Raw genomic sequence first — 57,671 nt, 5'->3', positions numbered from 1 at the left:
ATGTCAGCTCCGCATCGCTGTGCGCTCGACGCGCCGCAGAACGCTCTCCCTCGCGCCATCGGATTGGCCCTCGCATTCGGCAGCACCTGCGCGGCGGCGCAGGACACGACGGCGGAAACCCCAACCGCGGCGACGCCGGAGAAGCCGCGCGCGACCCAGCTCGAGAAAGTCGACGTGCACGGCCAGAACGCGGAGCCGGCGTCATCGAAGTTCACCGCGCCGCTGCTCGACACAGCACAGTCGGTGACGGTGCTGCCGCGCTCGCTGCTCACGGATACCGCCGCGAACTCGCTGCAGGATGCGCTGCGCAACGTCCCAGGCATCACCTTCGGCGCCGGCGAAGGCGGCAATCCGGTCGGCGACCGTCCGTCGATCCGCGGTTTCAATTCGACCGCCAATGTCTATCTCGACGGCATGCGCGACGTCGGCATCCAGACCCGCGACATCTTCGATACCGAACAAGTCGAGGTGATCAAAGGCCCCGATTCGTCGATGGCCGGACGCAGCAACGGCGGCGGCAGCATCAATCTCGTGTCGAAGACGGCGCGCGCCGAAACCTTCGTCGATCTGTCGGCGACCTACGGCAGTGCCGAGCAGTACCGCGTTGCCGCCGATGCGAACCTGAAGCTGAGCGACGGCGTCGCCGCGCGCTTCAACGTCATGAACATGGGCGGCGGCGTGCCGGGCCGCAACGCGGTGCGCGCGGACAAGACCGGTTTCGCGCCGACGATCACTTTCGGCCTCGGCTCGCCGAGCCGCCTGATCCTCAGCTACTACCACCTCGAAGACCACGGCACGCCGGACTTCGGCGTGCCGATCGATCTCAACACCGGCACGCCGATCAGCGAGACGCACGGCGTCGATCCGAAAAATTTCTACGGCCTGCTCGCGCGCGATTTTCGCGACAACCAGACCGACAGCCTGTCGGCGCGCTTCGAGCACGATTTCGACAACGGCTACACCTTGCGTAGCCAGGTGCGCGGCAACCGCAACGTCAACAACTACATCGTGACCAATCCCGACGACGCGGCCGGCAACGCGCTCAACGGTTCGGTCTACCGTCTGCCGCTCGCGCGCGCGGCGAAAGACGAGAGCGTCATCGGCCAGACCGATCTGTTCGGCCGCTTCGACACGGGCTCGGTGCAGCACGACATCAATCTCGGTTTCGAACTGGCGCAGGAACGCCTCAAGCAGCACGGCAACGGCAACTGGGACGGAATGCTGATCACCCAGCCGGACGGCGCGGCGCCGTGGGACAACGAAAACTGCTACCTGCCCGGCGACCCGCAGTACGCGCTACGCCGCAGCCAGCACATCTGCACCGATCTGTACCGGCCGAATCCGAAAGATCCGTGGAACGGCACGGTCACGCTCAATCCGGCGAAGACCTACTACACCACACGCAGCGCCGCGCTCTATGCGTTCGACACGCTCACCATCACGCCGCATTGGAAAGCCAACTTCGGCCTGCGCTGGGACGATTACCAGATCAAGACGCGCTCGCCGAGCGACCCGACGAAAAACGCATCGGACCGCCAGACGCTGTTCAACTACCAGGCCAGCCTGACCTTCAAGCCGATCGAAGCCGGCTCGATCTATCTGATGACCAGCACCTCGCAGGTACCGGCCAGCCTCGTCAACAGCGACGTGGACGGCGTCACCGGCTCCAAGTCGGGCCTCAATCCGGAGAAGACGCAGAGCGTCGAACTCGGCACCAAGTGGGAACTGTTCTCGCGCCGCCTGCTGCTCAGCGGCAGCGTGTTCGACGAAACGCACAAGAACGCGACCGTGGAAACCGCACCGGGCGTGCTGTCGCAGATCGGCGAGACGCATGTGCGCGGCGTCGAGCTGAGCGCGAACGGCTCGATCACCGAAGCCTGGAACGTCACCGCCGGCTATTCTTTTCTCGACGGCAAGCTGGTCAAGGGCGCGAGCACCGATGCCGGCGTCGGCCGTCCGCTGATCGATACGCCGCGCAATACTTTCAGCCTGTGGTCGACCTATCAGGTCAGCCCCGACATCGTGGTCGGCGGCGGCGCCTACTATCGCGACGAACAGGTCGGCTACTACGGCACGCCGACGCGGCATATCCCGGATTATTGGCGCTTCGATGCAATGGCCAAGTGGCAGGTGCTGCCCAACCTCGGCCTGCGCCTGAATCTGCAAAACCTGTTCGACAAGCTCTACTACGACAAGGTCTATTACCACTATGCCGTGCCGGCGGCTGGGCGCACATGGATGCTGACCGCCGACGTCCGCTACTGATGCGCAGTCCTGCTCTTCGTCCGATGACGGATGCCGCCGGCAAACCCGGCGCTTCCGTTTCCGCGCGCGCCGCAGGCGGGAAATTCGTTCCCTCCCTGCGCCGCGCGCTCGGTCTGCTGCATCGCTGGTTCGGTCTGTTTACCGCGGTGTTCCTGTTCATCGCCGGCGCCACCGGCGCGGTGATCTCGTGGGATCACGAACTCGACGCCGCGCTCAATCCGACGCTCTACCGTTCGCAGGAAGGCACGCACCGCTCGGCGCTCGAACTCGCCGATGCCGTCGAAGCCGCGCATCCCGACGCGCGCGTCAGCTATCTTCCGCTCGCCGCCGAGCAGGGCGAAACCCTGCAAGTGTGGGTCGAGCCGCGTTTCGAAAAAGCGACCGGCAAACCGTTCGAGATCGCCTACAACCAGGTCGCGCTGAATCCGGTCAGCGGCGCCGAGCAGGGCCGACGCTTCTGGGGCGATCCGTCGCTGACGCGCGAGAACCTGCTGCCGTTTCTGTACAAGCTGCACTACAGCCTCGAACTGCCGCCGGTCGGCGGCTATGACGTCGGCATGCTGTTCATGGGCATCGTCGCGATCGTCTGGGTGCTCGACGCCTTCGTCGCGCTGCTGCTGTCGTTTCCGCATCCGCGCTCGTGGCGCAAGTCGTTCGCGTTCCGCTGGAGCCGCGGCGGCCAGGCGCTGACTTTCGATCTGCACCGCTCGGGCGGCGTGTGGATTTGGCTGTTGCTGCTCGTGCTCGCCGTCACCGCGGTGTCGATGAACCTGCGCTCGCAGGTCGTCGTGCCGATCGTCTCGGCGTTCTCGACGCTGTCGCCGAATCCGTTCGACAGCCGCACGCCGCTGACGCCCGAGCAGCAGATCGAACCGAAATTCACGCGCACGCAGATTCTCGATCTGGCGAAGGCCGAAGCGGCCAAACGCGGCTGGCAGGCGCCGCCCGGTGCGCTGTTCCATTCCGCCGAATACGGCGTGTACGGCGTCGGCTTTTTCGACGCCGGCAACGATCACGGCGACGGCGGCCTCGGCAATCCGTGGCTCTACTTCAACGCGGGCGACGGCACGTCGGCGGGCGAAATCATTCCCGGCATCGGCAGCGCGGGCGACCTGTTCCTGCAGGCGCAGTTCCCGCTGCATTCGGGCCGGATCATCGGCACGACCGGGCGCGTGCTCGTGTCCCTGCTCGGTGTCGCCGTGGCGGCGCTCAGCGTCACCGGCGTCGTGTTGTGGTGGCGCAAGCGGCGCGCGCATCGCCGGCCGCGCGCGCCACGCGCCACCGCGCACTGATCGCGTCGCGCGAACTCTGCCGACGCCGCGGATAGCGCGGCCGCCCTCTTTCCCCCCTCGACCCACAAGATCATGACTGCAGCCCTGCTTCGTTTTATCGCTTTCCGTCCTCCCGCTCTGCCTCGATGCAGGACCGCCGCGCTGACACTGGCACTCGCCGCGGCAATCGGTTCGGCCGATGCAGCCGCGGAAACCGCCGCGGCGAACAACGTACCGGCCGACGATTCCGATAAGAAGACCGTCGAACTCGACTCGGTCGTCGTCACCGGCAACGATACGGCCGGATACGCGGTCAGAAACAGCAACGCGGCGACGAAACTCAATCTTTCGCCGCGCGAGACGCCGCAATCGCTCACGGTGATCACGCGCGAACGCCTCGACGACCAGAATCTCACGTCGCTGCGCCAGGTTCTCGACAACACCGCAGGCATCTATTCGGATGCCTACGATTCGGAACGCGTGCTGTTCTATGCGCGCGGCTTCCTGATCGACACCCTGATGGTCGACGGCGTGCCGGCAATCTCGAACTTCAATACCGGATCGATCAACGAAACCCTGGACACCGCGCTCTACGACCGCGTCGAAGTCGTGCGCGGTGCGACCGGCCTGATGAGCGGCGCGGGCAGTCCCGCGGCGTCGATCAACCTCGTGCGCAAGCATGCAGACAGCCGCTCGCCGACCGTCTCGGTCGATCTCACCGCGGGTTCCTGGAACGATGCGCGCGGCGAAATCGACGCGACAGTTCCGCTCAACGCCGATGCCAGCCTGCGCGCGCGCGGCGTGGCCGTCTACGAAGATCGCGATTCCTATCAAGCGCTGTACCACAAGAAAACCAGCGTGCTCTACGGCATCGTCGACTGGGATTTGACCCCGTCGACCCTGCTCTCGCTCGGCTTCGACCGCCAGGACAACCGGCCGCGCTCGAATACCTGGGGTTCGTTTCCGCTGTTCTTTGCCGACGGCACGTTCGCCAATTGGCCGCGCTCAATGACCACGGCGCCCGACTGGAGCTACTGGAACCGGCGCACCGAGACCGCCTTCGCCGAACTGCGCCAGACCTTCGCCAACGACTGGATGCTGCACGCCTCGCTCAATTGGCGGCGCTATCGCCAGGACAGCGAGTTGTTCTACGTCTCCGGTTTTCCCGACCGGGTGACGGGCGAAGGTTTACAGCCCTCGGCCTACGCAGATCACCAGAACATCATCGAGCGCGCTCTCGATCTGTATGCCTCGGGTCCGTTCGACCTGTTCGGGCGCACGCACGAACTCGTGCTCGGCTATAACGGATCGCGCGCGACCAATACCGGTCTCGTGTTCGATCCGGGCGAACTCACCCCCGTCGGCAATTTCCTCAAATGGGATGGCTCGTATCCGCGCCCGAACTTCGCCGCGCAAGGCACGCCGCTCAGCGATATTCGCACGACGCAGAACGGATATTACGCGGCGGCGCGCTTCTCCCTCGCCGATTCGCTGAAGTGGATCGTCGGCGCGCGCTACGCGACGTGGAAAGTCGATTCGTTCTATCTCTACGACACGCCCAATCTTTCCAACTACGACTTCAAGAAGACCATTCCGTATGCCGGCCTGGTCTACGACGTCGGCGAGCACTACTCGGTGTTCGCGAGCTACACCGGCATCTTCAAGCCGCAGAACAGCCGCGACGTCAACGGCCACTATCTCGATCCGATCAACGGCCGCAGCGTCGAACTCGGCGTCAAGGGCGAACACTTCAACGGCCGGCTCACTAGTTCGCTGACCCTGTTCGAGACTCTGCAGAACAACGTCGCCGGACCGGTGTTCGACCCGGTCACCGGCGCGCCGGTGCTGCTGCCGGACGGCTCGCAAGCGTCGCGCGCCATCGACGGCACGCGGTCGCGTGGTTTCGAGTTCGAGCTCGCCGGCCGCTTCAGCGAAGAATGGCAAGGTTCCTTCGGCTGGTCGCGCACGCTTATACACGACGGCACGGGACAACCCGTGCGCACCTTTATTCCGGGCACCCTGGTGCGCACTTTCGTCACGTGGACGCCGAAAAGCTGGATGGAGGGCCTCGCTCTCGGCGGCGGCATCAACTGGCAATCGGCGAGCAGCACCTTTGTCAGCTCGCCGCGCGGCGGCCAGATATTGCAGCAGGGCGGTCTGGCCCAGGTGTCGTTGATGGCGCGCTATCAGTTCAGCCCGAACGTTTCGCTGCAGCTCAATGCCAACAACCTATTCGACAAGAAGTACTACGTGCTCGACCAGTACGACAACACGTACTACGGCACGCCGGCGAATGCGTCCCTGACCCTGCGCGTATCGTATTAGTCCTGCAGGTAGAGCAGCTTGCGCGGCGCGCCGGTGATCTCGGCGGCGATCTTGGCCGCGCGGCTCGGCGGCAGCTCGGCGCTCAGAATCCGATAGACGCGCTGGCCTTCGACCAGACGTGCCGCGGCATCGTCCTCGTCGGCGCCTTCGACAAGGACGACGAATTCGCCGCGCTGCTGGTCGGCATCGCTTTCGACGCGCGCCACGAGTTCGCCGAGCGTGCCGTCGAGCACGGTCTCGAATTGCTTGGTCAGCTCACGCGCGACCACCGCCTTGCGCGATTCGCCAAATTCAGCGAGGAGATCGCGCAGCATCTCGACGATGCGGTGGCTCGACTCGTAGAAAATCAGCGTGCGCGTTTCCGCACGTAGCGTCTGCAGATGCGCGCGCCGTGCGGCCGACTTGGCTGCAAGAAAGCCCTCGAACACGAATCGGTCGGACGGCAACCCGGCCGCCGACAAGGCGGCGATCGCCGCGCAGGCACCCGGAATCGGCGATACGGCGACGCCCGCTTCGCGCGCCGCACGCACGAGGCGGTAGCCGGGGTCGCTGACCAGCGGCGTGCCCGCGTCGCTGATCAGGGCGATGCGCTTTCCGGCCTGGATCTGGCGCACCAGATCGGCGCTGGCCTCGCGCTCGTTGTGCTCATGCAAAGCGACGCAGTGCGTGGCGATGCCGTGGTGGCGCAGCAGCGCCGCACTGTGGCGCGTGTCCTCGGCGGCGATCAAATCGACCGCGGCGAGCGTCGCGCGCGCGCGCGGCGTCAAATCGTCGAGATTGCCGATCGGCGTCGCAACGACGAAGAGCATGCCTGCGCCTGCGGCCGGGTTGGCGTCGTGCTTGTTCATCGTCCACCTTGTGATCCGTGCCATAGTGTAGCCGCAGCGCAGCAGCCGCCACCGCGCTTCCGCTATCATGCGCGCGGATTCCCGACGGACTTCTTCATGCGCACGACGAGCCGCGCCTCGCGTCTTCTTTTCGCCGCCATCGGCCTCGCATTCCTGCTCGCCGGCTGTGCCGAACTCGGCACGACCGGCAATAGCGACAATGTTCCCGCGGCGACCGATGCCGAGCACTGGTACAAGAACGGCGAGTTCGACCGTGCCGGCCGGGCCTTCATGGACATCGCCGACAACGACCGCGAGTACCGCGACCACTACCGTTTGCGCGCGGCCGAAGCGTTCCGCGAGGAAGGCAATCTTAACGCCGTGGCCTGGGCGCTCGACGGCGTCAAGGCGCGCCGCCTGCCCGAAACGGAGCAGCCGCGACTCGACCTGCTCGAAGCCGAAGTCGCGCTGTCGAAGAAAGACGCGCAGCGCGCGCTGACTCTGCTCACTTTCGACGACTCCGCATTGCCGCGACCGCTGCGCCTACGCGCGTTCGAGTTGCGCGCGCGCGCGCAAGCACTCACTGGCGACGCACTCGGCAGCGCGCGCACGCGCCTCGCGCTCAATCCGTCGCTGCAGGGCAAGGACCGCGAACAGAACGAAGCGCAGATCGTCGCCACGCTTGCGAGCCTCGGCGCCGAAACGCTGAAGCAGCAAGGCACGTCCCTGCTGCCCGGCGACGCGCTGCGTGCGTACATCGACCAGGCGCTGCGCTCGGCCGGACAAGCCCTGCCGCAGACCATCGACCAGCCGGGCCAACCGGTCGGTACGCTCGGCGCCGGACAGGCGGTGAACGGCGAAGGCTACCGTCCCGCGCGCGCGATCGCCCTGCTGCTGCCGATCGAGGGTCAGCTCAAGGCCGTCGCGCAGCCGGTGCGCGACGGCGTTTTCGCTGCATACTTCTCCGACACGCATACGCCGCGTCCGGAACTGCGCGTCTACGACGCCGGCAACAGCGCGGCCGATGCGGTCGCCGCCTACCAGCGCGCGATCGCCGAAGGCGCCGACCGCGTCATCGGACCGCTGCGCCGCGACGCGGTTTCCGCCGTGTTCGCGCAGAACCCGCTGCCCGCGCCCGTGCTCGCGCTCAATCTGCCCGAGCGCGGCGAGACCCCACCGCCCGGCAGCGCCGCGTTCGGCCTCAACCCCGACACCGAAGGCGCACAGGCCGCGCAGCATCTGCTCGACCGCGGCATCACCCATGCCGCGATCATCGCCGCGGACACCGACTGGGCCGAACGCGCCGCCGCCGCGTTCCGCGCCCAGTTCGAAGCGGGCCACGGCAGCATCCTCGGCGAGACGCGCCTGAAGAGCGGCGAACTGAATTTTTCCGCGAACGTGCGTAGCGCGCTGGCCGGCTTGCCCGCGCAGAGCATCGCCGCGCCGCCGCCGACGACACCGGCGCCCGCCGACACGGCGAGCTTCGCCAACACCGGCGTCTTCATCAGCATGCTGCCGCAGCAGGCGCGCCTGCTCGTGCCGCAGATCAAACTCGCCGGCTATGCGAACCTGCCGATCTTCGCCACCTCGCACATCTTCGGCGGCCTGACCAATCCCGGCATGGACCGCGATCTCGACGGCGTCGAATTCTGCGATGCGCCGTGGCTGTTCGACGCCGTCGTCGGCCTGCCCAAGCACGGCGACGTCGCCAACTCGCTGGAAAGCGCACGCGGTGCCGGCGCACGCCTGTTCGCGATGGGCATGGACGCCTACGCGCTGGCGCCGTACCTCGACTGGATGAGTCAGCGGCGCGACGCCTATCTGCCCGGCGCCACGGGCCAGCTCAGCAACGACGGCTCGGGACGCATCCAGCGCCTGCTCACCTGGGCGCGCTTTGCCGACGGCGTCGCCACTCCGGTCAGCGGCAGCCTGACGATCAGCAATCCGCCGACGCCCTGAGCGCGATCGGCGCATGACCGCCCGCGCGATCGGCGAACTCTGGGAAAGCGCCGCGCTCGCGCATCTGCAGAGGGCCAAGCTCGAACTCGTCGCACGCAATTTTCATTGCCGCTACGGCGAGATCGACTTGATCGTCCTCGATCGGAGCGCACGCGGCGGCGACATGCTCGTCTTCGTCGAGGTGCGCTACCGCGACGACGCGAGCCGCGGCGGCGGCACTGCCTCGGTCGGACCCGCGAAGCAGCGCAAGCTGGTGCAGACCGCGCAGGTTTTTCTGCAGACGCACGCGCGGTTCGCCGGACTGCCCTGCCGCTTCGATGTGATCGGCTGCAGCGGCTCGCCGCAGCAGCCGGCCTTCGACTGGACGCGCCATGCCTTCGAAGCATGGTGACGGCGCGTATTCAGCCGTGAGTCACCGCCGACGCGCAACCGTATCGACCGCTCTCCATCGTGCCCGCCATGAATCGCGCATTGTATAAAACTGTATTTCTTCTCCTCATCGCCGTGCCGCTGCTACAGGGCTGCCTGCTCGCCGTGGCCGGCGCAGGCGTGGCCGCCGGCGTCGGCGTGGCCCACGACCGCCGCGACGCCAGCACCGTATTCGACGACCGCCGCCTTGCGCTGCGCGCGGGCGACGCGATCAACCGCGACAAGGCCTTCGTCAGCGACGGCAACTTCGTGCACAGCGTCGTCTACAACGGCAGCCTGCTGCTCTGCGGCCAAGTCGGCAGCGTCGAACTCAAGCAGCGCGCGCAAACGCTCGTCGAACACCTCGACGGCATCAAGCGCGTGGTCAACGAGATCGAAGTCACCGACGACCCGATCGGCTTCTGGCACCGCCGCGCCGATAACACGATGACCGCGCGCGTGAAAACCGCCCTGCTCAACATCACCAGCATCAAGGACTTCGACCCGAGCCGAGTCAACGTGACCACGGTCAACAACGTGGTCTACCTGATGGGACTGGTCAGTCGTGAGGAAGCCGACGCCGTGGCCGATATTGCGCGCAATGTCGCGGGGGTGGCCAAGGTGGTGAAGGTGTTTGAGTATACGAACGGCTGACGGGGGCTTTTTGGTTCGGCGGTGGCGGCCGGCCATTCAGGCTTTTTGCTCGTCATTCCCGCGTGCTCTTAGCGGGAATCCAGCGACTTTGCTTTGGTTCTTTTGTGTTTTAAGAACAGAGCTTCCACTCGTCCTGCGGACGAGCGGGTCACTTTCTCTTGCTTGTGCAAGAGAAAGTAACCAAAGAGAACACACCTCGGGAGCCGCGCCCTTCGCGCTACGCGCTCCGGGTTCGCGAGGTCATGCCGGGGTTCGCTCGATGGACATCCGTGTCCATTCGCGAACTCGCGCGCATCCTGCGCGCGACCCTACGGGCGATTCCGTCATGCCCTCGCCGCGGCTGACGGGGACCCGAGATCAAAAGACGGATCAAAAGCCGCCACCTACGAAGACGGCCGTTGCTTGGGCGCGCACGATGCGCGCTGCTCCTGCTTCTCCTGGTCCCCATTACATTGCGGCGGCAGCGGTCGATAAGGCCCGCAGGGTCGGCGCGATGGATCGCGCCGATTCCGCTATTGCACACGGATGTGTAATTAGCGGAACCCGGCCGATGGCGCGGACCCTTCGGGCAGGAGCCCGAAGGGCGCAATGTTCTGGGGTGTGTTTCTTTGATGACTTTCTTTGCACAAGCGAAGAAAGTTACCCGCTCGCCCGGAGGGCGAGTGGAAGCCTTGCTCTTAAAGAAAAGCAAAAAGCAAAGTCGCTGGATTCCCGCTAAGAGCGCGCGGGAATGACGAGCGAAGACAAGAGCTAGATTCCTGCTTCCGCAGGAATGACGAGCACAAAAACAAGAAACAAGATATCTGCCAGACGCGGAATGAGGAATAAGGAATCAGGAACTAAACCCAAGCGCCGCAAAGAAACAAACTCACGTCACCAAGTCACTCACATGACCTGCTCAAGCTGCGGCGGCAGCGGACAATGCAATGCCGCACAGACGGTGCGCAGCAGTTCGGCTTCGGCGACGCTGACCATGCCGTCTGCGCCGATCGCGCGGGTGAGGCCGCGCACGAGCAGTTCCTTGCCGACCGGCATAAGCCGGTCGAGCTTCGGCAGGGCGAGGTCGAGAATGCGCACGAAATCCTCGGGCGGCGCGTAGTCGGTGCGCGCGTCGGGCAGCACTTCGTGCATGCCGAGTTTGAAGGCGCGCATCGCTTCGGCGGCATCGTCGCTGCCGTAGCGCGCGACGATGGCGACGACGCTGGAGATTTCGGCGACGCATTCGGTCAGCTTGCCGGTGCCGACCGGATTCGTCTTCGACGGATCGAGCGCCTCGATCACCTGTAGCGAGACCAGCTTCGCCAAGCAGTACTCTTCGAGTTGCACGCGTCCGTCCGCCTGAGTGAGCTGACGCAGCACGATCAGGAAGGTCTGCAGTTCCCCGCGCGTGCGCCGGCGCAGCGCCGGGAACGCAAGCTGGGCGAGCGGCAGGCGCTGCATCGGGTGCAGGTTGGCGATGTCGGCGGCGATTTCCTCGATGCCGGCGCGCGTTTCCGCACCGAAGTACTTCTCGACCAGGGCGAGCTGTTTGGCGCGCACTTCGGCTCCCGCATCGAGCGCCAGCGCGAGCACGACCTGCGGCGCGCGCTCGGCCGAGTAGGCGAATGCGCGCAGGGCGTCGTCGATCGTCGTGTGGATCGCGTTCGCGGTGCGGTAGTCGTCCGAACCGGGGTGCGCGACCTGGGTGACGACTTTCTTCGGCGTCAGCGCGATCGCCGCGCCGGCCTGCGGCAGTGCGTCCGCCGGCGGCGCGCTTTCGTCGCGGCTGCGCGCGCTGCCGGCGGGCGCAAGACCGCTGATCGAAACGTCGGAGCCTTCGGCGTCGACCGCCTCGACCGGCGTACTCCAGGCCTTGGCGATTTCCTCGAGTTCGCGCGGATCGAAACGCGGATCGATGGCGAGGATGCGCTTGTGCAGCGGCGGATGCGTGGCGAACAGCGCCGAGTAGCCGATGCCGTCGCCGAAGAACATGTGTGCGGCTTCTTCTTTTTCCGGCGTCTGCAGCTTCGAGCCTTCAGCGAGGCCGGCGATCTTCTTCAACGCGCCCGCGATGCCCTGCGACTGGCGCGTGAACTGCACGGCCGAGGCATCGGCGAGGTATTCGCGCTGGCGCGAAACGCCGGCCTTGATCAGGCGGCCGAAGAACAGGCCGATCGAGCCGATAACGAGAAGGCCGATGCCGATGAACACCTGCCAGTTCGAGTCGCGGCTGCGCCCGCTCCACTGCAGCATCTTGCTGCCGACGATGCCGATGACGAGGATGCCGAACAGCACGCCCATAAGGCGGATGTTGAGGCGCATGTCGCCGTTGAGCACGTGGCTGAACTCGTGCGCGATCACGCCTTGTAGTTCGTCGCGCGTGAGCTTGTCGAGACAGCCGCGGGTCACCGTCACCGCAGCATCGGAAGGCGTGTAGCCCGAGGCGAAGGCGTTGATCCCGGGCTCGTCTTCGAGGACGTAGATCTCTGGCACCGGCACGCCCGAAGCGATCGCGATTTCCTCAACGACGTTGCGCAGGCGCTTGTAGGCAAAGTTTGCGGCAATGACCGGATCGTGAGGATCGATCAAAGTCGCACCGAGCTGGCGCGCGACCACGCCGCCGCCGGCACGCAGAGTCGAAATCTTGTACAGCATCGCGCCGCCGATCACCGCGAGCACAATCAGAGTGGTCGTGATGAGCACGCCGGTCTGCGGCGAGGCGGCCGCGCGATAGGCCTGTCGATGGCCGTTGCCCGTCGCGCCGAACGCGACCATGACGACCAGATCGACGGCGGCGACGATGCAGACGACCGCGAGCACGAACAATACGAGCATGCGACGCGTCTGCGTGCGGGCGCGGTTTTGCTGCTCGAAGAAGTTCATTGAGAAGCGCGGATTGGAGATTCGAGATTGGTGATTCGGGAGAGCAAAAACCAAGACCGATTGCGGCTACCGGCTTGTACCCATCCCGAATCCCAAATCCCGGCTCTTAGGAGAAGGACACCTTGACCGCCTTCCTCGCCTCAGGCGACTCGATCTCGAGCGGCGTCGCCGGTGCGAACGCGAAAGAGTTGGCGATGATCGAGTTCGGGAAGACTTCGCGTTTGTTGTTGTAGAACAGCACGCCGTCATTGTAGGCCTGGCGCGCGAACGCGACTTTATTCTCGGTCGAGGTCAGCTCTTCGGACAGCTGCATCATGTTCTGATTGGCCTTGAGGTCGGGATAGGCCTCGGCGACCGCGTTGAACTTGAGCAGCGCCTGCTGCAGTTGCTGCTCGGCACCCGATAGGTTCTGCATGGCCGACGGATCGCCCGGGTTCGCCTTGGCCGCGGCCAGTCCGTTCATCGCCGCACCACGCGCGGCGGTCACCGCTTCGAGCACTTCGCGCTCGTGCTTCATGTAACCCTTCGCGGTTTCGACCAGATTCGGGATCAGGTCGTAGCGGCGCTGCAGTTGCACGTCGATCTGTGCGAAGGCATTTTTATAGCCGTTGCGTGCGGTGACGAGACCGTTGTAAATGCCGACGAGCCAGAAGCCGACGACGACAATAACGGCCAAGACTATTAGTGCAGACATAACATCTTCCCCGTTTTTTGGCGCTAGAATTGCGCCCCGTGCGAGAGCATAGCACGGGGTTTTTGTCCGGATTTGTGCCCCGCGCAACAACAACGAAACTTCGAATTAAGCGTGGCGAGCGAATACAGATCGGCGATGCCGGGATGGAGGAATCGGAGCGTACTTCGAGTACGCGGGAATTCCGCATGCCGCCGGCGACCGAGATGTCGAGCGCAGCAGCTCAATCGGAGACTCCACAACGCACGGAGCACGACCCGATGATCAAGACATGGCCCTACGACCGCGCGCGCTGCTGATTCTTGCCGCCCTGAGTTTCACCCCGATCACGTTGACGGCCGCAGACCCGCCTTCCGACGGTCCGGCCGGGAAGACCGCCGCCAAAGCACAAGGCACCGCCACAGCAGCGCCGACCAAAGCGGTGCTCAAATCGAAGACGACGGCCAAGCGCGCGCCCGCCGGCGAAGCCGCTCCCGAAGAGACCGAGTCCGAGGACATCACCCCCGTCGCCAAGAGCGACAGTGCGCGCAGCGCGGGCGACGCGGTCGCCTCCACCGCCGATCTCGATCGTCTGCTCGACAAGGTCGAGGAAGGCGATCGCATCGCTGGCCTCGCCGTCGCCGTGGTCAAGGACGACAAGATTCTGATGCAGCGCGGCCTCGGCTACGCGGATGCGAAGGCCGGCCTCAAAGTCACGCCTGACACTGTGTTCCGCCTCGCTTCGTTGTCGAAGGCATTCGCGAGCGCCATGGCCGCGATCCTCATCGAAGACGGCGCGTTCTCGTGGAACACGACCGTGGCCAGCGTCGTGCCGGCGTTCGAGCTGATCGACACCGACGCGAGCAGCAAGCTCACCGTGCGCGACGTGCTGAGTCAGCGCGTCGGCCTGCCGCACAACACCTACGACCGCCTGATCGAAGCGAACGAGCCTTATCCGCTGCTCGTAGACCGCCTCAAAGAAGTGCCGATGGCCTGCGACGTTGGCGAGTGCTACGGCTACCAGAACGTCACCTACTCGCTGATCGGCGACGTCATCTACGCGACCACCGGCGACTTCTTCAGCCATCAGGTCGAGAAGCGCATCTTCTCGCCGCTCGGCATGACCACCGCGAGCTACGGCCGCGACGCGCTCGAATCGAGCGCGAGCTGGGCGCGTCCGCACGTGCGTGCGCGTGCGGGCTGGGTGCCGTTCGAGAACAAGGAAGGCTACTACCATGTCGCGCCCGCGGCCGGCATCAATGCGAGCATCAAGGACATGACCCAGTGGCTGATCGCGCAGATGGGCGGCCGCCCCGATGTGCTTTCGCCGGACGAACTCAAGACGTTGCACACGCCGCAGATCGAAACGCCGCACGAGCGCCGCGTTGCGCCGTGGCGCCGCATGCGCGTCAGTGAATCGCAGTACGCGCTCGGCTGGCGCGTGTTCGACTATGCCGGCGAAACGCTGGTCTTCCACGCCGGTTACGTGAAGGGCTATCACTCGATGATCGCGTTCTTCCCGCGCACGCGCTTCGGCACGGTGATGTTGTGGAATTGCGAAACCGCCTTGCCCTCGGGCCTGCTGCCGATGCTGCTCGACCGCTACCTCGGCCTGCCTGAAGTCGACTGGGCCGGGCTCGACGCCCCAACGCCCGCGCCGAAGCGCGCACGCGTCGTCGCTGGGCGCAAGCGCTAAAGAGATACGGTAAGCATCCGTCGTTCCCGCTTCTGCGGGAACGACGTGCGATGCACTTGGGAAAAACGAGACCTCTTACTGGTTCGGCAGCTTGAACTCAATGCGCGTACGCACCTGCTGCTCGACCGGCTTGCCGTTCTCCAGCCGCGGCTGGAATTTCCAGTCGGTAATGCCGCGCAATGCCGCGGTGTTGAACAGGCGAGGCGGATTCGCGCTGATGACCGAGCCGTCCTTGACGCTGCCGTCGGCAGCGACGGTGAAGGCCACTTCGACCCAACCTTCCTGGCGCGAGCGGAATGCCTCGGCCGGATAGCGCGGTGCCGGCTGACTGACCAGAACCGCGGCACGCGTTTCGCCGGCCGGAGTCGCGGCCGGTGTTGCCGGTGCCGCCGCCTTGGTCGCCGCAGGTGCCGCGGCAGGCTTTGCCGCTTCGGCGACGGCCGGCTTGGTTTCCGCAGAGGGCGTCGGCGTTGCCGTCGGCGACGTCGCCGCCGGTGTCGCGTTCTTGCCTGCGTTCGCCGCGAGCGCCTTGTCCTGATCGCGCTTCTCCTGTTCGCGATCCATCTGCTTTTTCTTCAGATCGAGTTTGTTGCGCAGGATCGTCAGCGTGTAGTTGTTCGCGTCGAACTTGCCGAGCAGATCGATCGCGCGCCGGCCTTCGTCGATCTGGCCGGAGTTGATCTTCTGTTCGATCTCGCCCGCGGCGAGCGAGAACAATTCGCGCAGGCCTTCCTGCGCCGCCGCGTTGTTCGCGTCGCGGCCGAGCACGAGCAGATAGAAATCGACGGCACTGTTGCCCGGCGGGTCGATCAGCCGCCCTTCGGCGACCGCCGTGCCCGCGTTGCGCAACAAATCGCCGATAGTCAGATCGGTGCGCTGCGCGGCTTCGCCGCCCGGAACCGCCGGCGTACCTGCCGCCGGTGTCGCCGGTGCGGTGGCAGACTTGGCCGCCCCTGGAGCCGACGACGCCAGCCCGCCCGAGTCACCTCTGAAAAAGAAAAAATACGCCAGGGCAGCTGCGATCACCGCAACCCCCAGCAACGCGATCCATAGTCCGGAACCCTTACGACCGCTCGCCATACGACCTCGCCCCCTGTTTTTGCGAAGTGCGATGGATACCACGTTATGCGGTCACGATTCCTTGACGAGCGTCATGTTTCTGACTCGAACCTAAACAGATTGCGATTGCGCGGCCGTGACAGCAGCAAGAAATTTGCGGCAAAGCGGCATCGCCGCACGCATCGGGTGCGCACGTCGTCTGAACAGATAGGGAGTGCGGAGCGGTCGCTCCTGGAGAGGTCCGTTTAAGGCCTCTCTCCGCGCTGGGCATTTCGCGGAGAGAGGTAAAACGGGGTATCGCTTTTCTAGTTTTGAGAACCGGATGCCAACCTCGCATCCGGTGAACATCGGATCCTGATATTTCGTAAAGCCGGGATCCGCAGTCAGACAACTATATAAAAGGTGTTGCTGGATGAAACTTACTTCTTCTTGGCAGCCTTCTTGGCGACCTTCTTCGCGGCCTTCTTCACAACCTTGGCCTTCGCAACTTTCTTCACAGCTTTCTTGGCAGGTGCCTTCTTTGCAGCTTTCTTCGTAGCCATATCGCGTCTTAGCTCCTCGTCAGTTGGTAGTTGTTGCCCAGTAAAAGCATGCAGAAACGCTTCGACCAGCAAATCGCTGTTCGTCGCGTGCCTGAGATTGTTCACCTGCCGGCGGGTGCGTTCATCGGAGAGAAGTTTGAGTACGTGAAGCGGTATGGAGACCGTCACTTTCTTCACGGCCTCGGACTTGCTGCCGTGTTCGATGTAAGGCTTTACAAACTTCGCCGCCGTCATGGATTCCATGTGCAGGTGTAACGACGGCGCAAAAATTATTCCCGAAGTGTTTTGCTGTCAACAGATTTGTGCTATCGCGCACGGCGTCGAAACCGGCAGACACCGCATCGCAGCGCCGCTTGCGGCGTCCGCCGGCCGCCACGGTCGCGCGCACGCATAAGCGTTTGGACGTCCATTTACATTCGATCACTTTTGCGCATCCGCGTCACCGACGCATGCACGCACGAAGAGCAGATCGAAAAAAGCTAGATTTGATGCGGTCCGCAGGGCTTATCGCAGGGAAGCACTCGCTATACTTTTATCTTATTTGCATTTTTGCCAAAGTATAAGCCGAGGCGAAGACGATCTTGCGCTCCGACTTCCCGTCACGTGCCGTCTACGGCAACGGCATCTGAACGGCGGTGGCGGCGAACGAAAAATTTTTTTCACTCGCCGCCCGAAAGAGACGATTTTCGATCCGATTTGCGCGAATTTGCGAGAAGTATACTTTCCGCTCGCACTCGCTCCGCGCCGAAAATCATCGTCGATGCATCGTCCTCGACGACGGAGACTTCAGATCGACGCGCGCTTGGAGGCGTCGATCGAGCAGTCGGGATCATCCGTCGTCTTCGTTCCGGTCGCGCAGACGACGAGGATGCTTCCGCTATCCCGATATTCGTCGCCGAGCGCGGCGGCCGACGCTACCGACGTCGGTGATGAACTGCTCGACGGCATCGGTCGCTGAGTACGGCGCTCGCGGCGCGACTTCGCCGAACGAAGGGTGGCGCAAGCTCCGGCGCTTCACGCCGAGGATCGCGCCGCGTAGCGTGCATGCGTTCTGCACGCCCGCGTCGGCACGCTCTCTTCGGCCGGACACTGCCGTTGCACTCTTCGCCGCCGGGCAATCTCCGACGCGTGGGCGTTCGAGTTCGCCTTGGCACCGCGCATGCTTTGCCTGCATGCCTCAGGGCGGGAGCGCAATCGTCCTTCCAGATGCAGACGCACCGCGTTGTGCTGATCCGTCTTCGCTGCGACGGCCGTTCCGCCGGCAAGGTCTTCAATCCGGTTCGCGCCGCTCGCTGTCGGCATCGCGGCGGCGTGGATGCGGAAAGGGGAAGCGTCGCCGCAAAACAAAAGGGCGCGTCGATCGACGCGCCCTTCCGGCGAAACGGTTTGCCGCGAGCGATCAGTGCTCGTCGTCTTCGATCGACTCGGCGTAGTCGTCCGGACCGAGCAGCTCTTCGGATTCCTCGGCGAGGTTGGACGGCTTGACGACGAAGATCCAGCCTTCGCCATAAGCGTCTTCGTTGATCGTCTCGGGCTTGTCGCCGAGCGCGGAGTTGACCGCGACGACTTCGCCCGATACCGGCGCGTACACGTCCGACGCGGCCTTGACCGATTCGACCACAGCGCAGGCGTTGCCAGCCTTGACCTCGTCGCCGACGCTCGGCAGTTCGACGTAGACCAAATCGCCGAGCAGGCCCTGCGCATGATCGGAAATGCCGATCGTGACATTGCCGTTGTCCTCGACGCGCGCCCACTCGTGGGTCTTCATGAATTTCAGGTCGCCGGGAATTTCGTTCATGGATTCAATCCTGCGTGGTAACGGTTCGGGGGAAATCGCTGGGGGGAATTTTACACGGCACGGGCGCGCGCGAACATCCGACGCACGCAGCCGCCCTTCCGTCGCGGTCAGATGCCTTCACAGGCCTTGCCGTCGCGGACGAACGGATACTTGACCAGGCGCACCGGCACGAGCTTGCCGCGGATGTCGACCTCGACACCGTCGGTCACGCCGGCCGGCACGCGCGCGAAAGCGATCGCCTTGGCCAGCGTCGGCGAAAAAGTGCCGGAAAGGATTTCGCCGTCGCCTTGGCGGGTGGCGACGCGCTGGCCGTGGCGCAGCACGCCCTTCTCGTCCATAACGAGGCCGACCAGGCTGCGCTTGGCGCCCTCGGCTTTTTGTTTCTCCAGCGCCGCGCGCCCGATGAAGTCGCGGCCCGGTTCGAGCGAGACGGTCCAGGCGAGCGCGGCTTCCCACGGCGTGATCGTCTCGTCCATGTCCTGGCCGTAGAGATTCATGCCGGCTTCGAGACGCAGCGTGTCGCGCGCGCCGAGGCCAGCCGGGACGACGCCGGCGTCCTTGAGCTTATTCCATAGAGTGATGGCGTCCTTCTCGGCGACGATGATCTCGTAGCCGTCCTCGCCGGTGTAGCCGGTGCGCGCGATAAACAAATCGTCGCCTTCGGTGGCGCTGAACTTGCCGATCTTCGCCGCGGCTTCGCGCACCGCGGGCGACAGCAGCGACTGCACCTTGGCGCGCGCGTTCGGGCCCTGCACGGCGATCATCGCCAGATCGGGCCGCTCGGTGACCTTGACCGCGAAGGCCGCGGCCTGCTTCTCGATCCAGGCGAGATCCTTTTCGCGCGTCGCCGCATTGACCACGATGCGGAAGAAATCTTCGGTCAGGAAGTAGACGATCAAGTCGTCGATCACGCCGCCCTGCTCGTTGAGCATGCAGGTGTACAGCGCCTTGCCCGAGACCTTGAGCTTGTCGACGCTGTTCGCGAGCAGATGGCGCAGGAATTCGCGCGTGCGCGCGCCGTGCAGATCGACCACGGTCATGTGCGAGACGTCGAACATGCCGGCGTCGCGGCGCACCGCGTGGTGCTCCTCGATCTGTGAGCCGTAGCTGAGCGGCATGTCCCAGCCGCCGAAGTCGACCATTTTCGCGCCGAGCGCACGGTGCGTTTCGTTCAAGATCGTTTTCTGCGACATGCTGATCACCGTCCATTGGAATGCTGCGCATTATCGCATAGGCAAACTGGCGTACAGGCGGAGTTTCCGAGGCGGGAATAAAACCGCGCCCTGGACGATCTTGTCGGTTGAGTCCCCCGCTCGCCGCCAGGAAACCGCCATGAAAACTTACGATTCGATACAGCTCCCGCCGCAACAAGATACGCACGACCCGCACCGCCGCAAAGCGCTCGGCTGCCTCGCCGCCTGGACCGGCGCGGCCGTGGTCTGGACCGTCGCCGGCGGCATTCCGCGCGCACTCGGCGCAACTAGCGACGGCAAAACCGCGGCAGCCGCTCCGAACGCGCTGACCTTCGTGCAGATCAGCGACACGCACATCGGCTTCAAGAAAGACGCCAACCCCGACGTGGTCGGTTCGCTGCGCCGCGCGATCGCCGACATCCGCGCGCTGCCGCAGGCGCCGGCTTTCGTCGTGCACACCGGCGACGTCTCGCACCTGTCCAAGGCGGAAGAGTTCGGCCAGGCGCGCGAGCTTCTGCAGGAGCTAAAGGTCGACCGCGTGCACACCGTCCCCGGCGAGCACGACACGATCGACAACGGCCTCGAAGGCTATCTCAAGTTTTTCGACCACGACGGCAAGGGCCGCGGCTGGTACAGCTTCGACCAGGGCGGCGTGCATTTCGTCGGCCTGACCAACACGCTCAACTTCAAGATGGGCACGATGACCTCGCTCGGCGACGAGCAGCTTGCGTGGCTCAAGACCGATCTTGCCGGCGTTTCGCATTCCACGCCGGTCGTCGTGCTCGCGCACATCCCGATGTGGACGGTGTGGGAGCCGTGGGGCTGGGGCACCGCCGACGCCGCGCAGGCACTCGCTCTGCTGCGTCCGTTCGGATCGGTCACCGTGCTCAACGGGCATATCCATCAGGTGCTGCAAAAGGTCGAAGGCAACGTCGCCTTGCACACCGCGATGTCGCTCGCCTATCCGCTGCCGACACCGGGTCAGGCGGGCATCGGCGAACCGGGGCCGCTCAAGGTGCCGGCCGGCGAACTCGGCAAGTTGCTCGGCACGCGCCAGCTCAACCTCGTGCGCGGCCGGCGCGAACTCGCGCTGATCGACCGGCCACTCGAACGCGGATAAAGCGCGTCATTCCCGCACGCGATGACGCCAACCGACCAAGCCACCCTTACGACATACCTCTATATATATGTGTAACTCCATTTCGCGTTCCCTCACTCGCCGCGGCGGCAGCGTCCTGTTTCTCGCCGCGGTTTTCTCGATCGCCTTCGTCGCGCCGTCGCTGATCGCAGCGACGGCGCCCGCGCCGACCATCGAGATCACCAAGTTCACCTTCGCGCCGAAAGAAATCACCGTCGCGCCGGGCACGAAGATCGTCTGGACCAACAGCGACGAAGTCCCGCACACCGTGACTGCGCGCGACAAGAGCGTCGATTCGAAGGCGCTCGATACCGGCGACAAGTTCGAGCACACCTTCACCGAGGAAGGCGACTTTCAATACTTCTGCACCGTGCACCCGTTCATGACCGGCGTCGTGCATATCCGCAAACACTGACAACACAAGCCGCGAGGCAAGGAACACACGATGGCAAGCTCTACTCCCACGTCCTACACCAAGGTGGCGATCGCGCTGCACTGGCTGATCGCGCTGCTGATCTTCGCCAACGTCGCCATCGGGCTGTACATGGAGTCGTTTCCGAAGGGAACGCCCGAGCGCGACAACGCGCTGTTCTTCCATGCGTCGTTCGGCAGTCTGATCTTCATGGTCGCCGTGCTGCGCTGGGCGTGGCGCCTGACTCACCGGCCGCCGGCGCTGCCCGCGGCCATTCCGTCCTGGCAGCAAACCGCCTCGCACGTGCTGCACTGGACACTTTATATATTGATGCTGGTCGTGCCGCTGACCGGCTACGTCCACCGTCTCGCCGGCGCGCATCCGGTCAATTTCTTCGGCCTCGGCGATCTGCCCGTGTTCATCGGCAAGAACGAACCGCTGCGTCTGCTGACCGACACCTTGCACGAAACCCTGGTCTGGGTGCTGGTCATCCTCATCGTCGGACATATCGGTGCGGCACTGAAACATCGCTTCGTCGACCGCGATAACGTGCTGCAGCGTATGCTGCCGACGTAAACTGGGCATCGATTCGATCGGCGGACAGGCATAGCGAATGACCGCGGCAGCCAGCCAGGACTTTGTCGGCGAACTCGCGCAGCGTCATCTCGACGCGGCGTACAGCCTCGGCCGCTGGCTGCTCGGCAATGAGCACGACGCGGCCGACGCCGTGCACGACGCGTTTCTGCGCGCGACGAAGTCGGCCGATACCTACGCGGGCGGCAACGCACGCGCCTGGTGGCTCGCGATCGTGCGCAACTGCTGCCTGGCCCGGCTCGATACGCGCAGCCGCGACCGGCGCAACGTCTCCATCGACGACACGACCGGCGGCAGCGATCGCGCCGAACAATTGCTGCCGCACAGCGAGGCCGGCGACGTCGAGGACCGCATCGACCATGCGCAGCGCCAGGCGCTGATCGTGCACCATCTCAACAATCTGCCGATCGAGTTCCGCGAAGCATTGATCCTGCGCGAGATCGAAGAACTCTCCTACCGCGAAATCGCCGAGGTGCTGCAGACGCCGATCGGCACCGTCATGTCGCGCCTCGCGCGCGGGCGCGCGCTGCTGCAAAAAGCCCTGGCCGGAACCGCGGCCGGCAAGGTGACACATGGACCATAAGACCGCACAAGCCAACCTGCCGCTCTACTTCGACGGCGAACTCGACCGCGCCGCAAGCCGCGAATTCGAAGCGCATCTCGACGAGTGCGCCGATTGCCGCGCCGCGCTGATCGGCCTCGACGATCTGCGCCGAACCCTGCGCGACGATGCGCCGCGCCATACTGCCCCCGACCTGCTGCGCAAGCGCATCGAAAAGCTCGCCGCGGCACAGGCAAGTCGGAGCGAGTCGATTCCTGCGCGACGCTCGCATCGCCCGCCGCGCTGGCTCGCCTATGTCGCATCGACGTTGCTCGCCTTCGTCGCCGGCGGCGTCGCCACCTCCCTCTGGCAAGGATCGCCGCGCAACGCCGAGACCGCCGAAGCGCCTGCCGGTACCCAACTCGCGCGTGATCTGTTCGCAAGCCATTGGCGCGCGCTCGCGGCGACCTCGCCCGTCGACGTCGTCTCGACCGACCGGCACACGGTCAAACCGTGGTTCGAGGGCAAGGTCGGCGTCGCGCCGGTCGTGCGCGATTTCGCCGAGCAGGGCTTCGTTCTCGTCGGCGGCCGCATCGACTACGTCGGCAGCGCGCGCGTGCCGGTGCTCGTGTACCGGCATGGACAGCACTTGATCGACGTGTTCGTGCTCGCGGAAAACGCCACGGCAAACCTCGCGGCTTCCTCCGCACAAAACGGTTATCGTCTCGAACCGCTGCGTCTCGGCGATCAACCGGCCGCGATCGTTACCGACATGGACGCCGCAGAACTCGAAAAATTCGTGCGTCTGTTCGCGTCGTAGATTCGCCAGCGCGCGGCCGTTTCACCGTCTCGGTTTGGCGTTCGCCAATACGGCCGGATTGACGACGTGGATCGGAGCGCCCTGGTCGTAGGCGAGGATCTGATCGAACACATCGGCGAACTGCAGATCGTATTCATCGCGCGTGACGTAGCCGATATGCGGCGTGCAGACCACATTGTCCCGGCGCAACAGCGGATGTTCGCGGTCGCGCAAGGGCTCGACGTCGAAGACATCGAGTGCCGCCATGCCGGGCCGCCCCGCGTCCAAGGCGGCTTCGAGCGCGCCCGGCGCGATCAGGCCCGCGCGGCTCGTGTTGACCAGCAACGCGGTCGGTTTCATCGTGCGCAGATCGTCGGCGCTGACGATGCCGCGCGTGGCGTCGAGCAGACGCATATGCAGCGAGATCACGTCGCAGTCGCGGAAAAAGGCGGCCTTGTCGTCGGCGCAGCGATAGCCGTCCGCCTGCGCGTGGCGGCGCGACTCCTCGCGCGCCCAGACCACGACGTCCATGCCGAAGGCGCGCGCATAGCCGGCCACGACGGCGCCGATGCGCCCGTAGCCGTAGATGCCGAAGCGCTTGCCGCGCAATGTCCAGCCCACGCCGGTCTGCCAGGTGCCGGCCTTGAGCGATGCCATCTGCTGCGGGATCGAACGCATCGCCGCGAGCACGAGGCCCCAGGTCAGTTCCGCCGCCGCATAGGACGGCGTGTCGCTGTGCATATTCGACGACACGATCACGCCGAAGCGCGTGCAGGCGTCGATGTCGATGTGCGGATAGACACTGCGCTGGCTGATCAGACGCAGCGCCGGAAGGCGCTCGAGCAAGGGAGCGCTTATCTGCGTGCGTTCGCGGATCAGCACCAGCGCCTCGATGTCCTTGAGCCGCTCGGCAAGCAGGTCGATGTTCTGCACATGATCGTTCCAGATCACGACTTCGTGGCGCGCGAGCTTGGCGTAGCAAGGCAGCGTGCGCAGCGTGTCGTGGTAGTCGTCGAGTATACCGATCTTCATGCGCTCATCCCGGCATTCCTGCCGTCGCGCGATCGTTCGCGGCGGTGAGCAGGAAGGCGTGGCCTTTGTCGGTCAGCGCCATCGCACGGCTGTCGCTCGCATCGATCAGGCCGTCGATGCAGGCGTCCTCCCAGATCGACAGCCGCGGGCAATTGCTGCGCCACGCGTCCATCGTTTCGCGATAGGAACGCGGTGCCGCGGCGATCCATTCGAGAAGCTGCAGGGTCAGCGCATGGTTCGACATGGCATGCTCGCGTGAAGAAAACCGCCGAGCGCTTCCTCGTCACTGTCGAACCGCGTGCACCTTCACCGTCGTGCCGTCGACGCCGACCACTTCGACTTCGGCGCCGGCCGGCAGATCCGGCCCTTCCGCGAGCCACGGTGAATCGCCGATGCGCACCTTGCCTTTGCCGCCGACGATCGCCGTCTCCAGCGTGTAGCGCTGGCCGATGAACTGCTCGGCGCGACGGTTGAGCAGCGGCCGGTCACTGCTTTCGTTGACGACTTTGCGCACGAAACGCCAATAAATGAAGCAACTGATCAGCGCGAGCACGGCGAAGAGCACGGCCTGGACCAGAAGCGACAGCTCCGGGGTGAAGAACGTGACGGCGCCGAGCGCGGCCGCGGCGAAGCCGATCCAGATCAGAAAATAGCCCGGCGCGAGCAGCTCGGCGCCGATCAGGACAAAGGCGAGTATCCACCAACCGTAATGCATGGCATGGTTCCTGGCTTCGCATCTCTCCCGGCGGGAGAAATCGGCGCGCATGGCGCGACGGATAAGGAAAGGCGTTCCTGTCTATTGCTGAGCGCGAAGCGGCGGCGCCTTTCCGTCATCCGCCGTTCGCGCGCTTTCTCCGCAACGGAGAAAAGCGCATCAAGCCTGATAATTCGGCGGCAGCGCCGGCGCGCGCGCGGGCGCTGCCGGCTTCGGCGCCGATGCGCCCTGCTGCTCCTGCAGACTGGACTTGGCCAGTTCCGCGATGCCGGCCAGCGAGCCGAGCACGCCGGTCGCTTCCATCGGCAGCAGCATGATCTTCTGATTCGGCGCGCCGACCATCGCCTTGAGCGCATCGACGTACTTGGTCGCGACGAAGTAGTTGATCGCGTTGATGTCGCCGGCGCGGATCGACTGCGACACCATTTCGGTCGCCTTCGCTTCGGCCTGCGCGGAACGTTCGCGCGCCTCGGCTTCGCGGAACGCCGCCTCGCGCTTGCCTTCGGCGGCGAGGATCACGGCTTGCTTTTCGCCTTCGGCCTTGAGGATCGCCGATTGACGCAGGCCTTCCGCTTCGAGAATGTTCGCGCGCTTCTCGCGCTCGGCTTTCATCTGCCGCGCCATCGAATCGATCAGGTTCTGCGGCGGTTGGATGTCCTTGATCTCGATGCGGTTGCACTTGAGACCCCAGGGGTGCGTCGCCTCGTCGACGACCTTGAGCAGGCGCGCATTGATCTCGTCGCGCTTGGACAGCGACTCGTCGAGATCCATCGAGCCGAGCACGGTGCGGATGTTGGTCATGATCAGGTTGAGGATCGCCTGATTGAGATTGGCGACCTCGTACGCCGCCTTGGCCGCGTCGAGCACTTGGTAGAACACCACACCGTCCACGCGCACGACCGCGTTGTCCTTGGTGATGACGTCCTGGCTCGGCACGTCGAGCACCTGTTCCATCATGTTCATCTTGCGCCCGACCGTGTGATAGATCGGCACGAGAATGTGCAGGCCCGGCGACATCGTCGAGGTGTAGCGGCCGAACGTTTCCTTGGTCCACTCGTAGCCCTGCGGCACGATGCGGATCGTCTTCGAGATCGCGACGAAGATCAGAATCACGATCACCAGTGCCAGTACGCCGCTGCCGCCCATGCCCGTCTCCCCGATTCACCGTTTAAGTGTTTCGAGTATACCGTGGACGCCCGCCGGTTTCGTGAAGACTTCGTGGCGCGGTGCGAGCCACCGCCGGCAGCGGCTCAACGGCCGCGGTCGTCGAGTTTTTGCAGCGTGCGCTGCGCGCGCTCGATTTCGAAGCGCGCGGAATTCATCTGCGTCATCGTCGCGATCGCCGGTTCGAGCAGGCCACGCGCGCGTTCTCGATCGCCGTCATAGAACGCGATCTGCCCGTGCAACGCGGCCAGCCGTGCCGGCCAGTCGCCTTCGGGACTGATGCGCTGCAGCGCATCGACGTCGAGCGCATCGACGATCGTGCGCGCCGCCGTGCTTCGCGACGCATCGAAGTCGAGATAGTCGCTGGCGAGGTGGAACTTCATCAGTTGCAGCGAGATATGGTCGGGCGGCACGATCGCGGACAGCGCCACGAGACCTTCCTCGGACGTCTTCAGACCGAGTTCCCGCTGCCCGGCGAGATATTCGGCATGACCGAGGAACATGCGGTACACCTGGGTGTTGAAGCCGGTGGCGCCGATGCTGCTCAGATAAGCCTCGTACACGAGGCGCGCGCTGTCGGCCGCCTCGGCGTAGCGCCCGGTCGCGGTTTGCAGGCGGCTCAATATCGTCACCGCGTCAGCGACGAAAGCGACGTCGCCGCCGAGAATCGCGCGCAGCATGGTCGCCGCCTGCGTGCACAGTTGCTCCGCTCCGGCGTAGTCGTGGCGAAAGAAACGCATCCGGCCCAACAGGCTCAAGGCCATTCCGTAACCGAACGTCTGCTTGCCGTCGCTGCGCTCGAGCGACGCCATCGCCTCGCGCACGCCGCGCTCGCCGGCTTCGATGTCGCCGGTGGTGAGCTTGACGCTGGCGAGGTTGATCATGCGCGAGGCGAGCACCAGCTCGTTGTCGGGCTGCCAGCGAATGAAATCGGCCACGCTGCGCTCGTAGTACGGCAGCGCCTTCAGCGGATTGCCCAGATGATAGTAGTACGTGCCCCAGGCGCTGTTGCGCGTCGAAGACAGGCGCGGATCGCGCTCGTCCTGCGCCTGCGCGAGTTTGTCCGTCGCTTCGAGCAGCGTCTTCGCCTCGTCGTTCTTCGACCGTTGCGCCAGCGCCTGCGCCAGACTGTAGCGGGCCAGCTGCGCTTTGGCCGCGGGCACGTCGACGGATGCACTGCCGAGCTGCACCGCGGCGCGGTACTGCGCCTCGGCTCTGTCGGGTTCGCCGATTTGCAGGAACAACGCGCCGAGTTCGATGCGCGTTTCCAACTCGACCGCAGGCTGTCCCTTGAAGCGCCCGTCGATCTTGCCCGCACCGCGTTCGATCGCTTCGCGCACCGTCACGTCCTTGAGCGACGTCTTGAGAAACGGGCTCGCCGCGCGGATCACGTCTTCATTGAGAAAATTCTTCACCGCTTCGGCAACCGCGGTCTGGCGCTCGGCTTCGTCGCGTTCGCGCAGCGCGGCCTGGCGTTGCGCGAGTGCAACCGCGAGTCCCGCGACGAGGGCGACGGCGGCCACCACCGCCGCGGCGACGCCGGCGCGGTTGCGCGCGGCGAATTTGCGCAAAGTATAAAAATTCCCATGCCCGCGCGCGCCGACCGGGCGGCCTTCGAGATAATTGCGCAGATCGGCGGCGAAGGCTTCGGCGGAGGCATAGCGGCGCTGCGGATCGCGCGCGAGTGCGGTCAGCAGGATGCTGTCGAGATCGCCGCGCAGCGCGCGCCGGCGCGCAGCGGCATCGGCGAACTTCGCCTCGACGCCGGCACTCGGCAAAGCGGGCTCATCGTGCAGCACGGCTTGCATGCGCGCTGCGCCCTCGCCTGCGCGCGCGAACGGGCGCAGGCCGGTCAGCAGTTCATGTAACACGACGCCGAGCGCGTAGACGTCCGTGGCCGTGGTCACCACCGCGCCGCGGTACTGCTCGGGCGCGGCGTAGTCCAAGGTCAGCAGATGCTGGCCGGTTCCGGTCGCCGGCGCGGAATCGATCTCGCTCGCGGCGAGAATTTTCGCGATGCCGAAGTCGAGCAGTTTGGGCACGCCGTCCGCGCTGACAAGAATATTCGACGGCTTCAGGTCGCGATGCACGATCAGGTTCTGGTGGGCGTAGCGCACGCCTTCGCAAATTTGCAGCAACAAGGCGACGCAGGCGCGCACGCTGAGTGCATGCGCTTGCGCATACGCGGTGACGGGCGCGCCTTCGATGTATTCCATCGCGAAGTACGGCGAGCCGTTCGCATCGACGCCGCCGTCGATCAGGTGCGCGATGTTCGGATGTTCGAGCCGGGCGAGAATCTGCCGCTCGCGGCGAAAGCGCTGCAGCAGGCCCGGCGTCGGCCAGGCGACCTGCTTGATCGCCACGCGCTGCTCGTACTCGCCGTCGGCGCGCTCGGCCAGCCACACCTCGCCCATGCCGCCGACGCCGAGCGAGCGCAGCACGCGCCACGGGCCGAAGCTGCGCGGCGCGGCGTCCGCGACATTTTCCGGCCGCGCCTCGGCGATCAACGGCGGCGGCGTTTCGAGAAACGTGCCGAGCGAAGCGTCGGCGCGCAGCCAACGTTCCAGCGCCGCGCGCAGCGCCGGGTCGTCGCCGCAGGCGGCGGCGACGAAGGCGGCGCGCTCCGCGGGCGGCAGATCGATCGCGCTATCGAACAACTCGTGCAGGCGGTGCGGCTCGGCCATCGTCTTGCCTCTCATCCTCGCAGCGATAAACGAGAATCGAAGATCGAAAACGCCATCGGCTAGTCGGGATTGAGGGCGAGATAGAGGCGCACCTTCGCCTGCCGCCAGTCGCGGTTGAGCGTGCGTTCGCTGACCTGCTGCAGCACCGCGATCTGATCGAGGCCGAGACCAGCGAAGAAGCGTAATTCGATCAACCGTGCGAGGCGAGGCTCTTCGGCGGCGAAATGATCGAGCGCTTCGTTCAAGCGCAGCAGCGCTTCGGGGCCGAGTTCGCCGCTGGCGACGTCGAACGCTGCGTCGATGTCGACGAGATCGCGCTGCGCGCCGCCGCGCTTCTCCGCGATCTGCGCACGCGCGCGGTCGATGACGATCTGGCGCATCGCGCGCGCGGCGAGCGAGAAGAAATGTTCGCGATCGGTCAGTCCGCCTTCGCCCGGCTGGGCGAGTTTGAGATAGGCCTCGTGCACGAGGCCGGTCGTGTTGAGAGTCTGGCCGCCGGCGCGGCCGAGCTGGATGTGAGCGAGACGCTTCAGCTCGTCGTAGACGCGCGCGAACAATCGCCTCAGCGCTTCGGCGTCGCCGCCGTTCGCTGCGTCGATCAACATGGTCACGCTCTCGGACATCCCCATTTCCCCAACGTACCGGTGCGTGCGAAAAGTATAGCAATCCGCCGGCATCCGCCGATGACACTGCCGTGGCGCGGAAGATTTGTCCACCGCGTGTCGTTCTCTTCCTCGCTTTCCGTTTCCCTTAGGCGACCACCCGCTGTGCATGCGCATCGCGCGTGTCATCGAGTGTTTTTTTTGTACACCTGGGGAGTTTTGCCATGATATCCGCGATACGCGTCAGCAAGACGTTGATCGTAGGCCTGCTCGGCCTTTTCGCCGCACCGCTGGTTTTCGCTCAGGGGTTCTTTCCCGCCGACCCGAACCAACGCGGCTTGTCCGGCGCCTGGTCGGACCCGGCCAGGCCCGATCAGAAAATCTTCATCGACATCGCGCCCGACGCGAACGGCCCAGGCAAGGGACGCTTGCTCGGCGGCTGGCTCACCTTCGGCACCGCCGCTGCGAACGGTGCCGAAACACAGCGCTGGTACACCTTGCAAGGCGACGTCTCCAGCGGCCAGCCGGATACGCAACTGACCCTACATCGTTCGAGCGGCGGTCGTTTCGACGCGCCCGCGCAGGTAAAGACGGAAACGATCGGCCAAGCCGTTCTGCGTTTCGACGATTGCTACAGCGGTTCGCTGCGCTATGTGATCAAGGAGCCAGGCGACTCCGTCGAGCGCAAAGGCACACTGGCATTGCGTCGCAAAAATCCCAGTCTCACTTGCCTCAACCCGATGGGCGGGGCCAGCTCCGGCGCACCCGCCGCGGCGCTGTCGGGCTCGTGGTATCAAGCGGCGACGAGCGGCCAGGGCTTTCTGCTCGATCTCGACCAGCGCAACGGCAGCTTGTCCGGCGCATGGCTTACTCATGCAAACGAGGCCGCGCGATCGCCCGGGCCGCGCTGGTTCAGCGTACAAGCGCCGCTTGGCTTCGATGTGGCGCATCTGTCCGACCTGCCGATCTACGCCACGTCCGACGGCAAGTTCGACGCAGGCAGTGGCAGCACCACCCAGCGCGTCGGCACCGCGCAGCTGATTTTCACCGGGTGCGATAGCGCGCAACTGGACTACCGCTTCGATGCCGGTGAGAACGCGGGCCTGTATGGCCAGATCGCGCTGGTCCGTCTGCTCGCCCAACCCTGCGATGCTTCCGCACTCTCGCTTGCGACCGCAGTGGAGGTGCCGAGCGGCATCAATGCCACTGAACTCGTGGTCGTCGGCGCGGCGCAGGAAATACCCGTCGCGGATGACGGCACCGCCGTCCTGCCTCGCGCGAGCGGCGCACCATCGCTCGTTTCCGCCGTCCACGCGAGCGGCAAGGCCGTGCTGCTCGGCATGGCCGATCCGCTCGCACCGAGCCTGCGCCTGAATGCACGCAGCAGCGCGGTCGCCCTGCTGTTCTTCGCTCTCGGCGGCACGCAGGTGCCGGAAGAAAACCGGCGCAGACTGATCGAACTGATCGACAAGAACATGGCCACGACGGACGTGGAGAGAACTATCGCTGCGCGCCTCGCCAGCGATCCGTTCGCCATCGAACGTCTCGACGACGGCATCGTTTCTGCGGTGCTGTCTGCGGCGAAAGTCCTGCGCGGGGGCACTAGCAGCGGCTTATCGGCGGCACGCGTCGCAGCAACTCTTGCAACGCCGAAAGCGGCAGCCGCCGCCAACGCGGCGATCGAACCGCTGCTGCTGATCACCCCAAGCGATGCGCCGAACGGCATCGGCGTGATTGCGGACGGCCGCAGCTCGAACTTCAAGATCCAGAACGACAAACGCCGCCCGGCGCTCGCACGCTTGTACGAGAGAGCCTACCGGCCTGCCGCGGGCGACGGCACCGAAATCGAGCTTGCGCCGCCGCAGCAGATCGGCGCGGCGATCGCAGTGCCGAGCACGCAGGCGCTGTCGATCTTCAGCGCGCTCGGCGACATTTTCGAATTCAACGGCAGATCGCCCTGGCAGCCGGTGCAGACCGATTCGGTCTCGCTACAGCAGCACGCCGAGGCGGACAAGACGCGTTTCGATCTCGTCGTGCTCGCGCCAGTCTGGGATGCGCCGACACCGGGATTCTTCAACGACTCGAAGTATGCGCAGGCGAGCGCACAATGGCGCGACGACCTGAAGCAGATGTACGCACAAACCGCGTTCAATATCGCCTTCGGCGCCCTGCTCGAAGCGCTCGGCGTCGGTGGCGGCGCGGTGAGCGAAGCGACTTTCGCGCGCCTGATCGCCGGTGCCAGCGCATCGACGGACGCCGGTGTCGCCGCGATCTGGGCGCAAGCCGCGAGCGGCATCTCGCTACGCCAAGTCTGTCAATTCATGGTCTACCAATTCAGCGGCTCGCTCGATCCGGCGGCTTTCGGCGCACAGACTGCGGCGCAGCGCGAGATGATGGTCGGCCTCGTTGCTGAAACGAATCCTGCGCTGTCCGCGCAGATCAAGGCGGGCAGGCTCAGCCAAGCACGCTTCGCCAACATGCGCGTCGCCGTGCGCGCGCTCGCCGCCGTGTATCTCGTCGGCGCGGTGGCCGATACCGGCGCCCAGTGGAAAGACTTGCACACCGGCGATTCCGCCAACCTCTTCGACGTCACGCTCTGGCAGCCCGACGTGAAGATCAGCCCCAACGCAGCGAAGATCGCTGCGGGCGGCACGCAGAGCTTCGTCGCCAAGGTGCCGGGCAACGACGACGCCGATCTCAGTTATCGCTGGTCGCTCGAAGGCGACAACCTGGCGATTTTGAGCGGCGGCGGCAACAATGGCCGCGCGTTCGAAACGACGTCGGCGCGCGTCGATCTCGTCACCACACCCTCTTCGCAAGGGCAGTACCTGGTTACGGTCGAGGTGTTCGGTCGCGTCGGCAGCGCGAAGCAATCGCTCGGTCGCGCGACCGCGACGGTGACGCTCGACGGGGTGACGGTGAGCCTTTCGCCCGAATCCGCTTTGATTGAACGCCAGAACGGCCGCGCGACCTTCACGGTCGGCTTCAATCCTGCACAGGACACGTCGAACTTCGAATACGAATGGACGACCGCAAGCCGTGCCGGCGCGCTGACCTGCGCGGGACAAACCACGTCGACCGTGCAGCAAACGGTCGTCTGTGCCAGCGGCACCGCGGTATACAACGGCAAGTCCGACAACCTCGGCGGCGAAATCGAGGACATCCACGTCACGGTCTATCGCCACGTCGTCGACGAACTCGGCAACGCCCAACGCGTTACGGTGGGCGCGGCGAAATCCTATGTGCAGCTCAAGCAGATGTTCAGCATCCGGCTCACGCCCGACAATGCCGAGGTGCTGCCGAACGGCAGTCTCACGCTGCAGGCAACTTTCGCCGAGACGCTACCACCGGGCTCCTCCGTCACCTGGCACTGGTCGATGAGCGGCCCCGGTTCATTGGTGCCGACGCCAACCAGCTCGATTCCCGCGGCCGCGACCTACACGGCCGGCAGCGGCATCGGCGACGCCTATGTCAGTGTCTACGCCTATGTCGATGTCGGCGGTTCCGATCTGCACAACCTCTACATTCTGCCGCAGACCAACCACGTCAAGATCACTCTCAATCCGCAGACCATCCCGATACGTTTTCAGGCGTTCAAACTGTCCGGCGCGTGCAATCCCTCCTATCCCTATATGGTCTGCGCGACGGCCTTCGGCGGAATCCTGTTCCCGAAACTTCCTGCCGGGCAGCGCGTGCAGATCACCTGCAAAGCACCGGGATTCAGTCAGCAGTCGTTTTTCCATACTTCGGAACCCGCTAAGAATCCATGGACCGGCGACGAGATGATCTGGATGGTCAACGGCAGGAACGGAGGCATCACCGCAATCAGCCCCTATTCTCCGTTCGGTCTCGGCGTTTGGGATAAAGGAAGCGAGTATCTCGCTCTGTTGACCGCAAGAAGCACCGAGTACAACCCCGGATTCGGCTTCTACCCCTACGCCAGTCTGGACGACGCGACCAACGCCTACTACGACGGCGTCGTCGCATTCGGCAACGGACTGGAGTGCACGGGCAAGACCGCGCCGTGAACGCCTTCGCGGAAATTCGGCGCGAGCCGTGCAAAAACGTCTGGCGCACGGCTTCGGCGCAGTTCGACGCATCGGCAATATCGGCACCACCGCCAGGCTGCCGCCCTCGCGGTTCGTCAACGCGATGCGGACGCAGTTCACTTCGATGATCGGTTCGGCGAGGTTCCGGCCCCGTTTCCTGCTTGCGCGATCGGCGTAGCAACGGCGTTCGCCGAGTTCGGCCGAAAAATAGCGTTCCCGGCGTGTCGTTTTGCGCGTTCTTTTGCGTTTCCCCTCGCGAGTGCGATCCGTCTGCTGCAAGCAATGCGGCGGGCGCGGTCGCGCCGACTCATTCGCCAACGGACGCCATCATGATTTCAGCACGCCCGCAGATTCGGTTCGCCGTCCATTCCGTCCTCCTTCTCCTTCTGCTGCTGGTCTGCGCGCTGCCCATTGCGGCGCAGGTGCCGCTGCCGAATCCGAACCTGCCGCTGGTCACCAATGGCGTGGTCAACGCGATCGCGGTGCAGCCCGACGGCGGCGTGGTGTTCGGCGGCAACTTCAAGAGCGTCAACGGCGTCGTGCGCGCGAACCTCGCACGACTCAAAGCGGACGGTACGCTCGATACGGACTGGAATCCTGCACCCGACGGCAACGTCTACGCGCTCGCGGTTGACGCCACGAGCGGCGCGGTCTACGTCGGCGGCAGCTTCAAGAATATCGGCGGCGCAGCGCGCAAGAACATCGCCAAGTTGCCGGGCAGCGGCACGGCGACGGCCGATGCGAACTGGAACCCCACGGCCGACAACAGCATTGCCGCGCTCGCGGTCGGCAGCGGCGGCGAGGTCTACGCGGGCGGCTACTTCAAGAACATCGGCGGCGCGGCGCGCAACTACATCGCCAAACTTACCGGTGCTGCGGGTACGGCCGACGCGGCCTGGAACCCGTCTGCGGACAGCACGGTCATGGCGCTCGCGCTCAACGCGGCGGGCGATGTCTACGCGGGCGGCAACTTCCAGAACATCGGTGCGCTCGCGCGCAATCGCGTCGCGAAAATCGCCGCGGCAACGGGCGTAGTCGATCCGACCTGGGACCCGAACTCGGCGAGTACGGTTTACACGCTCGCGGTCAATGCCGGCGGCGATGTTTATGCGGGCGGCCAGTTCACCCAGATCGGCGGGCAGACGCACTACTTCATCGCCAAACTCGCCGGCAGCGGCAACGGCGCGCCCGACGCAACCTGGAAGCCGTTCGCCGGCGGCTATGTTTCCGCGCTCGCGCTCGACGCCGCGGGCAATGTCGTCGCCACGGGCGGTTTCACCAATGCCGCGACCACGCTCGGCGCGGGCCAGCCGCGCAACTACATCGCGCGCTTCGCCGGCGCCGGCGTCGGCACGCTCGATTCGTGGAACCCGTCGATGGGCGGTATCCCCAACGCGGTCGCGATCGGCCAGAACGGCACCGTCTACGCGGGCGGAAAATTCCCCACCGTCGGCAGCCTGCCGCGGCTCAGTTTCGCCGGCATCGACGCGACGAGCGGCGTGGCCACCGCCGCGGTCGATGCGGAGACCAACGCCATCGTCAATGCGATCGCGCGCCAGCCGAACGGCGGCCTCATCGTCGCCGGCGATTTCCTCAAGGCCGCGACGATCTCGCGCCAGTATATTTTGCGCCTGCAGGCCGACGGCAGCCTCGATCCGAACTGGCATCCATCCGCCAACGGCGCGATTTCCGCACTCGCCACGAATGCCGCCGGCGATGTCTACGCGGGCGGATTTTTCGGCATGTTCGGTGGCGTCGCGCGCACTTACATCGCCAAACTCGCCGGCGCCGACGGCACGGTCGATGCGACGTGGAATCCGCAATCGAACGGCTCGGTCAATGTTCTCGCCGTCGATACGGACGGTTCGGTCTACGTCGGCGGCGGCGGCTTCAGCACGATCGGCGGCCAATCGCGCAATTATCTTGCCAAGCTCGCGGGCAGCGGCACCGGCGCGGCCGATGCGACCTGGAATCCGGCAGCGAACAACAACGTTTACGCGTTCGCACTCGACGGTGCGGGCAATCTTTTCGTCGGCGGCGATTTCACCAGCATCGGCGGACAGACGCGCAACCGCGTCGCCAAGCTGACGACGACCGGCAGCGGCGCGGCCGATGCGACGTGGAATCCGTCGGCGAACAGCACCGTGTATGCGCTGACCCTCGACGCCAGCGGCAACCTACTCACAGGCGGCCGCTTTTCCTCGTTCGGCGGATCGACGCACCGCAGCCTCGCACGCGCAGCGGGCACCGGCACGGGCGCGGTTGACGCTACCTTCAGTCCGACGATCACCAGCGACGTACGTACGATCGCGCTCGATGCGACCGGCGCGATCTTCGCCGGCGGCGGTTTCTTCAGCATCGCCGGGCCGACGCGCAATGCGCTCGCCAAATTCGCCACCGACGGTTCGACCGATGCGACCTGGAATCCCGCGCCGAGCACCACCGTCTACGCGCTCTCGATTGCCGCGGGCGGAACCGTCTACGCGGGCGGCAGCTACACGAGCATAGGCGGCGCGGCGCGCAATGCGCTCGCGGCGTTGAACGGCACGATCACTTATACAGTCACGCCGAACGTCAGCGGCGGCGGCAATGGAAATGCGATCGCGCCGAATACACCGCAAACGGTGAATGCCAACGCCGCGACGACCTTCGCGATCACACTCGCCGCCGGCTATTCGGTCGCCGTCACCGACACCTGCGGCAACGGCGGCGCGGGCAACGGCAGCTACGACGCGGTCAACAAAATCTACACCACCGGTCCGATCAGCGCCGATTGCGCCGTCAATGCGGTATTCACACCGATTCCGCTCAACGGCAGCTGCGGCAGCGCGAGCGGCCAGACCTTCAACACTCTTTCCGCGACGAGCGCCAATCTGTGCACCGCCGGTACGCTGCAGAACTTCGCCGGCAGCGGCCCGTGGACCTGGACTTGCGCCGGCAGCAATGGCGGCAGCGATGCGACGAATTGCTCGGCGAGCATTGCGAGCTTCAACGTCACCACGGCACTCAGCGGCAGCGGCGGCACGATCTCCGCGCCCACGCAGAGTCCGGTCAACTACGGCAGCGCGACGACTTTCACTGTTTCTGCGCTTCCCGGCTATTCGATCGCCACGGTCAGCGGCGACCACTGCACGCCGGCCGTGCAGAGCGGCAGCACCTGGAGCAGCGGCACGATTACCCAAGCCTGCGCGATCACGGCCACGTTCACCGCCAATCCGATCAACGGTGTCTGCGGCGCGTCGAACGGACAGACGCTGACCGCGGCGCCGAGCACGAATCTCTGCAGCGTCGGCACACCGAGTGTGGTCGCCGGTAACGGTCATCCTTGGAACTGGAGTTGCAGCGGCGCAAACGGCGGCAGCAACGCGAGCTGCACGGCGACGATCAAGACCTGGACAGTGACGCCCTCGGTCGCTGGCAGCGGCGGCACGATCAACCCGGCCGTGCCGCAGACCGTCGATCACGGCGCGGCGCTGAACTTCACCGTGTCGCCCGCGCCGGGCTACTCGTTCGCCGGCGTGTCGGGCAGTTGCAACGCCAGCGTCGTCGGCAACACGATCTCGATCGCGTCCGTCGTCGCCGATTGCAGCGTGGTCGCCACGTTCAGCGCCAATCCTGTCAACGGCGCCTGCGGCAGCGCCGACGCGCAGACGCTCACCGCCATACCGAGTGCGAATCTCTGCAGTGCCGGCACACCGAGCGCGGTCGCCGGCAGCGGTCATCCGTGGACGTGGACCTGCAGCGGCGCCAACGGCGGCAGCAACACGACGTGTTCGGCGACGATCCGCACCTGGACGGTCAGTGCGAGCGCGGGACCGGGCGGCAGCATCTCGCCGACGAGCCGCAGCGTAGACCACGGCGCAAGCACGACCTTCGCCGTCGCCGCCAGCGCGGGCTACCGTGTCGTCAGCGTGAGCGGCTGCGGCGGCAGCCTCAGCGGCGGTACGTACACGACCGGGCCGATCCAATCCGACTGCAGCGTCAGCGCCAGCTTCGCCCTGATCGCCCAGCCCACGTCGACCGGCCTGAGTTCGTCGCCGAATCCGTCTACGACGGCACAGAGCGTCGTCTTCACGGCGACCGTATCGACGCTCGCCGCCGCCTCGATTCCGCACGCCGCGGCACCGGCGGTGGCGCCGATCGGCACGGTGTCGAGCGGCACGGTCACGATCGTCGACGCCTACGGCAGCGCCGGCGCAACGACGCTGTGCACCGCCGCGGTCAGCGCCGGCAACGCGACATGCACGGCCTCGCCGCTCGCCGCCGGCAGCCATCTGGTCACGGCACTGTATGCCGATGCGAGCGGCAGCTATCAGCCGAGCCAGGCCGCGCTGACGCAGACGGTATCCGCGCCTCCGGTCACCGGGCCGGCCGTGCCGGCGCCGTTGGGTACGCCGATGCTCGGGCTCAGCGCGCTTCTGCTCGCGGCATTCGCACTGCGGCGGCTGGCGCGCTGCTAGCGTGCCCCAGCGTCTTCCGACCAAACCTGCCGTCAGGCGATCTGCGGCAGCACCAGGGTCACCGCGAGACCGCCGCCTTCGCGGTTGGCCAGGGCCACGCGGCCGCCGTGTGCCTCGACGATCTCGCGCGCCAGCGCGAGACCGAGGCCGGTGCCGCTGCGCTTGGTCGAATAAAACGGCAGCAGCGCGTTGGCGAGCACGTTCTCGCTCATGCCGCTGCCGCGGTCGCTGACCTCGATACGCACGTCGTTGCCGCGTTCGGTCAGTGCGAGTTCGACGTCGTCGGCGGAGCCGCCGGCCTCGTGCGCGTTCTTGAGCAGATTGATCAGCACCTGTTCGAGTTGAGCGCGATCGAAGCGGCCGTCGCGCTTGGGCATCTCGCCGACCAGGCGGAACGGATACTGGCGCGCGAGCGCGGCGACGAATTGCGGCCACGCCACGCTTTCGATGCGCGGCTGCGGCAGCTTCGCGAATTCCGCATAGCCGCCAATGAAGCCGTGCAGATGGCGCGCGCGATCCTCGATCGTATCGAACACAGTCGCGAGCTTGTCGATCATGCCCTTGCGCGCGAGTTCGCGTCCGGAATGCGCGAGCGAGGAAATCGGCGCGAGCGAATTGTTGAGCTCGTGACTGATCACGCGGATCACCTTTTTCCAGGTCTGCACTTCCTGGCGCGACAGTTCGCGCGTCAGGCGCTTGATCAGCAGCATGCGATGCTTGCGGCCGTGCAGGCGGAAATGTTTCTGGGCGAGATGGAAGGCTTCGGTCTCGCCGTCGATGTCGACGCTGAACAATCCGTCCTGATGGCCGGTCAGCGCCGAGCCCAATGCCGGCGGACAGCCTTCGACGAGTTCGGCGAAACCCATGCCGTTCATCGCGCGGCCGTCGTTGAGCAGCGCGCGTGCGGCGAGATTGGCGTAGACGACGAACTGCGCCGCGTCGATCAGAACGAGCGCGGTCGGCGAGTTCTGCACCATCGTGTCGAGCAGCAGCTCGCGCTCGATCAGGTTCTGGCGCTGCTCGCGCAGCACGCGGCCGAGTTCGTTGTGCGCGGCGATCAGCTCACCGAATTCGTCGCTGCGCGTCTCCACCAGCGACGTCGAGAAATCGCCGTCGCGATAGCGCGCGACGCCGCCCGACAGCGCGCGCATGAGACTCTGCGCGGGCTTAGTCGCCGAATGCGCAAACATCGCCGACGGCAGCGCGAGCACAGCGAACGCCGCGGCGGCCGCGAGCCACGGCGACAGCCACGACGCGAACAGCGCAGTCAACGCGCAACCGACGACGAGGGTCGCGCCGAGCAGCGCAAAAATCTTGCCTTCCAGGGAAAAAAGACGCATGCCGCCTAGGCTAACCGAACGCAGCCGTCGGCGGAATCGCACAGACGCCGCCGCGCCGGGCACGCCGAGACGCAATCAGTTCAGGCCTTCGATGCCCATCTTTTCCATGCGTCGGTACAGGGCCTGACGCGACAGGCCGAGTTCGGACGCGGCCTGGCTGATGACACCCTTGGCACGCGCGAGCGCGGACTCGATCGCCGCGCGGTCGGGCTCGACATCCGCGCCGAGGCGCAGAGGCGGCGCCGCGCGCACGGCGAGGCCGAGATCCTCGGGCGCAATGACGCCGTCACGGCAGAGCAGACTCGCGCGCTGGATCGCGTTCTTCAGCTCGCGCACATTGCCCGGCCAATTGTGCGCGAGCAGCGCGGCGCGCGCTTCCGCGCTGAGGCTGGCCGCCTTGCCGACGAAATGTTCGGCGAGCGGCAGGATATCGTCCGGCCGCGCGGCGAGCGGCGGCAGCACGAGTTCGATCACGTTGAGGCGGTAGTACAGATCTTCGCGAAACGTGCCGGCACGGATCATCGCCGGCAGGTCGGCATTGGTCGCGCTGATCACGCGCACCTTCACTTCGCGCGTCTTGCTCGAACCGAGCCGCTCGAACTTGCCAGTCTCGAGAATGCGCAGCAGCTTCATCTGCCCCGGCAGCGGCAGGTTGCCGATCTCGTCGAGCAGCAGGGTGCCGCCGTCGGCCGCTTCGAAGCGGCCCTCGCGCGCCTTGTTCGCGCCGGTGTAGGCGCCTGCCTCGGCACCGAACAGCTCGGCTTCGATCAGGTCCTGCGGCAGCGCGCCGCAATTGACCATGACGAACGGGCCGGCCTTCACTGCCGAGTTGTAATGCACGATCTCGGCGATGCGTTCCTTGCCCGCGCCGTTCGGCCCGGTGATCAGCACGGGCGCATCGGCGCGCGCGACGCGACAGGCAAGTTCGATCAGGCGCTCCATTGCACTCGACGCGAACACCGTTCCGCGCAGATCGAAACGTTCGCGCAGCGCACTGCGATGCGCGCGGCGCTCGCCGTGCAGACGCGATACTTCGCGCGCGTTCTCCGACAGCTCGAGCAGATTCTCGACCGCAGCGATGAGCTTGGCATCGTCCCACGGCTTGGCAAGGTAATCGGCCGCGCCGGCCTTGACCAGTTCGACCGCGGTTTCCAGATGCGTCCACGCGGTCAACAAGATCACCGGCAGATCGGGCTCGCGCTCGCGGATCGCGCGAAACAGCGCGACGCCTTCCTCGCCCGAGGTCGTATCGGCGCGGAAATTCATGTCCTGCAAGACGAGGTCCACACGCTCGCGCGCCAGCACGGCGAGGCCTTCTTCGGGCGACGCCGCATGCAGGGCGCGGATGTCGCGCAAGCTCAGCAACACATCAAGCGCGGTGACGATCGCGGGATTGTCGTCAATGACGAGTACGGTACGCATTGTTTTCGAGAGTATGGGGTGGCCATCGCGCATGACGGTAGGATGCGCAAGGCTTCGGATTGGTTGCAGGCGAGGATATAGGATGTGGGTGTTGCGGCGGTAGCCGGATCACGGTCCGCCTGGACTCTTCATTTTGTGCGGTGGCCGGCTTCCGGGGTGTTAGCTGGTTTCTTTTGCGTGATTTGGGGCTGGTTGTTACTTTTTCACGCTTTGTTCGTCATTCCCGCGCAAGCGGGGCTTTCAATAGCCACAGGGCTGGTCATCCAGCTCTTGCCCTCGCTCGTCATCCCCGCGTGCTCTTGGCGGGGATCCAGTGACTTTGCTTTTGTTGGTTGAGAGCAAAGGCTTCCACTCGCCCTGCGGGCGAGCGGGTCACTTTTCTTCAACAGCGAAGAAAAGTAACCAAAAGACGCCGCCCCAGAACATTGCGCCCTACGCGCATCCTGCGCTCCGGGTCCGCGTCAGCGGCCGGGTTCCGCTAATTGCACCTCCGTGTGCAATAGCGGAATCGGCGCGATCCATCGCGCCGACCCTCACGGGCCTTTTCGTCCGCTGCCGCCGCAATGTAATGGGGACCCGGAGAAACCAGAGCAGCGCGCTTCGTGCGCGCCGGAGCCAGAGCAAAAAGCAGGCATTCCACGCGCGGCTCTGCCTTTGCTCTGTTCTTGATCTGTCTTTTGATCTTCGGGTCCCCGTCAGCCGCGGCGAGGGCATGACGGAATGGCCCTTCAGGGTCGCGCGCAGCATGCGCGCGAGTTCGCGAATGGACACGGATGTCCATCGAGCGAACCCCGGCATGACCTCGCGAACCGCCGTAGGCGGCGCGGCTCCCGGGGCGGCGTTTCTTTGGTTACTTTCTTGTCGCTGTAGACAAGAAAGTAACCCGCTCGTCCGCAGGACGAGTGGAAGCTCTGCTTTTAGACCAACAAAAAACCAAAGCAAAGTCGCTGGATTCCCGCTAAGAGCACGCGGGAATGACGAGCAACGACAAAGCGGGATGAACGGCCCTCCGACCAACGAAAACTCAGAAAAAATGACAACCCGAGGAGAAGGCGTCCTAGCGCCACCCCGAAGTAATGGGATACCGCCGCTCCCGCCCGAACGCGCGGCGCGAGACCTTCGGTCCGGGTGCCGCCTGGTGGCGCTTCCACTCGTTGATGCGCACGAGGCGCAGCACATGGTCGACGACGTCGGCGTTGTAGCCCGCGCGCACGATGTCCTCGCGCGACTGCTCTTGGTCGACGTAGCGCAGCAGGATCGCGTCGAGTACGTCGTACGGCGGCAGCGAATCCTGGTCGGTCTGGTTCTCGCGCAGTTCGGCCGTCGGCGCGCGCGTGATCACTTCGACCGGGATGACCGGAGCGCCGCCGGTCGTGTTGCGCCAGTTGGCGAGCGCATACACCTCGGTCTTGTAGAGGTCCTTGATCGGCGCGTAGCCGCCGCACATGTCGCCGTAGATGGTCGCGTAGCCTACCGCGTATTCGCTCTTGTTGCCGGTGGTCAGGAGCAGGCCGCCGAATTTGTTCGACAGCGCCATGAGGATGGCGCCGCGGCTGCGCGACTGCAGGTTTTCTTCGGTCGCGTCGGGAGCGCAGCCGACGAAAGCGGGGGCGAGCGCGTCGAGGAAGCCGGCGAACGGCGCCTCGATCGGAACCGTCAGCAGCTTCACGCCGAGCGCATACGCCTGCACGTCGGCGAGATCATTGCTCTGTGCCGAGGTGTACTTCGACGGCAGGCGCACGCCGACGACGTTGTCCGCGCCGAGCGCGTCGACCGCGATCGCCAGCACCAGCGCCGAGTCGATGCCGCCCGACAAGCCGATCCAGGCCTTCTTGAAGCCGTTCTTCGCGCAGTAGTCGCGCGTGCCGCGCACGATCGCGCGCCAGGCGAGCGCATCGCGGCTCTCGTCGCCATCGGCGGGCCACGCGACCGGCGCGAACTTGCGCGTCGCCGCATCGTAGTCGGCGATGCACCAGTGGTCCTCGAACGCGCGCGCAGCCGGATGGATGTGGCCGTCGCCGTCGGCGAGCACCGAGGCGCCGTCGAACACGAGCGCATCCTGGCCGCCGACGACGTTGAGGTAGGCCAGTGCCGCGCCGGTCTCTTTCACGCGCGTCGCGAGCAAGGCATCGCGCTGCGCATGCTTGTCGCGCTCGAACGGCGATGCGTTCGGCACGAGGACGAGTTGAGCGCCGTGCGCGGCCGTGTCGGCGAGCGGCTCGGCGAACCACAGGTCTTCGCAGATGATGAGGCCGACCGGCACGCCCTTCACCTCGAATACGCAGGCGCCGCCGTCGGGATCGACATCGAAATAACGACGCTCGTCGAACACGGCGTAGTTCGGCAATTCGCGCTTGCGGTAGGTCGCCTCGATCGCACCGTTGCGCAGCACCGAGGCGGCGTTATAGACCACCGGTCCCGCCGCCTGCGGCCAGCCGACCACCGCGGCGATGCCCTTGACGCCAGCGGCAACGCGCAGCAGCGCTGCTTCGCACTCTGCAAGAAAGCTCGGCCGCAGCAGCAGGTCTTCGGGCGGATAACCGCTGATCGCGAGCTCGGGGAACACCACGAGATCGGCGCGGTAGACGTCGCGCGCTTCGGCGATCATCGCCGCGATGCGCTCGGCGTTGCGCGCAACCGCTCCGACGGGGAAATCGAACTGGGCCAGAGCGATACGCATGGTCATATTTTCAGCCTTCTTCATGCGTTGCGCGAGCAGAAGCTAAACCAGCCGCGACATCTCGGAACGCTGACAACGCCGTTTCGAGATGCTCGATGATTTCCTGCGCCAGCACGTCCGGCGCAGGCAGATTGTCCAGATCATCGAGGCTGTCGTCCTTGAGCCAGAAGATGTCCAGGCTGGCTTTGTCGCGGGCGATGAGCGTTTTGTAGTCGAAATATCGGAATCGCTCCGATTCCTTGCGTTTGTGCCGATTGGCCGGATGGTAGGCACTGATGAAATTCTGCAAGTCCTCGAAGCGAAGCGGCTTGGTCTTCAGGGTAAAGTGCTGGTTGGTGCGCAAGTCGTAGATCCACACGCCCTTGGTATGCACCTTGCCGTCCTTTGGCTTGGCATCGAAGAACAACACATTGGCCTTCACGCCCTGCGCGTAGAAGATGCCGGTCGGCAGGCGCAGCAGAGTGTGCACGTCGCAGGTTTCTAGCAGCTTGCGGCGTATCTTTTCACCCGCACCGCCCTCGAACAGCACGTTGTCCGGCAGCACTACCGCCGCTTGCCCGGTGGTCTTGAGCATCGAAACGATGTGCTGCAGGAAGTTGAGCTGCTTGTTCGAGGTGGTTTGCCAGAAGTCTTGCCGCTCGTAAGTCAGCGCATCGCGGTCTTCCTCGCCATCCTCGTTAGTGATGGTCATGCTGCTTTTCTTGCCGAACGGCGGATTGGCCAGCACGTAATCGAACTTGCGCTGCGATTCGGCAATCAACGCATCGGCGCGCTCCACCGTAGGTTCGCCGTCCAGGTCGCCGATGTTGTGCAGGAACAGATTCATCAAACACAGGCGGCGCGTAGCGGCGACGATCTCGTTGCCGAAAAATGTTTCGCGATGCAGGAACGTCTTCTGTTTCTTGTCGAGCTTGGCGCCATCGCGGGTCAGCCACGCGTATGCGCCGAGGAAAAAACCGCCCGTGCCGCAAGCCGGATCGGCAATGGTCTTGCCCGGTTCCGGCTGCACGCATTCGACCATCGCTCGGATCAACGGGCGCGGCGTGAAGTACTGGCCCGCGCCGCTCTTGGTGTCCTCCGCATTTTTCTGCAGCAGGCCCTCGTAGAGGTCGCCCTTGGTATCGACATCGAGGCTGATCCAATCCTCCGCATCGATCATCTGTACCAGTCGCGCCAGCTTGGCCGGGTCCTGAATCTTGTTTTGCGCCTTGAAGAAGATCGCCCCGAGCATGCCGGGCTCCTCGCTCAGGCGATGCAGTACTTTCAGATAGTGCGCTTCCAGTGGTTCGCCGGTCTTGCCGCGCAGGCTGAGCCAGTTGCAGCTTTTCGGGACCTGAGTGTCGCGGTTGTACGGATCTTGCGAATACTCGTGCGCCAGCTTCAGGAACAGCAGCGTGGTGAGCTGCTCCAGATAGTCGCCATAGCCCACGCCGTCATCGCGCAGGGTGTGGCAGAAGTTCCAGATTTTCTGGACGAGGGTCGAGGCGTTCATCGGCGAATCAAGCTTTGCTCAAGAGGCCTGAGCAAACTCAATGATCTGTTTGTCAGCCGCGTAGTCGACAACCTCGGCGCCTGCCTCGATCAGCATGGTCTTCACATCCTGCGCAGCCCGCTCATACGAGGCATTATCTTTCTTGCGTTGCACGGTGACGAGTATTTCGCCAGCAAGCAATTGGCGCTTGCGCAATTGGGCGATTCGACCTGCCCACTGCAAGCCGTGATCGATAGCCTTGGCCGGCTCGGCATGGGTCAAGTGTAGCGGTTTGATGATGCGAATATGCTCGCTTCCCGCCGTAACGAAGGGGAATTTCACATTGAATTGCTCGTCACCAACCGTGCGCGGCGCGAAGCGATCGCCCAACTGGTGAGCGGATAACAAGAGCCGCAAGCCGCGTTCAAGCACAGCTTCCTGATATTCGCGCGTGGCGAAATCCCGTTCGACATACCTGCCGAACAATTCATCGAGCGTCGCGTTCGGGCTGTCGGTCAAAACAACTCGCGGGGCATCGAAACGAAACAGCGTTTCGCGTGGGCGCGTGAGCTCGGCGAAGAACGCCTCGAGCGCCGGCTCATCGACATTCTTCAGGCGCCGATCCATGCCGAATCGCTTCAGCTCCTGCGCAACGCGCTCAAGCTCTTCGCGCATCAAGGCCAGCCCTTCGCGCAAATGCCGGTGCTCGTGCAGATCGAAGAAATGCGTAACGCGAGCGATTCGGCGCTTGAGCAAGCGGAAACCGAAAAATCGCCCGACCGTGCTGATCAGGACTACCCCCACATTCGCAAACTCGCCCGTTTCCGCATAAGGCAGAAAGCGCAGAATGGCGTAACGGCAGGGAGCTTTCATCAGCTCAGGTTCCAAAAAATGTCGCTGGTACAACGTTCAAGCTGCGTCCGTACAGCAGCGAAATCGAAATCCAGCGGTATCGATTGCTCGGGGTCGATAGTCTGCCACATCGTCGGCAGCGCAGCGACCGTCGAACGCCACCCCGTCAACGCCGCAGACAGGCGATCGGCATACAGCTTGCGGGCGACGAAATCGCCGGCCACATCGCGCAGCGCATCGGCAAAAACGTGATGGTCGAGAAACCGCTCCCTGGAAAAATCCGGGTCGAATGCAAGATTGTGGTCGACCACCCAGAGCTTCGAATTGCCCGCTTCCCAAAACAGATTCGGATTGCCGCCGTGGGCGCTGAGCGTTCTGTCTTCGTTGTGCACCCACCAATCGAACACGGCCACATCAGCCCGCGTCTGCGGCGGGACCAACTCGGCCGAGATCATGGTCAGCTCGGAAAATTCACAACGCTGCGAGCCAAACACCGCGCCTGCGCCGAGATCGGAAAGCGGCTCCCCCGCCGAGTAGCCCAGCCGCACCAATTGTTCCGGCACGTCGAGAATAGTGAAGGGTGCAATAGGCAACCCGAATGCTTTTGCCAGCGAGCCGGCCAACCATTCGCAGACCAGGCTGCGTACGCCAGCATAGCGCCCCTTCACGAAATACACCTGACCATCATCGGCCCGGCAAATAAACGGACGCGTTTTGCCCTGCGAACTTCGGCCCGTCACTTCGGTCACCGTCGGATAGGTCATGGCGCATTTTTCCTTCGAACCCTGCGCGATTTTGCTTCAACATCAGCCATCCGTTCTACACGAATGCGCGCCAACAATGCGCTGGCGGGTTCGTCGTCGGGGTCTTGCGGGACCAGTTGGCCAGCGAAGGCGGCTTTGAGGATGTTGCGGCGCTGGGCGGCGGCTTGTTGCAAGCTGCGGGCGATGGCGGCTTCTTGCTCCTTCGCCGCGGCAAGGGCGATATCCAGTTGCTCGATGATTTCGGTTTGTTCGGCGAGTGGAGGTACAGGCACGGCCACGGAAACGATGTCAGGCTGCGAGATTTTGTAGATGCCTGCAGAAGTGCGGGCACGGATTTCGAGATGAGTTCGTGTCCGCTGAGCATCCCAAACGAATGCCAGCCATTTGGAGTGGATGACTTGCTCAAGCGTCCGCAAGCGGATCAACGTATCCGGATATGCCACCTGCTCGAGCACGTTCTCGACGAGCCCAGCACGCCCAACCAAAGTCAAAGAGCCATTGCCGCGAACAATTAGCAAGTCGCCATTTACCACGGCGAATGGCTTTGCCTCCGCATCAGACCATGCGCCATGTTTCCATTCACCGAGATCAATCCGGCCGTGACGCACAGCCGTCAACCGAAGAACTTTTGCGCCGCTTGTGCCAGATGTTGGAACAGACTTGCCATTGGCTAAATCATCCGGCGACAACTGATCTACTGTCGTCCACACCCACCCCTGCGGCAGCGCCGGCAAATCACGAGTGTCGGGCGCAACGGGTTCAGGGTACTTGGCCTGCCAGCCTTTCGACGGTGCCTTACCTTGCTCGGCGAACTTCGCCAGTTGCTTGGCTTCCCAGCGGACGCGGCGTTCGCGCAGGATGCGTTGCAGCAGATCTGCGCCGGTTTCCTTGGGTTCGCCATGCGCGGTGCGCCAGTCCGCGGTCAACGCGCCTTCCACTGCCGCTTTCAGCAGCGACTGCCGATACTGCGCCAGCTTGCGCTGCGCGGCCTTGAGTTCGGCCACGGCGGCGTCGAGGTCGGAAAACAGTTCTTCCAGCTTCACGACTATTCGCACCTGCTCCGCAATAGGAGCGAACCGCACTTCGAGTCGCTTGAACCGATCATGGGTGAGATTGAGACCACTCTCACTCCCCCCCGTTTTCATTCGATCTATTGCGAATTGAGCCTCATCCGACTGCAAGAACGCTTCCAGATAGCGGGCGTCCATTGCACTCGGCTCAGGGCGGAAGCGATACATCTTTCCCGAAAGCATTAGATGCGGGACTATGGATTTGACCAGACACGAAACACCGCACCGCACGCGCGGGCCGGCACAAGTGATCAATAGGTCTCCGTCACTAACCTCAATTGCAGGCCGAGGCGCCAATTGCGCCGGCAGCTTCTTGTTGTGCTCATGCTCAAACTTACCCGGCTGAATCGCGGTTGTTTTCAGAATCGCCCACTCATCTGCATTCCGGGGTTCTTTGAGGCATTGTGGACTCCAGCCTTGATGGATTGTTCGTCCATCAGATTGCTTGGCTAACAAATCTTCGATAGGCGCAACCGTCCAACCGCTGGGCAATTCGATGGAGCTCAAGCCACCAACTCCTCATTCATCTCCACCATCAACCCGTCCAACTCGTTGCCAAAGACATTCCACGCCCGCTGCAAACCGCCGCGCGCGGCCAGTTGCGCGTAGTCGAAATCCTCGCGTTCGATGCAGCAACTTGCGGCAATGTGCTCCTTCATCAGGCGCAGCCAATCCATCTGTTCAGGCGTGAACGCGGTCGCGCGCTTGGCATTGTGGCGGAATACCCAGTCGGCGAATTTCCGGTCCACGGCGTCGGCGAACGGGCGCAGCTCAGCGTCCATACCCAGCGCGAAGCGCACCAGCGAGACCAGATCGGTCAGGCAACGACGCGCGTCCGCGCCGCGTACGCGACTCTCCTGCACGCGCGCGTAGGCACTCCAGAGTTTTTCCGTGGTCAGCATCAGCGGCGGGCGACTCAACGCATCGTGCAGCTCTTCGATCATCTCCAACGTCAGCGCGCGGCGCTGGTAGGGCTGCGCGTAGAAAAAACCCAGCGCGGCGAGTTCGTCGCGGTGGGTTTTGAGAAATTCGCCAAACGTGCGGATCGCGGTTTCCGCATTGGCCTGCGCTTGCGCGGCGAATTCGCTGCGGCTGAGCGTGTCGGGATTGACGATGTCGATAATCTGTTCGCGTTCGCACCGCGCCGATTCGATCCATTCGCGCAGTTGCGGTGCGTCGAACGGCGCGCAGGCGGCGGCGATGCGCTTTTGCTTCGCGGTTTCGATTTCCGCGTCGGTCAGCGTGTCCTCGCTGCGGGTGATGCCTGCGGCTTTGGCCGCATCCAGCGCATCGGCGGCGATGCGGTCGGCGTCCAGCGCCTGAACTAATCCGCGCGCCAGATCCTGCAGGCCAAGGCCGCCGCTGGCCTGCTTGATCCTTGCCAGCGCCTTGTCGTCCAGTTGCTTGGCCAGACGCACCAGACGGTTGCCGAGGCTGAGCACGGTGTCGTCATCGCGCGCGCCGATGGCCACGCCTTTGAGCAAGGCGTCCAGACTCGTGCCGGGTTTGCGCTCCAGCGGACGGCTTTCGGTCTTGCAGGATTTTTCCACGCCCACAGCATCGATCAGCACGAAGCGTTCCTTCGCGCCGCTGGCCGAGTTGCTGACCTTCTTAAGCGATTCGGCACCCAGGCTGCGCACGCCGCGGCCTTTCATCTGTTCGTAGTAGCCGCGACTGCGCACGTCGCGCATGAACAGCAGCACTTCCAGCGGCTTGACGTCGGTGCCGGTGGCGATCATGTCCACGGTGACAGCAATGCGCGGATGGAACTCGTTGCGAAAATCCGCCAGCACGCCGTCCGCGTCGCTTTCCGTGTACGTCACCTTGCGGCAGAAATCGTTGCCTTCGCCATACACTTCGCGCACGGCGCGGACGATGTCGTCGGCGTGACTGTCGGTCTTGGCGAAGATCAATGTCTTCGGTGTTTCCTTGCGGTTCGGGAAAATCTTTCTCTCGACCGCCGCCTTCATCGCTTCGATGACTTGGCGAATCTGGTTCGGGTTGACGACGGATTTGTCGAGATCGGTCCTGCCGTAGTCGATGTCGTCCTCGGTCTGTGCCCAGCGTTTGGCGCGGGTGATGCGGTCGCGGTGATCCACCCACTGCTTCGCCTCGATCGTTGCGCCAGCGCGGGTGATTTCGGTTTCGATTTCATAGACGTCGTAGCCCACGTTAACGCCGTCGACCACGGACTGTTCATAGTTGTATTCGGCCACCACATTCTGGTTGAAGAAGCCGAAAGTGCGCTTGTCCGGCGTGGCAGTGAGGCCGATCAGGAAGGCGTCGAAGTAGTCCAGCACCTGCTTCCACAGGTTGTAGATGCTGCGGTGGCACTCGTCGATGACGATGAAGTCGAACTCTTCCACCGGCACGCTTGGGTTGTATTGCACCAGCCGTTCCTGCTTGATCGTCGGAGCGGCTTCGGCGGGCGAGATGTCTTCGCTGCCCTCGCCTAGCTCGGTGCCCGACAGGATCGAATACATGCGCTGGATCGTGCTAATGCAGACCTGCGCATGCGGGTCGATACGCGAGGATGAGAGCCGCTGCACGTTATAGAGTTCGGTGAACTTACGCGCGTCGTCGGGCGGCGTGTAGGCCATGAACTCCTGATGCGCCTGTTTGCCGAGATTGCGCGTATCGACCAGAAACAGGATGCGTTTGGCGCCAGCGAACTTCAATAAACGATACACGGCGGTGATGGCGGTGAAAGTCTTGCCCGCGCCGGTGGCCATGTGGATTAGCGCGCGCGGCTTATTCTTCGCCAGCGACTCTTCCAAACCGTTGACCGCGTTGATCTGGCATTCACGCAGGCGGCGCGTGGGCAGCGGCGGCATCTGCTGCAGGCGCGCTCGCAACGTGTCCGCCTGTGCGGCCCATTCCGCCAGGGTTTCCGGGCGCAGGAATTGGAACAGTTCGCGGGCGCGCGGTGCGGGATCGGCGCCGTCGGTGAACCAGAGAATCTGGCCCGTAGCCTCGTACAAGAAACGCAGCGGTGCATTGCCTTTGCGCCATTTCAGCGTGGCGTTAGCGTAGCGCTCGGTCTGCGGTTCATGGACGCTGAGGTTGTGGCCTTCTTCGTCGCGCTTGGCTTCGATCACGCCCAGCGGGCTGCGATCGACGATCAGCACGTAGTCCGCTTGCCCTGTATCGGTCGGGTATTCGCGTGCAGCAATACCTCGACCCGCGCCAAGGTTCAGCGACTTCATGTCCTGCACCAGCCAGCCCGAAGCTTCGAGCTTCTGGTCAATCAGCAAACGAGCTTTTTGCTCCGGTGTCATCGCTTCCCCGCGCGTCATCATCGGCGGGCGGGGATACTAGCAAACCCGCGACTCGCTTACTTCTTGAGGCGCGCCGCGATCGCCTTGCCGAGATCGGCCGGCGACTTGACCGTGGTGACGCCGGCCTTCTCGAGCGCGGCGAACTTGGCCGCGGCCGTGCCCTTGCCGCCCGAGATGATCGCGCCGGCGTGGCCCATGCGCTTGCCTGCCGGGGCCGAGGCGCCCGCGATGAAGGCAACGACCGGCTTGGTCACGTATTCGGCGATGAACTCGGCCGCTTCTTCTTCGGCGCTGCCGCCGATTTCGCCGACCATGATGATGCCTTCGGTCTGCGGATCGTCCTGGAACAGCTTCAGGCAGTCGATAAAGTTCAGGCCGTTGATCGGATCGCCGCCGATGCCGATGCAGGTCGACTGGCCGAGGCCTTCGTTCGTTGTCTGGAACACGGCTTCGTAAGTGAGCGTGCCCGAGCGCGAAACGATGCCGACCTTGCCCGGCTTGTGGATGTGGCCCGGCATGATGCCGATCTTGCACTCGCCCGGGGTGATGATGCCGGGGCAGTTCGGCCCGATCAGCACCGTTTCGGGGTAGTCCTTGAGACGGTTCTTCACGCGCAGCATGTCGAGCACCGGAATGCCCTCGGTGATCGCGACGATCACGCGAATGCCGGCATCGGCCGCTTCAAGGATCGCGTCGGCCGCGAACGGCGGCGGCACGAAGATCATCGAGGCGTCGGCGCCGGTCTCGTCGACCGCGTCCTGCACCGTGTTGAACACCGGCAGGCCGATGTGCTGGGTGCCGCCCTTGCCCGGCGTAACACCGCCGACGATCTTGGTGCCGTAGTCGAGCGACTGCTCGGAGTGGAACGTGCCCTGCTGGCCGGTGAAGCCCTGGGTGATGACCTTGGTGTTCTTATTGACCAAAACGCTCATTTGTATACTTCCTCGCTCAAGCGGCCTTGACCGCTGCGACCGCCTTCTGGGCGGCATCGTTCAAATCGAGAGCCGGCGTAATTTTCAGGCCGGAATTGGCGAGCAGCTTGCGCCCTTCTTCGACGTTGGTGCCTTCGAGGCGCGCGACGACCGGAATCGTCAGCCCCACTTCTTTGACCGCGCCGATGATGCCTTCGGCGATCAGGTCGCAGCGCACGATGCCGCCGAAGATGTTGACCAGAATGCACTTGACCTTGTCGGACGACAGAATCAGCTTGAACGCCTCGGTCACGCGCTCCTTGGTCGCGCCGCCGCCGACGTCGAGGAAGTTCGCCGGCTCGGCGCCGTTGAGCTTGATCACGTCCATCGTCGCCATGGCGAGGCCGGCACCGTTGACCATGCAGCCGATGTTGCCGTCCATGGTCACGTAGTTGAGGTTGTGCTTGACCGCGACCGCCTCGGCCTGGTCTTCCTGCGACTCGTCGCGCATCGCGGCGAGGTCGGCGTGGCGGAATTCGGCGTTGTCGTCGGAGTTGACCTTGCCGTCGAGCGCAACGAGATCGCCGGACTTGTTGATCGCGAGCGGATTGAGTTCGACGAGGGAAAGGTCTTTCTCGTTGAACAGCTTGTACAGGCCGAGCATGATCTTGGTCAGCTGGCCGGCCTGCTTGGCGTTGAGGCCCATGGCGAAGCCGAGCTGGCGGCACTTGTACGGCTGCAGGCCTTCGACGAAGTTCACTTCGAGGGTGTGGATGTCCTCGGGGTTCTCGCGCGCGACCTGCTCGATGTCGACGCCGCCGCGTGCCGAGGCGATGAACGCCACCGACTTGGTGGCGCGATCGACGAGCACCGACAGGTACAGTTCCTTGGCGATATCACTCGCCTCGGTGATCAGGACGACGTTGACCGGCAGCGCGCGGCCGCCCGACTGGTACGTCTCCATCTTGGTGCCGAGCATCTTGGCCGAAGCGGCCTTGACGTCGTCGAACGTCTTCACCAGCTTGACGCCGCCGGCCTTGCCGCGGCCGCCCGCGTGAATCTGCGCCTTGACCACCCATTCGTCGCCGCCGAGCGCGCGGGCGGCCTCGACGGCCTCCTCCGGCGTCGCCGCGATCTTGCCGGGCGGCACGGGAATGCCGTAGTCGGCGAACAATTGCTTGGCCTGATACTCGTGAAAATTCATGCGACCACCTTGGGAGGGAGTGTTGCAGGGGACGGCGCGGGCGCCGGTAGGGTCGCGTATTGTGATGAATCGCCGGGTCAAAAAAAAGGCCGTTGCCCGGAACCCCTGCCGTTCCACCCGCGGAAAGCCGCCGCCTGGCCGTTTCGATCTTCCCTCGGCGTGCCGACCCCTTATACTTCGCGCGGGGCCAAACAGACGAGGAAAACCACAGTCGTGGCCGTTGCCGCTGTCCAAACCAAAATCGCCGTGCGCACCGCGGGCGACGCCGATACGGTCGCGCGCGAGTTCTATTTCTTCAACCTGTTCCGCGTGCTCGAAGCGACGATCATTGTCGCCTTGATGTTCAGCCCCTATGCGGTCGAGTGGGTCAAGGTCCTGCATCCGATGCTCGGCCGCGGAACCGCGTTGTTTTATCTGGTGTTTGCCTCGCTGATCGCGGCCTTCGCCACGCGCGAAGTGCGCTATCACCGCTTGTGGATCGACCTCTCGCTCGTCGTCGACATCCTCGTCTGCGCGCTGGCGATGTTCTCGATCCAGCGCCAGTACATCAGCCTGGCCCTGCTCCTGCTCGTCAACATCGGCGGCGCGGCGACCCTGCTGCCGCGGCGTATTTCGTTCTTCTACGCCGCACTGGCCACCTTCGGCGTGTTCGCGCAGAACATCATCGGCAATCTGGTCAACCAGGACGGCCGCGAGATCCTCGAAGCCGGCATCTGCGGCCTGGCCTATTTCTCGATGACCGGCCTGGGCATCTTCCTCGGCCGGCGCATGCGCGATTCGGAAGCGCTCGCCAGCCGTCGCGGCAGCGACTTGCGCAACCTCGCGCAGATCAACGAACTGATCATTCGCCGCATGAAGACCGGCGTGCTCGTCGTCGACGGCGGCAACACCGTGCACCGCTGGAACGAGGCCGCCGCCGCGCTGATCGGCAACCCGACCGACGGACGCAACGACTTAGGCCGCATCGCGCCCGAACTGTCGCGCCGCCTCTATCACTGGCGCACTTCGCGCAAGATCGATAATACGGCGATCTCGCTCGCCGAAGGCGCGCCCGAGGTGATCCCGCGCTTCACCCGCATGGCCGCGAACGACGACGAGAACGTGCTGATCTTTCTCGACGACACCTCGCTGGTCTCGCGCCGCGCCGAGCAGCTCACCCTCGCCTCGATGGGCCGCCTCGCCGGTTCGATCGCGCACGAAATCCGCAATCCGCTCGCCGCGATCAGCTATTCCGCTCAGTTGCTCGCCGAGTCGGAATCGCTCGACGAATCCGACCGGCGCATGATCGAGATCATCCGCAACCACGCCGGGCGCGTGAACGAGATCGTCGAGAACATCCTGCATCTGGCCCGGCGCGAACGCTCGATGCCCGAAAGCATCGACCTCGTCGGCTGGGCCGAGCGCTTCATCGTCGACTTCAAGGCAACCATCGACATCGGCGCGAACGGCCTCATCTGCAAACCGCAGAAGGCCAGGGTGGAAACCCTGGTCGATCCGAAGCAACTGCACCAGGTCGTCTGGAATCTCGTGCAGAATGCGCTGCGCTACGGCCATGCGCCCGGCGAACCGGCGCGCATCACCCTGATCGTGCGCCAGTCGGGCGACCGCGCCCTGCCGATGCTCGACGTCGTCGACCGCGGCCCGGGCATCCCGGCCAAGGTGGCCGCGCAGATCTTCGAGCCGTTCTTCACCACGCACGAACTCGGCACCGGCCTCGGCCTCTATCTCGCGCGCGAGATGTGCATAGCCAACCTCGCCTCGCTCGAATATCTGCCGATCGCGGGCGGCGGCAGCTGCTTTCGCATCACCTTCGCGCCGCCGCCGACGCCGACGCTCGCTTGAACACAGCGGCCCGACTCGTGCGACACTTCTTCCGACTTCCGCGAACACGATCCGCCCGATGAGCCAACCTGCCGCCCTCATAGTCGACGACGAACGCGACATCCGCGAACTGCTCGCGATCACTCTCGGTCGCATGGGCCTGCGCGTGGACACGGCGGCCGATGTCTCCCAGGCGAAAGCGCGGCTCGCCGAGGCACGCTATACCTTGTGCTTCACCGACATGATGCTGCCCGACGGCTCGGGCCTGCAGATCGTCGAGTGGATCGCGGCGAAGTATCCGCAGACGCCGGTGGCGATGATCACCGCACACGGCAATGTCGACGCGGCGGTCACGGCGCTCAAGGCCGGTGCATTCGATTTCGTCTCCAAGCCGGTCGACATCGCGATCCTGCGCCGCCTGGTCCAGGCCGCGCTTAAGCTCGCCGAGGAAAAGAGCGCCGACGCGCCGAAATCCGACGCCTCGCGCCTGCTCGGCGACTCGCCCGCGATGACCCAGTTGCGCGCGACGATCGGCAAGCTCGCGCGCAGCCAGGCGCCGGTCTATATCTCGGGCGAATCGGGCGTCGGCAAGGAACTCGTCGCGCGCCTGATCCACGAGCAGGGCCCGCGTGCCGCGGCCGCGTTCGTGCCGGTCAACTGCGGTGCGATTCCGGCCGAACTGATGGAAAGCGAATTCTTCGGCCACATGCGCGGCAGCTTTACCGGCGCGCAGGCCGACAAGATCGGCCTGTTCCAGGCCGCGGCCGGCGGCACGCTGTTCCTCGACGAGGTCGCCGACTTGCCCGTGCACATGCAGGTCAAGCTGCTGCGCGTGATCCAGGAAAAAGCCGTGCGCCCGATCGGCGGCCGCGCCGAACTGCCGGTCGACGTGCGCATCCTCTGCGCCACGCACAAGAATCTGGCCAGCCTCGTCGAAGCCGGCCAGTTCCGCCAGGATCTCTACTACCGCATCAATGTGATCGAGCTGCGCGTGCCGCCGCTGCGCGAGCGCCGCGAGGACGTGCCCAAACTCGCCGGCCGCATCCTCGACCGGCTCGCGAAAAACTCGGGCGCCGCGTCGGCGCGGCTCAGCCCCGAAGCGCTCGACGCCCTGCTCAGGTACTCGTTCCCCGGCAACGTACGCGAACTCGAAAACGTGCTCGAACGCGCCGTCGCCCTGTGCGAGAACAATATGATCGTCGCCGACGACCTACAGCTCGCGACGCGGGCGCGCGCGCCCGCGTCTATCTCCGCGCCGCCGTCTGCCGCCCCTGAAGAGGACGACGACGGCCTCGACGACGACGCCGCCGAAGTCGGCCTTGGCAGCTACATCTCCAACCTCGAACGCGAAGCGATCATGAAGGCGCTGCAAGAGACGCGCTACAACAAGACCGCTGCGGCGAAGAAACTCGGCATCACCTTCCGCGCGATGCGCTACAAGCTGAAGAAGCTCGGGATCGACTGAAGCGCGGCCTCGGCAGTAACTCGCACGTTGCGCCAGCCGCGCACGTGCGGAACTTCAGATTACTGCCGCTTTCAGCGCGCCCGTCTCCTGACGCAAAAAGTGATTCAGCCATTCGACGACGGCGTCGAGGCTCTCCCGCTCGTCGACGAGAATTTCGGGCAATTTCGCCGCCTCGGACATCGGCGCCGTGCATGCCTGCGGAAACTTCTGCCGATACCGCTCGGCATAGTGCCGATATTCGGCCTTGAACGTGCCGCGGGACTGATGAAGAAGGACGATGTCCCGGCAGATGGCCGTCCGCGCGCCGGCCGACCAGGCGCGATAGCTGAAATCGAGATCGTAGAAATGAAAGCCGTCGAACGTCGCTTCGTCGAAAGCGACTCGCTCGAGCAGGCTGCGACGCATGGCAAGAAAAACGCCGTCGAGCAGTTGCGCGCCCTCCACTATCGGCCCCGATGTTCCGCAAAAGGACAAAGCCACGCCGCGGCCGTGCGGCGCTTGTGGATAGGCCACGGAGACGAAGATGTTCGGCGCGCCCGACCAACTCCAGGCCGGCCCTGAGGCAAGCGTCGAACCGGCGACTCCTATCAGATCGTATGTGCCGAGATGGCCGCGCAGCTTGGCGGCGAAATCCGTACCGAGAATTTCGATATCGTCATGGCAAAGCACGAGTAGATCGCCACTCGCCCGCGCGATACCGCGGTTGTAACCCTCGCACAGCGAGCGTGCGTCGGCGATGTGTACCAGCTCCCAGTCTTCGCCGGCGAGCTGCCGATCCAGACTCGCGCGCAAACGCTGCAGCTTGGCGGGATCGATACTGCAGACGACGACGGAAATCTTCCCCGACGCGCGGTCCCGACCAACACGCGACGGCAATGGCGCACGGGCTCCGGATAGCGCAAGACGATGCGCGCACTCACCAGCGCTGCCGAGCGCCTCCAACTGCTGCGGATCGGCGCGCGCTGCGACGAGCATCGCGCAAGCGGCCTTCTCCCACGCGCCAAGTTCGCCGAGAGCATAGCCGAGAGCGTACCAAGTCCTCCCTTCCTGGCCGGGCCAGGCAACCGCGCGCGCGAACTGCTTTGCGGCATCTTCAAACCGGCCGAGCACGCCATAGACATGGCCCAGGTCGAAAGCAATTGCCGAAGAATCGGGCTGCGCCCGTGCGGCCTGCTCCAATATGCGGCACGCCGCGGGAGCATCGCCGCGGCGCAGTGATTCACGCGCCGCGCGCAGGAGAGGATCGAGACTTTGTTGCATTCGGATCGACACTTCAAGCAATTCAAGGGATGCGGAATTGCGCGAAGCATTTTGGCCGGCTCAGGCTGAATGATTCGTCAAGCCGCGGAGCCGTTCGCGCACGCAGTTTTGATTTTCGTCCATGCCGCTGCCTGGGCCGATGCCGGCAGCATTTCGGCGCAGCGCCGCAGACCGTTCGAGTCGAAACGCGCGGCGCATACTCTGTTGCCGACGGCGGCCCAGGTCAGCACAATGCCGGTTTCCACGCGACCACGATCTAGATGAATGCGAATTCCGCGCAACTGGCAATTGAGCAGTTGCAGCAAGGCATCGCCAAGCAACGTGCAGGGCAGATTTCCGCCGCACTGAGTCACTACCAGCGTGCGGCCAAGCTCGATCCGTCCAACGCGCAGGTCTGGCATCTGCTCGGCGTCT

Annotated in this window: 42 protein-coding genes (1 of these 42 cut by a window edge); 17 read left to right on the top strand and 25 right to left on the bottom strand. The window is 64.7% G+C overall.

Going from position 1 to position 57,671, the window contains the following annotated elements; all coding sequences use genetic code 11:
- The 3 genes from FFS30_RS13880 to FFS30_RS13870 all read left to right on the top strand — a co-directional run bounded on the left by FFS30_RS13880 (position 1) and on the right by FFS30_RS13870 (position 5,861).
- Positions 1-2,265 carry a TonB-dependent receptor gene (locus FFS30_RS13880; RefSeq protein WP_171014612.1) on the top strand — a complete coding sequence of 755 codons (2,265 nt, stop codon included), beginning with the start codon at positions 1-3 and terminating at the stop codon, positions 2,263-2,265.
- A 23-nt stretch (positions 2,266-2,288) separates the two neighbouring features.
- Positions 2,289-3,557 (top strand): PepSY-associated TM helix domain-containing protein, encoded by a 1,269-nt coding sequence (locus FFS30_RS13875; RefSeq protein WP_212742476.1) that lies wholly within the window; start codon positions 2,289-2,291, stop codon positions 3,555-3,557.
- Positions 3,558-3,629: 72 nt separating this feature from the next.
- Positions 3,630-5,861, top strand: a complete 2,232-nt coding sequence (locus FFS30_RS13870) for a TonB-dependent siderophore receptor (protein ID WP_137913771.1) — start codon at positions 3,630-3,632, stop codon at positions 5,859-5,861.
- Here FFS30_RS13870 and rsmI read toward each other — a convergent pair.
- Positions 5,858-6,709, bottom strand: coding sequence for a 16S rRNA (cytidine(1402)-2'-O)-methyltransferase (gene rsmI / locus FFS30_RS13865; RefSeq protein WP_137913770.1), 852 nt, complete (start codon positions 6,707-6,709; stop codon positions 5,858-5,860). The two genes, FFS30_RS13870 and rsmI, sit on opposite strands and share 4 nt — an antisense overlap.
- Before the next feature lie 96 nt (positions 6,710-6,805).
- On the opposite strand from rsmI, the gene FFS30_RS13860 reads away from it, so the two are divergent.
- The 3 genes from FFS30_RS13860 to FFS30_RS13850 all read left to right on the top strand — a co-directional run bounded on the left by FFS30_RS13860 (position 6,806) and on the right by FFS30_RS13850 (position 9,709).
- Complete coding sequence (locus FFS30_RS13860) at positions 6,806-8,647, top strand: penicillin-binding protein activator (protein ID WP_137913769.1); 1,842 nt, start codon at positions 6,806-6,808, stop codon at positions 8,645-8,647.
- A gap of 13 nt (positions 8,648-8,660) precedes the next feature.
- Positions 8,661-9,038: a YraN family protein gene (locus tag FFS30_RS13855; RefSeq protein WP_137913768.1), complete on the top strand. Its 378-nt coding sequence runs from the start codon at positions 8,661-8,663 to the stop codon at positions 9,036-9,038.
- 68 nt (positions 9,039-9,106) lie between these two features.
- The gene (locus FFS30_RS13850) at positions 9,107-9,709 is read left to right on the top strand and encodes a BON domain-containing protein (RefSeq protein ID WP_137913767.1); all 603 of its coding nucleotides are present in this window, start codon (positions 9,107-9,109) and stop codon (positions 9,707-9,709) included.
- An 885-nt stretch (positions 9,710-10,594) separates the two neighbouring features.
- Here FFS30_RS13850 and FFS30_RS13845 read toward each other — a convergent pair.
- Positions 10,595-12,523, bottom strand: a complete 1,929-nt coding sequence (locus tag FFS30_RS13845; RefSeq protein ID WP_249352451.1) for a M48 family metallopeptidase — start codon at positions 12,521-12,523, stop codon at positions 10,595-10,597.
- Positions 12,524-12,677: 154 nt separating this feature from the next.
- Positions 12,678-13,265 (bottom strand): LemA family protein, encoded by a 588-nt coding sequence (locus tag FFS30_RS13840; protein ID WP_137913765.1) that lies wholly within the window; start codon positions 13,263-13,265, stop codon positions 12,678-12,680.
- 268 nt (positions 13,266-13,533) lie between these two features.
- On the opposite strand from FFS30_RS13840, the gene FFS30_RS13835 reads away from it, so the two are divergent.
- Complete coding sequence (locus tag FFS30_RS13835; RefSeq protein WP_137913764.1) at positions 13,534-14,937, top strand: serine hydrolase domain-containing protein; 1,404 nt, start codon at positions 13,534-13,536, stop codon at positions 14,935-14,937.
- Between the two features lie 75 nt (positions 14,938-15,012).
- On the opposite strand, the gene FFS30_RS13830 is transcribed toward FFS30_RS13835, so the two are convergent.
- From FFS30_RS13830 to gcvT, 5 genes are all read right to left on the bottom strand, one after another.
- Positions 15,013-15,963, bottom strand: a complete 951-nt coding sequence (locus FFS30_RS13830; RefSeq protein ID WP_171014611.1) for an energy transducer TonB — start codon at positions 15,961-15,963, stop codon at positions 15,013-15,015.
- Positions 15,964-16,415: 452 nt separating this feature from the next.
- On the bottom strand, positions 16,416-16,781 hold the full coding sequence (gene metJ / locus FFS30_RS13825) for a met regulon transcriptional regulator MetJ (RefSeq protein WP_343182330.1): 366 nt from the start codon (positions 16,779-16,781) through the stop codon (positions 16,416-16,418).
- A gap of 543 nt (positions 16,782-17,324) precedes the next feature.
- On the bottom strand, positions 17,325-17,486 hold the full coding sequence (locus FFS30_RS23855) for a hypothetical protein (RefSeq protein WP_171014610.1): 162 nt from the start codon (positions 17,484-17,486) through the stop codon (positions 17,325-17,327).
- Positions 17,487-17,937: 451 nt separating this feature from the next.
- Complete coding sequence (gene gcvH, locus FFS30_RS13820; RefSeq protein WP_137913762.1) at positions 17,938-18,336, bottom strand: glycine cleavage system protein GcvH; 399 nt, start codon at positions 18,334-18,336, stop codon at positions 17,938-17,940.
- Between the two features lie 107 nt (positions 18,337-18,443).
- Positions 18,444-19,529: a glycine cleavage system aminomethyltransferase GcvT gene (gene gcvT / locus FFS30_RS13815; RefSeq protein ID WP_137913761.1), complete on the bottom strand. Its 1,086-nt coding sequence runs from the start codon at positions 19,527-19,529 to the stop codon at positions 18,444-18,446.
- A 139-nt stretch (positions 19,530-19,668) separates the two neighbouring features.
- Here gcvT and FFS30_RS13810 point away from each other — a divergent pair, with 139 nt between their 5' ends.
- The 5 genes from FFS30_RS13810 (at position 19,669) to FFS30_RS13790 (ending at position 23,034) form a co-directional block, all read left to right on the top strand.
- A complete protein-coding gene (locus FFS30_RS13810; RefSeq protein ID WP_137913760.1) occupies positions 19,669-20,649 on the top strand; it encodes a metallophosphoesterase in 981 nt (326 codons plus the stop codon).
- Between the two features lie 67 nt (positions 20,650-20,716).
- Positions 20,717-21,082: a cupredoxin family copper-binding protein gene (locus FFS30_RS13805; protein ID WP_137913759.1), complete on the top strand. Its 366-nt coding sequence runs from the start codon at positions 20,717-20,719 to the stop codon at positions 21,080-21,082.
- A 30-nt stretch (positions 21,083-21,112) separates the two neighbouring features.
- Positions 21,113-21,655 carry a cytochrome b gene (locus FFS30_RS13800; RefSeq protein ID WP_137913758.1) on the top strand — a complete coding sequence of 181 codons (543 nt, stop codon included), beginning with the start codon at positions 21,113-21,115 and terminating at the stop codon, positions 21,653-21,655.
- A 37-nt stretch (positions 21,656-21,692) separates the two neighbouring features.
- Positions 21,693-22,256 carry a sigma-70 family RNA polymerase sigma factor gene (locus FFS30_RS13795; protein ID WP_137913757.1) on the top strand — a complete coding sequence of 188 codons (564 nt, stop codon included), beginning with the start codon at positions 21,693-21,695 and terminating at the stop codon, positions 22,254-22,256.
- Complete coding sequence (locus FFS30_RS13790; RefSeq protein ID WP_137913756.1) at positions 22,246-23,034, top strand: zf-HC2 domain-containing protein; 789 nt, start codon at positions 22,246-22,248, stop codon at positions 23,032-23,034. The genes FFS30_RS13795 and FFS30_RS13790 overlap by 11 nt, the downstream gene beginning before the upstream one ends.
- Before the next feature lie 21 nt (positions 23,035-23,055).
- Here FFS30_RS13790 and FFS30_RS13785 read toward each other — a convergent pair whose 3' ends face one another.
- The 6 genes from FFS30_RS13785 to FFS30_RS13760 all read right to left on the bottom strand — a co-directional run bounded on the left by FFS30_RS13785 (position 23,056) and on the right by FFS30_RS13760 (position 29,213).
- Positions 23,056-24,045, bottom strand: a complete 990-nt coding sequence (locus FFS30_RS13785; protein WP_137913755.1) for a D-2-hydroxyacid dehydrogenase family protein — start codon at positions 24,043-24,045, stop codon at positions 23,056-23,058.
- 4 nt (positions 24,046-24,049) lie between these two features.
- A complete protein-coding gene (locus FFS30_RS13780) occupies positions 24,050-24,289 on the bottom strand; it encodes a hypothetical protein (RefSeq protein ID WP_137913754.1) in 240 nt (79 codons plus the stop codon).
- Between the two features lie 39 nt (positions 24,290-24,328).
- Entirely contained in the window at positions 24,329-24,760 is a 432-nt protein-coding gene (locus FFS30_RS13775; protein ID WP_137913753.1) for an NfeD family protein, read from the bottom strand.
- A 159-nt stretch (positions 24,761-24,919) separates the two neighbouring features.
- Positions 24,920-25,906 (bottom strand): SPFH domain-containing protein, encoded by a 987-nt coding sequence (locus FFS30_RS13770; RefSeq protein ID WP_137913752.1) that lies wholly within the window; start codon positions 25,904-25,906, stop codon positions 24,920-24,922.
- 104 nt (positions 25,907-26,010) lie between these two features.
- Entirely contained in the window at positions 26,011-28,608 is a 2,598-nt protein-coding gene (locus FFS30_RS13765) for a serine/threonine-protein kinase (RefSeq protein WP_171014609.1), read from the bottom strand.
- 59 nt (positions 28,609-28,667) lie between these two features.
- Positions 28,668-29,213: an ECF-type sigma factor gene (locus FFS30_RS13760; protein ID WP_212742475.1), complete on the bottom strand. Its 546-nt coding sequence runs from the start codon at positions 29,211-29,213 to the stop codon at positions 28,668-28,670.
- A 221-nt stretch (positions 29,214-29,434) separates the two neighbouring features.
- Between FFS30_RS13760 and FFS30_RS13755 the strand changes: the two genes are divergently transcribed.
- Together FFS30_RS13755 and FFS30_RS13750 are read left to right on the top strand one after the other, a co-directional pair.
- Positions 29,435-33,238, top strand: coding sequence for a hypothetical protein (locus FFS30_RS13755; protein WP_137913749.1), 3,804 nt, complete (start codon positions 29,435-29,437; stop codon positions 33,236-33,238).
- 350 nt (positions 33,239-33,588) lie between these two features.
- Positions 33,589-37,719, top strand: a complete 4,131-nt coding sequence (locus FFS30_RS13750; protein WP_137913748.1) for an Ig-like domain repeat protein — start codon at positions 33,589-33,591, stop codon at positions 37,717-37,719.
- 32 nt (positions 37,720-37,751) lie between these two features.
- Here the strand turns inward: FFS30_RS13750 and FFS30_RS13745 are convergent, their stop codons facing one another.
- The 10 genes from FFS30_RS13745 to sucC form a co-directional block, all read right to left on the bottom strand.
- Positions 37,752-39,059, bottom strand: coding sequence for an ATP-binding protein (locus tag FFS30_RS13745; protein ID WP_137913747.1), 1,308 nt, complete (start codon positions 39,057-39,059; stop codon positions 37,752-37,754).
- A gap of 75 nt (positions 39,060-39,134) precedes the next feature.
- Complete coding sequence (locus tag FFS30_RS13740) at positions 39,135-40,481, bottom strand: sigma-54 dependent transcriptional regulator (protein ID WP_137913746.1); 1,347 nt, start codon at positions 40,479-40,481, stop codon at positions 39,135-39,137.
- 1,057 nt (positions 40,482-41,538) lie between these two features.
- Positions 41,539-43,185 (bottom strand): NAD+ synthase, encoded by a 1,647-nt coding sequence (locus FFS30_RS13735; protein WP_137913745.1) that lies wholly within the window; start codon positions 43,183-43,185, stop codon positions 41,539-41,541.
- Positions 43,172-44,653 carry a class I SAM-dependent DNA methyltransferase gene (locus tag FFS30_RS13730; RefSeq protein WP_137913744.1) on the bottom strand — a complete coding sequence of 494 codons (1,482 nt, stop codon included), beginning with the start codon at positions 44,651-44,653 and terminating at the stop codon, positions 43,172-43,174. The genes FFS30_RS13735 and FFS30_RS13730 overlap by 14 nt, the downstream gene beginning before the upstream one ends.
- Before the next feature lie 18 nt (positions 44,654-44,671).
- Positions 44,672-45,505, bottom strand: a complete 834-nt coding sequence (locus tag FFS30_RS13725; RefSeq protein ID WP_137913743.1) for a DUF3037 domain-containing protein — start codon at positions 45,503-45,505, stop codon at positions 44,672-44,674.
- Positions 45,505-46,248 carry a HipA family kinase gene (locus FFS30_RS13720; protein WP_137913742.1) on the bottom strand — a complete coding sequence of 248 codons (744 nt, stop codon included), beginning with the start codon at positions 46,246-46,248 and terminating at the stop codon, positions 45,505-45,507. The genes FFS30_RS13725 and FFS30_RS13720 overlap by 1 nt, the downstream gene beginning before the upstream one ends.
- On the bottom strand, positions 46,245-47,825 hold the full coding sequence (locus FFS30_RS13715) for a restriction endonuclease (RefSeq protein ID WP_137913741.1): 1,581 nt from the start codon (positions 47,823-47,825) through the stop codon (positions 46,245-46,247). Before FFS30_RS13715 ends, FFS30_RS13720 begins: the two co-directional genes overlap by 4 nt.
- Positions 47,822-50,617, bottom strand: a complete 2,796-nt coding sequence (locus FFS30_RS13710) for a DEAD/DEAH box helicase family protein (RefSeq protein ID WP_249352450.1) — start codon at positions 50,615-50,617, stop codon at positions 47,822-47,824. The genes FFS30_RS13715 and FFS30_RS13710 overlap by 4 nt, the downstream gene beginning before the upstream one ends.
- A 35-nt stretch (positions 50,618-50,652) precedes the next feature.
- Positions 50,653-51,528: a succinate--CoA ligase subunit alpha gene (sucD, locus tag FFS30_RS13705; RefSeq protein ID WP_137913740.1), complete on the bottom strand. Its 876-nt coding sequence runs from the start codon at positions 51,526-51,528 to the stop codon at positions 50,653-50,655.
- A 16-nt stretch (positions 51,529-51,544) separates the two neighbouring features.
- Positions 51,545-52,711 carry an ADP-forming succinate--CoA ligase subunit beta gene (sucC, locus tag FFS30_RS13700; RefSeq protein WP_137913739.1) on the bottom strand — a complete coding sequence of 389 codons (1,167 nt, stop codon included), beginning with the start codon at positions 52,709-52,711 and terminating at the stop codon, positions 51,545-51,547.
- 213 nt (positions 52,712-52,924) lie between these two features.
- On the opposite strand from sucC, the gene FFS30_RS13695 reads away from it, so the two are divergent.
- Complete coding sequence (locus tag FFS30_RS13695) at positions 52,925-54,553, top strand: ATP-binding protein (protein WP_171014607.1); 1,629 nt, start codon at positions 52,925-52,927, stop codon at positions 54,551-54,553.
- A 58-nt stretch (positions 54,554-54,611) separates the two neighbouring features.
- Complete coding sequence (locus FFS30_RS13690; RefSeq protein WP_137913737.1) at positions 54,612-55,997, top strand: sigma-54 dependent transcriptional regulator; 1,386 nt, start codon at positions 54,612-54,614, stop codon at positions 55,995-55,997.
- A 54-nt stretch (positions 55,998-56,051) separates the two neighbouring features.
- Here FFS30_RS13690 and FFS30_RS13685 read toward each other — a convergent pair whose 3' ends face one another.
- Positions 56,052-57,257, bottom strand: a complete 1,206-nt coding sequence (locus FFS30_RS13685; RefSeq protein WP_137913736.1) for a glycosyltransferase — start codon at positions 57,255-57,257, stop codon at positions 56,052-56,054.
- A 260-nt stretch (positions 57,258-57,517) separates the two neighbouring features.
- Between FFS30_RS13685 and FFS30_RS13680 the strand changes: the two genes are divergently transcribed.
- Positions 57,518-57,671: the 5' end (the start) of a tetratricopeptide repeat protein gene (locus FFS30_RS13680; RefSeq protein WP_137913735.1), read on the top strand. The gene runs 2,072 nt beyond the window's last position; 154 of the gene's 2,226 nt are visible here — the first part of the coding sequence; the start codon lies at positions 57,518-57,520; its stop codon lies off the right edge, out of view.

Source organism: Rudaea sp. 3F27F6, assembly GCF_005503555.1.
Lineage (GTDB): Bacteria > Pseudomonadota > Gammaproteobacteria > Xanthomonadales > Rhodanobacteraceae > Rudaea.
The sequence above is the reverse complement of the archived record's forward strand: the minus strand, read 5'-3'. Positions and strand labels throughout refer to the sequence as shown.

Bases quoted from the DNA above. Each gene is read 5' to 3' on its own strand.
- FFS30_RS13835 (WP_137913764.1), top strand. From the start codon at position 13,534: ATGGCCCTACGACCGCGCGCGCTGCTGATTCTTGCCGCCCTGAGTTTC.
- sucD (WP_137913740.1), bottom strand. From the start codon at position 51,528: ATGAGCGTTTTGGTCAATAAGAACACCAAGGTCATCACCCAGGGCTTC.
- FFS30_RS13685 (WP_137913736.1), bottom strand. From the start codon at position 57,257: ATGCAACAAAGTCTCGATCCTCTCCTGCGCGCGGCGCGTGAATCACTG.
- FFS30_RS13765 (WP_171014609.1), bottom strand. From the start codon at position 28,608: ATGGCCGAGCCGCACCGCCTGCACGAGTTGTTCGATAGCGCGATCGAT.
- metJ (WP_343182330.1), bottom strand. From the start codon at position 16,781: ATGGAATCCATGACGGCGGCGAAGTTTGTAAAGCCTTACATCGAACAC.
- FFS30_RS13845 (WP_249352451.1), bottom strand. From the start codon at position 12,523: ATGCTCGTATTGTTCGTGCTCGCGGTCGTCTGCATCGTCGCCGCCGTC.
- FFS30_RS13725 (WP_137913743.1), bottom strand. From the start codon at position 45,505: ATGAAAGCTCCCTGCCGTTACGCCATTCTGCGCTTTCTGCCTTATGCG.
- FFS30_RS13720 (WP_137913742.1), bottom strand. From the start codon at position 46,248: ATGACCTATCCGACGGTGACCGAAGTGACGGGCCGAAGTTCGCAGGGC.
- FFS30_RS23855 (WP_171014610.1), bottom strand. From the start codon at position 17,486: ATGCCGTCGAGCAGTTCATCACCGACGTCGGTAGCGTCGGCCGCCGCG.
- FFS30_RS13850 (WP_137913767.1), top strand. From the start codon at position 9,107: ATGAATCGCGCATTGTATAAAACTGTATTTCTTCTCCTCATCGCCGTG.
- FFS30_RS13710 (WP_249352450.1), bottom strand. From the start codon at position 50,617: ATGATGACGCGCGGGGAAGCGATGACACCGGAGCAAAAAGCTCGTTTG.
- FFS30_RS13870 (WP_137913771.1), top strand. From the start codon at position 3,630: ATGACTGCAGCCCTGCTTCGTTTTATCGCTTTCCGTCCTCCCGCTCTG.
- FFS30_RS13770 (WP_137913752.1), bottom strand. From the start codon at position 25,906: ATGGGCGGCAGCGGCGTACTGGCACTGGTGATCGTGATTCTGATCTTC.
- FFS30_RS13690 (WP_137913737.1), top strand. From the start codon at position 54,612: ATGAGCCAACCTGCCGCCCTCATAGTCGACGACGAACGCGACATCCGC.
- FFS30_RS13805 (WP_137913759.1), top strand. From the start codon at position 20,717: ATGTGTAACTCCATTTCGCGTTCCCTCACTCGCCGCGGCGGCAGCGTC.
- FFS30_RS13780 (WP_137913754.1), bottom strand. From the start codon at position 24,289: ATGTCGAACCATGCGCTGACCCTGCAGCTTCTCGAATGGATCGCCGCG.
- rsmI (WP_137913770.1), bottom strand. From the start codon at position 6,709: ATGAACAAGCACGACGCCAACCCGGCCGCAGGCGCAGGCATGCTCTTC.
- FFS30_RS13755 (WP_137913749.1), top strand. From the start codon at position 29,435: ATGATATCCGCGATACGCGTCAGCAAGACGTTGATCGTAGGCCTGCTC.
- FFS30_RS13795 (WP_137913757.1), top strand. From the start codon at position 21,693: ATGACCGCGGCAGCCAGCCAGGACTTTGTCGGCGAACTCGCGCAGCGT.
- FFS30_RS13810 (WP_137913760.1), top strand. From the start codon at position 19,669: ATGAAAACTTACGATTCGATACAGCTCCCGCCGCAACAAGATACGCAC.
- FFS30_RS13880 (WP_171014612.1), top strand. From the start codon at position 1: ATGTCAGCTCCGCATCGCTGTGCGCTCGACGCGCCGCAGAACGCTCTC.
- FFS30_RS13735 (WP_137913745.1), bottom strand. From the start codon at position 43,185: ATGAAGAAGGCTGAAAATATGACCATGCGTATCGCTCTGGCCCAGTTC.
- FFS30_RS13785 (WP_137913755.1), bottom strand. From the start codon at position 24,045: ATGAAGATCGGTATACTCGACGACTACCACGACACGCTGCGCACGCTG.
- FFS30_RS13760 (WP_212742475.1), bottom strand. From the start codon at position 29,213: ATGTTGATCGACGCAGCGAACGGCGGCGACGCCGAAGCGCTGAGGCGA.
- FFS30_RS13840 (WP_137913765.1), bottom strand. From the start codon at position 13,265: ATGTCTGCACTAATAGTCTTGGCCGTTATTGTCGTCGTCGGCTTCTGG.
- FFS30_RS13790 (WP_137913756.1), top strand. From the start codon at position 22,246: ATGGACCATAAGACCGCACAAGCCAACCTGCCGCTCTACTTCGACGGC.
- gcvT (WP_137913761.1), bottom strand. From the start codon at position 19,529: ATGTCGCAGAAAACGATCTTGAACGAAACGCACCGTGCGCTCGGCGCG.
- FFS30_RS13875 (WP_212742476.1), top strand. From the start codon at position 2,289: ATGACGGATGCCGCCGGCAAACCCGGCGCTTCCGTTTCCGCGCGCGCC.
- FFS30_RS13775 (WP_137913753.1), bottom strand. From the start codon at position 24,760: ATGCATTACGGTTGGTGGATACTCGCCTTTGTCCTGATCGGCGCCGAG.
- FFS30_RS13750 (WP_137913748.1), top strand. From the start codon at position 33,589: ATGATTTCAGCACGCCCGCAGATTCGGTTCGCCGTCCATTCCGTCCTC.
- FFS30_RS13800 (WP_137913758.1), top strand. From the start codon at position 21,113: ATGGCAAGCTCTACTCCCACGTCCTACACCAAGGTGGCGATCGCGCTG.
- FFS30_RS13740 (WP_137913746.1), bottom strand. From the start codon at position 40,481: ATGCGTACCGTACTCGTCATTGACGACAATCCCGCGATCGTCACCGCG.
- FFS30_RS13860 (WP_137913769.1), top strand. From the start codon at position 6,806: ATGCGCACGACGAGCCGCGCCTCGCGTCTTCTTTTCGCCGCCATCGGC.
- FFS30_RS13730 (WP_137913744.1), bottom strand. From the start codon at position 44,653: ATGAACGCCTCGACCCTCGTCCAGAAAATCTGGAACTTCTGCCACACC.
- FFS30_RS13855 (WP_137913768.1), top strand. From the start codon at position 8,661: ATGACCGCCCGCGCGATCGGCGAACTCTGGGAAAGCGCCGCGCTCGCG.
- FFS30_RS13745 (WP_137913747.1), bottom strand. From the start codon at position 39,059: ATGCGTCTTTTTTCCCTGGAAGGCAAGATTTTTGCGCTGCTCGGCGCG.
- sucC (WP_137913739.1), bottom strand. From the start codon at position 52,711: ATGAATTTTCACGAGTATCAGGCCAAGCAATTGTTCGCCGACTACGGC.
- gcvH (WP_137913762.1), bottom strand. From the start codon at position 18,336: ATGAACGAAATTCCCGGCGACCTGAAATTCATGAAGACCCACGAGTGG.